40 protein-coding genes (1 of these 40 running past the window's edge) are annotated in these 46,419 nt (G+C 33.7%); 11 read left to right on the top strand and 29 right to left on the bottom strand.

Annotation, left to right across the window (positions count from 1 at the left end; genetic code table 11):
• On the top strand, positions 1-414 hold the end of the coding sequence (locus GA0061081_RS04385) for a glycosyltransferase family 8 protein (RefSeq protein ID WP_091347445.1). The gene continues 537 nt to the left of window position 1, outside the view; the window shows 414 of its 951 coding nt (coding positions 538-951); its start codon lies beyond the left edge, outside the window; the stop codon is at positions 412-414.
• An 11-nt stretch (positions 415-425) separates the two neighbouring features.
• On the opposite strand, the gene GA0061081_RS04390 is transcribed toward GA0061081_RS04385, so the two are convergent.
• From GA0061081_RS04390 to msbA (GA0061081_RS04405), 4 genes are all read right to left on the bottom strand, one after another.
• Complete coding sequence (locus GA0061081_RS04390) at positions 426-1,448, bottom strand: glycosyltransferase family 9 protein (protein ID WP_091347446.1); 1,023 nt, start codon at positions 1,446-1,448, stop codon at positions 426-428.
• Positions 1,449-1,664: 216 nt separating this feature from the next.
• On the bottom strand, positions 1,665-2,783 hold the full coding sequence (locus tag GA0061081_RS04395) for a glycosyltransferase family 9 protein (RefSeq protein ID WP_091347448.1): 1,119 nt from the start codon (positions 2,781-2,783) through the stop codon (positions 1,665-1,667).
• Positions 2,784-2,848: 65 nt separating this feature from the next.
• Positions 2,849-4,621: a lipid A ABC transporter ATP-binding protein/permease MsbA gene (gene msbA, locus GA0061081_RS04400; RefSeq protein WP_091347744.1), complete on the bottom strand. Its 1,773-nt coding sequence runs from the start codon at positions 4,619-4,621 to the stop codon at positions 2,849-2,851.
• Between the two features lie 13 nt (positions 4,622-4,634).
• A complete protein-coding gene (msbA, locus tag GA0061081_RS04405) occupies positions 4,635-6,371 on the bottom strand; it encodes a lipid A export permease/ATP-binding protein MsbA (RefSeq protein ID WP_091347449.1) in 1,737 nt (578 codons plus the stop codon).
• A gap of 213 nt (positions 6,372-6,584) precedes the next feature.
• On the opposite strand from msbA (GA0061081_RS04405), the gene GA0061081_RS04410 reads away from it, so the two are divergent.
• A complete protein-coding gene (locus GA0061081_RS04410; protein WP_091347451.1) occupies positions 6,585-7,607 on the top strand; it encodes a glycosyltransferase in 1,023 nt (340 codons plus the stop codon).
• Positions 7,608-7,973: 366 nt separating this feature from the next.
• Here the strand turns inward: GA0061081_RS04410 and GA0061081_RS04415 are convergent, their stop codons facing one another.
• On the bottom strand, positions 7,974-9,716 hold the full coding sequence (locus GA0061081_RS04415) for a DUF4422 domain-containing protein (RefSeq protein ID WP_091347452.1): 1,743 nt from the start codon (positions 9,714-9,716) through the stop codon (positions 7,974-7,976).
• A gap of 29 nt (positions 9,717-9,745) precedes the next feature.
• On the bottom strand, positions 9,746-10,843 hold the full coding sequence (gene glf, locus GA0061081_RS04420) for a UDP-galactopyranose mutase (RefSeq protein ID WP_091347455.1): 1,098 nt from the start codon (positions 10,841-10,843) through the stop codon (positions 9,746-9,748).
• A 113-nt stretch (positions 10,844-10,956) separates the two neighbouring features.
• On the opposite strand from glf, the gene GA0061081_RS04425 reads away from it, so the two are divergent.
• The gene (locus GA0061081_RS04425; RefSeq protein ID WP_091347457.1) at positions 10,957-11,949 is read left to right on the top strand and encodes a glycosyltransferase family 2 protein; all 993 of its coding nucleotides are present in this window, start codon (positions 10,957-10,959) and stop codon (positions 11,947-11,949) included.
• Between the two features lie 137 nt (positions 11,950-12,086).
• Here the strand turns inward: GA0061081_RS04425 and GA0061081_RS04430 are convergent, their stop codons facing one another.
• The 8 genes from GA0061081_RS04430 to GA0061081_RS04465 all read right to left on the bottom strand — a co-directional run bounded on the left by GA0061081_RS04430 (position 12,087) and on the right by GA0061081_RS04465 (position 19,984).
• Complete coding sequence (locus GA0061081_RS04430) at positions 12,087-13,538, bottom strand: hypothetical protein (RefSeq protein ID WP_091347459.1); 1,452 nt, start codon at positions 13,536-13,538, stop codon at positions 12,087-12,089.
• 27 nt (positions 13,539-13,565) lie between these two features.
• Positions 13,566-14,648: an acyltransferase family protein gene (locus GA0061081_RS04435; protein WP_091347461.1), complete on the bottom strand. Its 1,083-nt coding sequence runs from the start codon at positions 14,646-14,648 to the stop codon at positions 13,566-13,568.
• Between the two features lie 83 nt (positions 14,649-14,731).
• Positions 14,732-15,691 (bottom strand): glycosyltransferase, encoded by a 960-nt coding sequence (locus GA0061081_RS04440; protein WP_091347462.1) that lies wholly within the window; start codon positions 15,689-15,691, stop codon positions 14,732-14,734.
• A 3-nt stretch (positions 15,692-15,694) separates the two neighbouring features.
• The gene (rfbB, locus tag GA0061081_RS04445; RefSeq protein WP_091347464.1) at positions 15,695-16,726 is read right to left on the bottom strand and encodes a dTDP-glucose 4,6-dehydratase; all 1,032 of its coding nucleotides are present in this window, start codon (positions 16,724-16,726) and stop codon (positions 15,695-15,697) included.
• Between the two features lie 2 nt (positions 16,727-16,728).
• Entirely contained in the window at positions 16,729-17,970 is a 1,242-nt protein-coding gene (locus tag GA0061081_RS04450; protein WP_209435359.1) for a sigma 54-interacting transcriptional regulator, read from the bottom strand.
• Positions 17,951-18,994 carry a beta-N-acetylhexosaminidase gene (nagZ, locus tag GA0061081_RS04455; RefSeq protein ID WP_091347467.1) on the bottom strand — a complete coding sequence of 348 codons (1,044 nt, stop codon included), beginning with the start codon at positions 18,992-18,994 and terminating at the stop codon, positions 17,951-17,953. The genes GA0061081_RS04450 and nagZ overlap by 20 nt, the downstream gene beginning before the upstream one ends.
• Complete coding sequence (locus GA0061081_RS04460; RefSeq protein ID WP_091347469.1) at positions 18,994-19,629, bottom strand: penicillin-binding protein activator LpoB; 636 nt, start codon at positions 19,627-19,629, stop codon at positions 18,994-18,996. Before GA0061081_RS04460 ends, nagZ begins: the two co-directional genes overlap by 1 nt.
• Before the next feature lie 7 nt (positions 19,630-19,636).
• Positions 19,637-19,984: an HIT domain-containing protein gene (locus GA0061081_RS04465; protein WP_091347471.1), complete on the bottom strand. Its 348-nt coding sequence runs from the start codon at positions 19,982-19,984 to the stop codon at positions 19,637-19,639.
• 411 nt (positions 19,985-20,395) lie between these two features.
• Here GA0061081_RS04465 and rpsF point away from each other — a divergent pair, with 411 nt between their 5' ends.
• Genes rpsF through rplI form a run of 4 tightly spaced genes read left to right on the top strand, consistent with a single transcriptional unit; the run spans position 20,396 to position 21,775 of the window.
• Entirely contained in the window at positions 20,396-20,779 is a 384-nt protein-coding gene (gene rpsF, locus GA0061081_RS04470; RefSeq protein WP_091347472.1) for a 30S ribosomal protein S6, read from the top strand.
• Positions 20,763-21,071, top strand: a complete 309-nt coding sequence (priB, locus tag GA0061081_RS04475) for a primosomal replication protein N (RefSeq protein WP_091347475.1) — start codon at positions 20,763-20,765, stop codon at positions 21,069-21,071. The genes rpsF and priB overlap by 17 nt, the downstream gene beginning before the upstream one ends.
• 4 nt (positions 21,072-21,075) lie before the next feature.
• Positions 21,076-21,303: a 30S ribosomal protein S18 gene (gene rpsR, locus GA0061081_RS04480; protein WP_025314965.1), complete on the top strand. Its 228-nt coding sequence runs from the start codon at positions 21,076-21,078 to the stop codon at positions 21,301-21,303.
• Positions 21,304-21,325: 22 nt separating this feature from the next.
• A complete protein-coding gene (rplI, locus tag GA0061081_RS04485; protein ID WP_065590871.1) occupies positions 21,326-21,775 on the top strand; it encodes a 50S ribosomal protein L9 in 450 nt (149 codons plus the stop codon).
• Positions 21,776-21,827: 52 nt separating this feature from the next.
• Here rplI and ggt read toward each other — a convergent pair whose 3' ends face one another.
• Complete coding sequence (gene ggt / locus GA0061081_RS04490) at positions 21,828-23,531, bottom strand: gamma-glutamyltransferase (protein ID WP_091347477.1); 1,704 nt, start codon at positions 23,529-23,531, stop codon at positions 21,828-21,830.
• Positions 23,532-24,068: 537 nt separating this feature from the next.
• Entirely contained in the window at positions 24,069-24,596 is a 528-nt protein-coding gene (locus GA0061081_RS04495; RefSeq protein WP_091347479.1) for a PTS transporter subunit EIIC, read from the bottom strand.
• Here GA0061081_RS04495 and GA0061081_RS04500 point away from each other — a divergent pair.
• Both GA0061081_RS04500 and GA0061081_RS04505 read left to right on the top strand, forming a co-directional pair.
• Positions 24,549-25,070 (top strand): helix-turn-helix domain-containing protein, encoded by a 522-nt coding sequence (locus tag GA0061081_RS04500; RefSeq protein WP_167349300.1) that lies wholly within the window; start codon positions 24,549-24,551, stop codon positions 25,068-25,070. The genes GA0061081_RS04495 and GA0061081_RS04500 overlap by 48 nt on opposite strands.
• Positions 25,067-25,906: an IS3 family transposase gene (locus GA0061081_RS04505; protein WP_245176380.1), complete on the top strand. Its 840-nt coding sequence runs from the start codon at positions 25,067-25,069 to the stop codon at positions 25,904-25,906. The genes GA0061081_RS04500 and GA0061081_RS04505 overlap by 4 nt, the downstream gene beginning before the upstream one ends.
• Before the next feature lie 55 nt (positions 25,907-25,961).
• On the opposite strand, the gene GA0061081_RS04510 is transcribed toward GA0061081_RS04505, so the two are convergent.
• From GA0061081_RS04510 to acuI, 7 genes are all read right to left on the bottom strand, one after another.
• Entirely contained in the window at positions 25,962-27,398 is a 1,437-nt protein-coding gene (locus GA0061081_RS04510) for a 6-phospho-beta-glucosidase (RefSeq protein WP_091347485.1), read from the bottom strand.
• Between the two features lie 214 nt (positions 27,399-27,612).
• Positions 27,613-27,897, bottom strand: coding sequence for a YciI family protein (locus GA0061081_RS04515; protein WP_091347487.1), 285 nt, complete (start codon positions 27,895-27,897; stop codon positions 27,613-27,615).
• Positions 27,898-27,980: 83 nt separating this feature from the next.
• Positions 27,981-28,208 (bottom strand): ChaB family protein, encoded by a 228-nt coding sequence (locus GA0061081_RS04520; RefSeq protein ID WP_065590864.1) that lies wholly within the window; start codon positions 28,206-28,208, stop codon positions 27,981-27,983.
• Between the two features lie 469 nt (positions 28,209-28,677).
• Positions 28,678-30,228 (bottom strand): leucine-rich repeat domain-containing protein, encoded by a 1,551-nt coding sequence (locus GA0061081_RS04525; protein ID WP_091347488.1) that lies wholly within the window; start codon positions 30,226-30,228, stop codon positions 28,678-28,680.
• A gap of 13 nt (positions 30,229-30,241) precedes the next feature.
• Complete coding sequence (locus GA0061081_RS04530) at positions 30,242-32,539, bottom strand: leucine-rich repeat domain-containing protein (protein WP_091347491.1); 2,298 nt, start codon at positions 32,537-32,539, stop codon at positions 30,242-30,244.
• A 172-nt stretch (positions 32,540-32,711) separates the two neighbouring features.
• Positions 32,712-33,503 carry a hypothetical protein gene (locus tag GA0061081_RS04535; RefSeq protein WP_141683336.1) on the bottom strand — a complete coding sequence of 264 codons (792 nt, stop codon included), beginning with the start codon at positions 33,501-33,503 and terminating at the stop codon, positions 32,712-32,714.
• Positions 33,504-33,996: 493 nt separating this feature from the next.
• Positions 33,997-35,001, bottom strand: coding sequence for an acrylyl-CoA reductase (NADPH) (gene acuI / locus GA0061081_RS04540; RefSeq protein ID WP_091347494.1), 1,005 nt, complete (start codon positions 34,999-35,001; stop codon positions 33,997-33,999).
• Positions 35,002-35,508: 507 nt separating this feature from the next.
• On the opposite strand from acuI, the gene GA0061081_RS04545 reads away from it, so the two are divergent.
• Positions 35,509-36,579, top strand: a complete 1,071-nt coding sequence (locus tag GA0061081_RS04545; RefSeq protein ID WP_091347495.1) for a DUF3829 domain-containing protein — start codon at positions 35,509-35,511, stop codon at positions 36,577-36,579.
• Between the two features lie 180 nt (positions 36,580-36,759).
• Here GA0061081_RS04545 and sstT read toward each other — a convergent pair whose 3' ends face one another.
• From sstT to GA0061081_RS04575, 6 genes are all read right to left on the bottom strand, one after another.
• A complete protein-coding gene (sstT, locus tag GA0061081_RS04550) occupies positions 36,760-38,016 on the bottom strand; it encodes a serine/threonine transporter SstT (RefSeq protein ID WP_091347497.1) in 1,257 nt (418 codons plus the stop codon).
• Positions 38,017-38,348: 332 nt separating this feature from the next.
• On the bottom strand, positions 38,349-40,106 hold the full coding sequence (locus GA0061081_RS04555; protein WP_091347499.1) for an acetyl/propionyl/methylcrotonyl-CoA carboxylase subunit alpha: 1,758 nt from the start codon (positions 40,104-40,106) through the stop codon (positions 38,349-38,351).
• Positions 40,090-41,688 carry a 5-oxoprolinase subunit B/C family protein gene (locus GA0061081_RS04560; protein ID WP_091347501.1) on the bottom strand — a complete coding sequence of 533 codons (1,599 nt, stop codon included), beginning with the start codon at positions 41,686-41,688 and terminating at the stop codon, positions 40,090-40,092. Before GA0061081_RS04560 ends, GA0061081_RS04555 begins: the two co-directional genes overlap by 17 nt.
• 163 nt (positions 41,689-41,851) lie before the next feature.
• Positions 41,852-42,628 (bottom strand): LamB/YcsF family protein, encoded by a 777-nt coding sequence (locus GA0061081_RS04565; protein WP_091347746.1) that lies wholly within the window; start codon positions 42,626-42,628, stop codon positions 41,852-41,854.
• A gap of 14 nt (positions 42,629-42,642) precedes the next feature.
• The gene (locus tag GA0061081_RS04570; protein ID WP_425337782.1) at positions 42,643-43,884 is read right to left on the bottom strand and encodes an NRAMP family divalent metal transporter; all 1,242 of its coding nucleotides are present in this window, start codon (positions 43,882-43,884) and stop codon (positions 42,643-42,645) included.
• 296 nt (positions 43,885-44,180) lie between these two features.
• Complete coding sequence (locus GA0061081_RS04575; RefSeq protein ID WP_091347505.1) at positions 44,181-45,062, bottom strand: LysR substrate-binding domain-containing protein; 882 nt, start codon at positions 45,060-45,062, stop codon at positions 44,181-44,183.
• 132 nt (positions 45,063-45,194) lie between these two features.
• Between GA0061081_RS04575 and GA0061081_RS04580 the strand changes: the two genes are divergently transcribed.
• Complete coding sequence (locus GA0061081_RS04580) at positions 45,195-46,013, top strand: SDR family oxidoreductase (protein WP_091347507.1); 819 nt, start codon at positions 45,195-45,197, stop codon at positions 46,011-46,013.
• Positions 46,014-46,419 lie beyond the last annotated feature (406 nt).

The raw sequence follows: 46,419 nt of genomic DNA on the forward strand, positions 1-46,419 counted from the left end.
AACATCTTATTATCGTTAGAACAAAAAGATTTAATCTACCCAGACCAAGATGCACTAAATATAGTTTTACAGCATCAAGTCTTATTTATCGATCCTAATTGGAATTATTTATTTACTTGGATGGATGATAAACAAAAAGAAACATTTTTTTATGATAAAAAATCTTTACCCTATATCATCCATTTTACGGGTGCCAGAAAAATGTGGTATCAAGAACATATAGGACTTGCGCAAAATATCTATTGTTTTTATAAACATTTTACTCCTTGGACCAATAGTCCACTTAAAAGTTATAAACCCAAAATGCGCGTTAATGATTATCGTATTTATGCCAAAAACAGCATCAAAGAGAAAAAATTCATCACTGGCCTAAAATATTATTTACTTTATTTAGGCTATAAATTAAAAAATTAGATCTAACTCGCTTAGATATATTTATTAATTGACTCTATTAAAGTATCTGGGTCAATCTTTTCCACACTATTAACATAAAAAACAATTTGTTTTCCATTTATATCGTTGGGTGACCAAATATGACTATTTACTTGCAAATTAAGATTCGGACTGTATTTTTTTATATACTTTTTATCTAAAAATAAATCTTGTTGTAAGTATTTATAATTACTCAATTCTCGACTATAAACAGATTTCAAACTATTTGATTCAGGGGGTGGTGGTTCCATATAAATTGAAATACATTTAGTTGAGAAAGCTGAAGCAATATGTACTATTGATGTATCAACACTAATAACCAAATCTGCTTTTTTTATTAAGGGAATGACATCAGAAATTGCAGGAGATTGAAATTTAATACAGTCTGGTATAAATAATTTATCAAATTTTTCACCTTGACCAATTAATATTATTTTATATTTCTGATGACAATTTTTTAACAGATCACACAACATTTTAATCTGGTGCTCAGATAAGCAACGATATTTTGAACTACCATAGGGATTTATTACCACAAATTTATTCTGAGGTTTAATATTATTAGTAATAAATATGTCTACATTTTTTTCTTTAACAGAATCAATAAAAATTTCGTAATTAAAAGAACCGTATTTGATACTAAGGTATGTTAAATAATATTTAAGTTGATTTGTAACATGATCTGCCGGCTGATAATAAGGTAAAGAAATATTGAATGATTTTATATTGCTTTTATTGTAACTAAGCAAATGTGTACTTTTAACAAAACAACAAAAAAACAAATGTTTTAAATCTAACCGTCTATGAAATCTTGCATCAATTGCCAAGTCAAATTTATGTTTTCTGACAGTTTTTAGCGAGTTAACTAACTCACCAAAATTTTTATCATTATACAAAAAACGCCCAGTTATATATGGATTGTTATCTAAAATTTCTAAGCTACTTTTTCGAGAAGAAATATAAACTTCATATCCATTATCAGCCAAATACCGGATAAATGGCGTTGTAACGATCATATCACCAATACAATCATTTCTAATAACAAGTACTTTCTTTATCGTATTGGCATTAAATAAAGTTTTTTTTCTTTTTTAAAAAAAGAGTAAAAATAAACAAAAATTTCATATATAAAATATATTTAATTTTTTAGTAATAAAATTACGTTGCCAATTTAACTGTCGCAATTTTTGCTTTAAATCCATCAAAATTATTCCTATTCTTTTGATAAACTTTTATAATTTTTCTATTTCTAATTTTAATTGTTCGAGCACAATACCAATATCAAGATTGGCTATCGGATCACCAAGTCCAGTACCTAAATGATCATTTGTAAACATTTGTATTGCATTGGCATAATTTGGTCCCCACACATAATTATTAATAAACTTATTATCAATAATCCGATTATTATAAACACAAAGCATTTTTTTATTATAAATAGAAGCAATATGCACAATTGAAGTGTCAACAGAAATCACCAAATTTGAAAACTTCACTAAAGCAACACTTTCAAAAAAAGTAGGTAATGGATTGATAATAATATTTTTTTTAGCTTTAATATGAGATATTTTATTAGGTTCGCCCACGACAATTGTTATACAATTATCATATTGTGATAAAAAGGATAAAGTTGTATCAATTTGAGAATTAGAAAAGCTTCTAGCCTCATTTGAACCATAAGGATTAAAAATAATGATATTTTTATTCGAAGCAAGCAACGAACTTATAAAATCTTTAGCCGAAAGCTCGGCTTCGGTTGGAATATTAACAAAGTACCTTATAGGCGTGGGCTGAATACGCATAAATTCAAGTATTTTCTGACTTCTCTTTGAAATATGAGATTTGTATTCGTGATAATAAATTGATGTATCATACAATTTATATTTATCTTGATTAAAACCAATTGTATGTAACGGATTGATAGCTTGAATTATTTGAGCTCGCCTTACACTATTTTGGCCTTTATCAACCAGATCAATTGCGACATCAATCCTTATACTCTGTAATTGTTCTTTTATCTGTTTTATGTTTTTATTCCTATCGTAGAATAAAACCCCATCTACAGAAATAAATTTATCAAAAAGAAAGGCTATCCTTTTTTCTACTACGACATAAACCTGAAAGCCATTTTCTCGAAGAGTATTAATTAAGTAGGAAGTTACTATTGCATCGCCAATTCCTTGATCATTCATAAGAATTGCTACAGAACGATACTTTTCTAGAAAAAATTCAGACCTTACCTTTTTTTTTCGATTTAATAAAGCTAATTTAATAGCCAATTTAAACGGTTTTATCTTTAAATTTCTCTGCCTATTCAAGTATTTAATACATTCTAGTACTTTATTAATCATATGTCTTTTAATATCCTATCATGCAAAATATATTTATATCTAAATTTTAAAAACTCTTCATCATATTAATTTGTAAAATTTCCTTGATATAACTTTGCATATAATCCATTCATTGATAACAATTCTTGATGATTACCTTGCTCAATAATCTTGCCACTATCAATGACAAGTATTTTATCCGCATTTTCAATTGTTGATAACCGATGAGCAATAACTATTGATGTCCGTCCTGTTTGTAGAACATCTAAAGCTTTTTGGATTGCTTGTTCTGATTCAGTATCTAAGGCTGAAGTGGCTTCATCAAGTACTAGTATCGGCGTATCTCGTAATAAAGCTCTTGCTATTGCAATACGTTGTCGTTGACCGCCAGATAATAACACACCACTTTCACCCACTATTGTATCAAATCCATTTTCAAGCTCTATAATAAAATCATATGCATACGCTTTTTTAGCGGCTTCTTCTATTTCATCTCGAGAATATTCACCTACTTTCCCGTAAGCGATATTATTTGCAACAGTATCATTAAACAAATGTACATTTTGTGAAACTAACCCAATTTGATTACGCAAACTATATAAAGTTAAATCTTGAATATTATTATTATCAATTAAAATTTCACCTTCACTTATATCATAAAAACGCGTAAGCAAACTCGCGATAGTTGTTTTTCCTGATCCCGAACGCCCAACTAACGCTACTGTTTTACATGGCTCTACCAAAAAGCTAATATCTTTCAATGCCGGCTCTTGTCTATTTTCATAAGTAAAACTGACATGTCTAAATTCAATATTGCCTTTAACTCGCTCAATATTGATTTTTCCATTATCTTTTTCTATTGGCTGCTCAAAAATAGCAAACAAAGTTTGACAAGCCGCCATCCCTTTTTGAAATTCGGCATTAACACTAGTTAAACTTTTTATTGGTTGCATTAATGCAACTAAAGAAGAAAAAACGACCGTAAACTGCCCGGGACTAATACTCAAATCAGGGTTACTCGCCATTAACAAAACAAAAGCAATAGCGAACGAAATGATAAGTTGAACAATAGGCGTTGATAATGCAGAAATAGACACTAATCTCATACCATCGCGACGAAATTTGTTATTCACTTTATCAAAGTTTTTTGACTCTTCATCTTGGGCGCCAAAAAGAATAATTTCTCGATGGCCTTTTAGCATTTGTTCAACAGACATGGTGACATTACCCATTGAATTTTGCATATTTTTGGCTAATCTTCTAAATTTTATAGAAATAAAAGAGATTAATCCAATAACAATTGGCGTAATAATAATCAACGATAAAGACAACTGCCAGCTATTGCTGAACATTGTATAAAATAACCCACAAATAAAAGCTGATTCACGCACTATCGTTATCAAAGCATCAGATGATGATGAAGCGACTTGATCGGTATCATAGGTAATGCGAGACAATAATCTTCCTGTAGAGTTTTGGTCATAGTAACTTACCGGAGCATCGACAAAATGACTAAAAAGGCGCTGACGAATATTAAGTACGATTTTTGTAGAAACCAAAGATAAAAAGAAAGAATATCCATAATTTGCGATACCCCGGAGTAATACTAGTCCGAAAATATAAAAAGGCGCCATCATCAAAAAATGCTGATCATTTTCAACAAAACCTTTATCAAGTAAAGGCTGTAACAACGCAATAAGCGAAGTATCAGCAAATGCACTAAAAACAAGCAATATGACTGAAAAAAACAGAATCAATTTGTGTTTAGCAATATAAGGCCATAACTTAGAAAAAGTCTTCCATGTAGATGAGTCTCGATCAATATCGTGATTAATTGATTGATTATTATTTTTTTTCATAATATTTATTTGGTTAAGAATTAAATTGCATTTGATACATCTTGGCATAAATACCATTTTGAAGTAATAATGAGCTATGAGAGCCATCTTCAATTATCAAGCCATCATCAATAACTAATATTCGATCAGCTTTTTCAATTGTTGACAACCTATGAGCGATAACAATAGAAGTTCGATTTTTTTGTAAATGCTCTATAGCTTGTTGGACAAACCGTTCAGATTCATTATCCAACGCAGAGGTAGCTTCATCAAGAATTAAAATGGGGTTATCACGTAAAAGAACTCTTGCAATAGCAATTCTTTGTCGTTGTCCACCTGATAATAAAACACCATTATCACCAATTTCTGTATCCAAGCCATTTTCTAATTTTTCGATAAACTCCATTGCATTAGCTTGTTTAGCTGCATTAATAATATCTTCTCGAGTGTACTGATTTTTAGCACCATAAATTATGTTATCCGCTATAGTTCCATTAAATAAATGGACTTTTTGTGAAACATAACCAATTTGCTTCCGCAATGAGGCAAGCGTATAATCTTTGATATCAATACCATCTAACAGTATTTTTCCTTTTTGTACATCATAAAACCTAGGTATCAGGCTTGCTATTGTTGATTTTCCTGCACCAGAACGCCCCACTAAAGCTACTGTTTCGCCTTTTTTAATTTTAAAGCTAATATTATTTAAAGATGGTGTTGTTCTTGTTGGATAAGTATAAGTGACCTGACAAAACTCAATTTCACCTTTTGCTCTATTCAACTCAATTATTCCGTTGTCTTCTTCAAGTGGTAAATTTAAAAGCCCAAATAATGATTCACAAGCTACAGAACCTTTTTGTAATTCAAGATGAACACTAGTTAACTCTCTTAAAGGACGCATTACTGCAACCATAGCAGAAAAAACCACAGTAAAAGAACCCGGTGTGATCTCCAATGCTTGGCTTGCAACAAGAAATAAAATTAATCCTAAAGCCAATGTAGCAACCAATTGAATTATAGGTGTTGATAACCCCGAAACAAGTACGATTTTTAAGATACTTTTCCTAAAAAGTTTATTGATTGAATAAAAATTATTTTTTTCATATTTTTGAGCATTAAAAATTAAAATTTCTTTATGCCCCTTCAACATTTCATCTGCTGCAGTTGTAATATTACCTATTCCTTTTTGCATAGAAACAAGTGTATTCCGAAACTTCTTTGCAATAAATTGAGCTATAAAAATAACTAACGGTACAACAATAATTAACACTAAAGCCAACTTCCAATTACCATAAAACATAACAACACATAAACCGATAGCATAAGCGATTTCTCTTACCAAAATAATCAGTGCATCTGATGATGCTTTTGATAATAGTTGTGTATTGTATGTTATTACCGTAACAAGTTCTCCAATGGGATTTTTATCGAGAAAACTAATAGGACTTTTGACTAAGTGATTGAAAATCATCTGTCTAAATTTAGTGACCACTTTACCTGATAACCAAGAAAGACAATAAGTAGAACAATAGTTTGATAGCCCGCGTAACGCAATTAACCCAATGATGCCAATTGAAAAAAGAATTAATAACTCATAATTTTTATCCATTAACCCATTATCTAGTAGGGGTTTTGTTAGTGAGATGAGAGTTGCATCAGTTGCAGCATTTAACAAAAGCGCGATAATTGCAACAATTAACGCTTTTTTATGTGGATAAATAAAAGGCCACAATTGTTTAATGGTATTCAATGAGCTATATTTATTAGACATAATAAAGTAACAAAATTAATCTGAAAGGGGATTATACTATACATAATCTATTAACTTAAAATTTTATTACAATTCTTTTTCAACTAGAAAAAATTTGTTTTATCTATATAATACAAACAAGGTCAAAACAAAGTTTTATTCTTTACTGTATAAAACACAAATAAATAATGAATAATTAATTTTATTAAAGGATGCTGCAATAGGAAGTAAGCAATGTATTTCAATGCAAATAATATTATAAAAAAAAGAATAAGATTTGGACTCAGTCATGACGCGAATCAATTAAATATTGCATATGGCATTGATAAAAATTTTTTTTTAGGTTGCGCTGTTTCTATTACTTCTATTTTATTAGCTAATCCTAATTTGGATTTTAGTTTCCATATATTTACAAATTACATTAACGATGATCTTGAACTAAAATTAGAGCAACTCGCCGATAAATATAATACAAATATAACAATTTATTTAGTGGATGATAATAGTTTATCACACTTGCCAACTACTAAAAATTGGACAATTGCAACCTACTTTAGATTTATAGTAGCTGATTATTTCTATGAAAAAATGGATAAAATTCTTTATCTGGATGCCGATATTACCTGTAAAGGCTCATTGCAAGAATTAGTTACATTAAAGTTTGATGATAATATTGCCTATGTAGTGACAGAAAAAGATCCAATATGGTGGAATAAATGTGCAACCCGACTCAACGAACATAAATTATCATCAGGCTACTTCAATGCAGGTTTTTTACTAATTGATCTAAAAAAATGGAAAGAATTTAGTGTAAATAGCAAAGCATTGGAGTTACTTTCCGATTCAAATCTATCAGAAAACTTTACACATTTAGATCAAGATGTATTAAATATTATATTACTCGAAAAGGTTAAGTACCTTGATAGAAAATATAACCAACAAGTCAGTATTAATTACGAATTAAAATATAAATCAAGCGTTAATGGCTACTCGCCTATTTTAGATGAAACAATACTAATTCATTACATTGGACCAACCAAACCGTGGCACAAATGGGCTAGAGATTATAAATGCTCGCAATATTTTCTTGATGCAAAATCAGCATCTCCATGGAAATCAACATCTTTGCTATCAGCCATTACAGCAACACAATGGAGGTATTGTGCAAAACATAGATTACACCAGAAAAAATTATTATCTGGTTTAATTTGCTATCTTAAATATTGTTTAAGAAAAATAAAAAATCCTCGTTATTAGTTCCATAATTTTATATAAAATTACACTGCTTATTTTACTACTTTATGTTAAATGAAAGTGTTCTTGCTTAATACCTTGTGAAACTTTTCCGTATTGTTTGATAGAAATTCGCTATTGCTAAACCGTTAAACCTCTAGGGCTAGTTTTATTTGATGCAATTCGCCTATCTACTTATCTAAGGTTGACTCCCCCCTAGGGGGAGGTGACTAGGATCATTTTTGGGGGATAGTTCCAATAAAATAAAAAAGAGCTAAATATGAAAATAAGTTAGTTATTATAAATAAACCTTATATATACATGCATATATAATGAGGTTTTTATTATAATAATGTCACATTAAACAATAGTAACTTTAACTTCGAGTTTTTACTTTTTAAATTTCTCAATTAATTTTCTTATCTTGCTCTTTATACCTTTTTTAAATTTAGCATTATGGATAACTTCTATTTTTTCTTCTTTACGTGACAATGGAAAACGGTTACTTTCTTTCCTTATAGACCAATATAAGCCTTTTAACGGATGATTACAGCTCTTCTTCCAAGGTTTCTTAGAGTCTGAATAATGAATAATTCCACAATGATGTATTGCATTTAACTCATCCTGTTTGTTATATTTTCTATCAAGCTCGTTAAAAGTAAATATACGCGAATTTACATTCCATCTTAGTGGTATAATTTTACTATTATCTTTAAACGTTAAATTTAGTATATCTTGATCTTGTAACACAATACGTTCATTATATATATAGTAGTTTTCCATATAATTTTTAAAAACATCAGAATAAGTTTCATTAATTTTTTTTATATTAAACACCGCAATGCCAGCATTAAAATAATTATGAGTATCACCTAATAAAAGTCGGCGAGATTGCAACAACCCACCTTCATCCAAACATGCTCCTATAGTATAATCCTCAATATCTTCCTGCCATAACTCTGCAATATTACCGTAAACAACAGTATCAGAATCAATATAAATTACTTTATCAATATGCTTCAAAAGATTATGAATAACTAAACGATAATATGTATTAACTGAAATATAATTTCTATTTAAAGGTAGGGATGAAAAAAGACTTGTATCAATATCATAAAATGAAAATTTTACATTATCCCCCCTGTCACTACTAATTAATAATCTATTCTCATTGGATAGTTTGTCATCACACAATATATGAAAGTGGATCGATTGATTTGGATTAGTATTATTTAATAATGATGTTATTGTTACATCTGCATGAGGGGAATAATTGTCATCAAAGGAAAGACATATATGTATTGTCTCTTTTAGTATTAAATCAGTTGAACAGGCTGGTAACTTTATTTCTGATACAGGTAATACCTCAGCTAAAGCAAGAATTCCTTTAGTAGATATTCTAATATTTTTATATTTTCTTTTAGCATACGTAACATAAGCGTTGGTCAATCGTTCCGCTAAAAATCCTAATACACGTTTTTGATAAGTGTTATAACTGGATATATCAATCTTCTGCTCAGCTTTTTTTAAAATATCAAATATAAAACTACAATATTCTTTAAAATATTCTTTCTTCATGATTGAAATATTAAAGAAGAAAGTTTGTTTAGAATAGATAGTCTCCAAGAAAGGTAAATAAAAATCTGGATGATCTTTTTTTATTATTTCTATGACTATGTCTAGATCTTTTTGATAATGATCCATGCAATAAAAATCATAACCAGACATTATATGATCGGGCAACCCAGCAGGATGAACATTCCATACTGGACTAGTAATTATTTCATAATTTTTACATTCATTTTCAATATTAGCTTCAGATAAATCATTATTGATTATTTTATCATTAAAATCATGAAAAATTTCATAACCATCAGATCTAGTAAAAGATAAATATCGTCTATAATGCATCAGTCCATAATAATCTGCATCTAAATTTTTCCACATCCAATAAAGTGCTGTTAACTCGCACCAACTTTTATTTTTATCTGAAATATTGTCTCCAGTATCATCACCTATACAAAAAGGTAAATTTACTGAACTAACCGCCCTGCCTACATGAATTGGCATAATATAAGCATTTTTAAAATAAAGTCCATCTTTGTGATGACATACAGCAATTTTTATATTCATTTAAAAGTTCTCTTAATATAAGTGAAATCTTATTTGATCGAATTGATGAAATTTAAAGCATTTTCTATAACATTATGCATATCATAATATTTATATTCAGCTAATCTGCCACCAAAATGAATTAATTTTTCTTGATCGGCAAGCTCTTTATATTTCTTAAATAATGTCGCATTTTTATCGTCGTTGATTGGATAGTATGCTTCATCGCCAATCTTCCAATCGCGAGGATATTCTTTAGTTATAATTGTGTGATCAGTTTCAACATAATCAAAATGTTTATGTTCGATAATGCGAGTATAAGGAATTTCGTATTCAGTATAATTAATTACAGCATTTCCTTGATAATTTGATTCGTTAATTGTTTCGTTTTCAAAATGTAACGATCGATATTCTAGAGCGCCGTATTGATAATCATAGAATTTATCGATCGAACCCGTGTAAATAATCTTATTCGCTAACTCAAGATTCTTTTCCTTATTCTCAAAAAAGTCAGTATTTAATTCTACATCAATACCTTCAAGCATTTTTTCAATGATTTGAGTATATCCTCCAATTGGAATTCCTTGATATTTATCATTGAAGTAATTATTATCAAAAGTAAATCGAACTGGTAATCTATTAATTATAAATGGAGGAAGTTCAGTGGCTTTTCTTCCCCATTGTTTTTCGGTATATCCTTTGATTAATATCTCATAAATATCTTTTCCAATTAGCGATATGGCTTGTTCTTCAAGATTTTTTGGGTTTTCAATATGATATAACTTTTTTTGCTCTTCAATTTTTGCCTTAGCCTCTTTAGGTGTTTTCACGCCCCATAATTGATAAAAAGTATTCATATTGAATGGCAAATTAAATAGTTTATTCTTATAATTTGCTATGGGTGAATTAGTAAAACGATTAAATTCTGCAAAACGATTAATGTAATCCCATACAGCTTTATTATTAGTATGGAAAATATGAGCTCCATATTTATGGACTTGAATGCCTTCATTATCTTCGGTATATATATTTCCAGCTAAGTGGTCTCTTTTTTCTATTAGAAGTATTTTATACCCTCTTTTTTTTAATTCATAAGCACATATAGAGCCAAATAGACCACTGCCAACAATTAGATAATCATATTTCATTTAGATTCCTTAAATATTTAATTGTATAATATAGTATATTTTTATTAAAAATATGCAAATATTTAGCAATGAAATTATTAGATCTTAACACATCTCAAACCGTGAGCACATAAATGAATAAAAATAACCCATTAATATCAATCATTATTCCTGTTTATAATTCCAGTGAGTTTATATTAAATACCCTACATTCATTAAAAGCTCAATCTTATAACCATTATGAAATTATTTTGATAAATGATGGTTCAACTGATAATTCATTGGAGATTTTAGAAGAATATAAAAGAAAAAATAACCATGTCATTTTATACAATCAAAAAAATAAGGGCGTATCTGCTGCTAGAAATAAAGGTATTGAGCTATCAAGTGGAGAGTTTGTATCATTTCTTGATAGTGATGATATGTATTCTTCTTATTTTTTAGAGAAAATGTTATCCAAACAAATTCAAAAAAATGCCGATGTAGTTTATTGTGGATATAACAGAGTTAGTACTTCAGGTAAGCTTACGGTTATGCCTTGTTTATTTAAGGAAGGAAATATTTTGGATTTATATTTTCAACAAAATGGATATTTCCATTTTTCAGGTATGTTAATTCGTAAAAGTATTTTATTAGAAAAACATATATATTTTGAAGTTGCCCGTACTATCTCTGAAGACCTATTATTTACGGTTCAACTCCTTAATAACTGTAGTTTCTACTGCGTAAAAGAACATTTGTTTAATTACATTCAAAGATCTGATTCCGTAATGTCTTCTGAATGGTCTAAAAATAAATGGCTTTCTGATATTAAAGGACGTGAACAAATTTTGCTTTATCTAAGCAATAATTATGATAAAAATGACAAAAAAGAAATAATTCAGTTAGCTTCAGAATTCATTTTTCAACGTGAAATTTCTTATATGATTGACTGTATAAAAAAATGGAAATATAAAGCAATTAACGATTACTTAGTTGAATCCAATTTCATAAAAAAAGAACAACTTTTCCAAAAAGGAAAGCTCAATAAAAAAGATAAAAAAAAATTTTTGATTATAAAACGCAAAAACTATGTAATTTGGTTTTGTTACACACTTTACTATCGTTTTTTTAGATTCAATTGGTAAGAAATTTTCTTAGCTTTCCAACTGTACTAAAAATAGAAATCCATTGTTATTAATTCCATTTTATTTTCTTTGCAGGAATAAACAACAAAAACTTCTATTTTAAATAAAATCAATTAAGCTAGTTAAACATTTTCAATTTAAAATGTCATATCTTCCAATATTGAATCCACAATATTTTCTGCAGCATTATCAATTGACAATAACTGCTCAACAACAATATCTTGATTCTTTCGATTTGGATCTGGCTCGCCATTTTTAAATCGATATGCTAACGCTTTTGCCTGTTCAAATGTAGACACTCTATTTGTTCCATTTGCAATTAGCTCACCATTCACCGTAAATGCAGAATGATCTTCACGTTCAATAAAAATTAATGGCTTTTTCATCAATTGATATTCTAATAGCCAACTTATACCATCCATGATTAAAATATCTGAAGCTTGAAATAGTGGACCATAAGGACCTTCCCTGTAAAAATAGGTATTATCTAGCTTATTCCATTCTACAAAAAACTCTTGCACGCTACGTTTAAGAGTTTCGTCTGTTATTGCCTCCAAAACAGTCACTAATGCTGGATGAGGACTAAATACGAACTCGATTGAATCATCTTCTTTTGCCCAATTTAACATATCATTATATATATCTAAAAAAACACCAAAATTGCTCCAATTTTTATCTATACTATGATGAGAAGCCCACAAGATTCTAAATTTTTTATCATTAGAATTTGAAACAATCGGCCATTTGGGTTTGGCGTTTTTTAACGCTTTTACTTTAGGATGACCTGTTACAAAGACATTAATTCCATTAAGTTTATCATGTTGTTCTTGCTCTATTTTGGTTTGCTGATTTGCGACAAAAAGCTTCCAACAAGAACTATGGTAATGACTAGATAAATGATTGAATCCTAACTGAACAAAATTCATAATTTCATACGGAACCAAGCATAGTTTTGCAAATCTTAAATTATCTGTGCTAAAAGCTGGAGGAACATCATAATCCCATTGTGATTGCCTAAAAATCACATTAGGAGCCAATGTTTTAATAATATTTAAATCCTCATATGAATTATTATTATTGAATCTCAAATGAGGCACATTTAATTGTGATAAAATATTATGTACATATTCTTCATCTTTAAATATTTTGCTACCTGGATATCTCCTATTTATTGATGCAACAATAACATTGAATTGATTATGACAAAGCATCTCTTGATAAATAGAAAAAACACTATCCCATGACTCAATATTATGCACTAAAAACAAACAAGTAATCTTTTGTTTTTTATTAATTGTTCTATTGGTTGAAATAAGATTAATTGTTTGGCTTAAATTACGAATATCGATATTTAGATTAGTATTTTTTTCAGTTAGTCTATATATTAGCTCTAATTTTTCTTCTAAAAAAACCATTCGCTGCAAGAGTTCCTCGTACTCTTTATCTTGTCCAAAATTATGAAAATATTTCGTGTGAGAAGATATTTGGTGATTTAACCCATCTAACTTACAATTTATATCTAAAACTTCATGTTTAACTTTTTTATTATCGGCATAAATTTTAGAAAAAAACCAACTTCTAAATCCCATAACTATTCCTTAATAAATAATAAGATATTATTCTTTTGTATATTTTATTCTCATTTTCATAAATGGTTTTTCAATCAAATTAAAAGTAAAAAGTGAAACTAAAATTGTTAAAATACATATAATTATAGATTGAGATAAAGATGTAAAAACATCTTGAGGTACTTGCCACCCAATTAATTTATTTAACATAATTCCAATAGGCAGGTGCAATAAATACATCGAAAAGCTACACATACCTAAATAAGATAAAATAGTATTTAACTTATTTATCTTAGGTAATCGAATATAAATATAGCATAAAGTAATTATTCCCCAAAGAACCGCTTCAATAGTAAAAGATAGAGATGTATATATCACATTAAGCTTTTTAAATTTAAAAAGATAAGTGAATATAAGTATAGTAGTAGATAAAAAACATAACTGATATTTCCATTTTTCTAGAAAACGAAAAATACCTTTTTGATAATAATATCCTAATATCATGCCAATAATAAATTGGTCTAATCGACCAATAATACTATGATAGACGTTGTAATATATGTCTCCGCCTTTTAATATAGCAATATTAAATCTTGTAGCTATCATCAAAATCACTAATGCCACTAAATATTTAATTCCATAACGATTTAAAAATAATGAGAGAAAAGGGAAAAAAAGATAAAATTGAAATTCCACAGCTATAGTCCAAATTGGACCACTTGGGTAAAAATCATGTCCCCAACCTGTCAATGAATTTCCCGTGTTGAGCTGTAAAGTAATTATTCTTAATATATCCATAGGAGTTGATGTTTGCCTACTACAACAAATTATAATAAACACCAAAAAGATCATTAAAGGAAAAATTCTTAAAACACGATTATAAATAAACCCCCAATATTTTAAATTTTCCTGTCCACCATTACTTATTTGACAAAATAAAAAACCGGTTAAGACAAGAAAAAAAGATACACCCGTTGAGCCATTTTGTAACCATAACGGTATAATCGACTCCAATTGTAAATGACCATTCCAATTAACATTTCCACGGAAATGATGAAAAATCAGCAAAATTGCAGCAAAAAAACGTAAATGATCTAACCGATCTATATATTTAGTATTAAGTGAATACATAACATCCCTTTTATTGAAACCTATCTTAGACATCCATTTATAATTAAAGACATTTTATTTTGAATAAAACTGTTATTCTTGTTTCACAACTCATTCCTATATCTATATAATAATGGTAACAATTTAATAACCACAATTTTTTTAAGATCTTTAAAAATAAAAAAAGGATTATTTCTTGAATAAATTTCGCTATTTTTTCGTATCTCTTTTGACCAATGTAGTAGGAACAAATATCGATGAGGCATTTCTAATCTATTATAATTCCATTTATAGCTTTTATATTGAAGATAGCAAATTAGATATTTAAGTTTTTCATATAACATTTTATTTTTGCAAAATGCCATTATTTCATTAAATTCATCACAAATACAAAACACCTTATCTTTACTCTTTATTGACGACTGATCATGTATTCGATAATAAATTAATGGAGCGTCAATAAGCATCATTCGTGTTGCGCAGGCATAGACTTTAAAACTAAATGCTGTATCTTGATATGATGCGCCGGGTGTTTCTAAAAATTTCAGATTATTTTTCTGAATAAATGTTCGCTTATAAATATTAGCCCATACCGACGGCCACTGTAAAAATGGCGATAAATCATTTTGTGGATTAATTAAGACATTAGTTTCCATTTGATATGAATCTATTTTTTTAATTGAACTATCTTTTTGTGTAAATGTAAAAAAGTGGCATCTTGCAATATCTAAATCATTTTCAATTGCTATTTTATATAATATTTCAAACATTTCGGATTTAGCAAAATCATCAGACTCAACTATACCTATATATTCACCAGTACATAGTTGAAAACCTATATTCATTGAATGACCATAGCCACTATTAGGTTTGTCTATGACTCGAATTCTTGAATCTTTATCAGCATACTCTTGTAAAATAGTAAGAGAATTATCAGTAGAACCATCATTTACACAAATGATTTCTATATTTGTTAATGTCTGATTTATAATACTGTCCAAACACTGCCGTAAATACTTTTCTACGTTATAGACTGGCACGACAATTGATACTTTAGGCAACATAAATTATCCTTGAATTCCTATATTATTTAAATACCATAAAATTGTTTTTCTCAAACCACTTTCAAATCTTTCCTGTGGCTTCCAGCCTAATTGAGTTTGTATTTTAGATGAATCGATAGCATATCGAAAGTCGTGACCAGGTCGATCGGTCATAAATTGAATTAAATTTTGATATTGTTTAATTCCATGCGGGTGTTTTGGAATAAGTTTATCTAATATTGAACAAATAATTTGCACTACATCTAAATTAGTATATTCATTATTAGCTCCAATATTATAAATTTCTCCAATTTTACCATTTACTAAAATAGTATATAAAGCTTTAGCATTATCCTCGACATATATCCAATCACGAATCTGCAAGCCACTGCCATAAATAGAAATTGGTTTACCAGCTAATCCCTTTGAGATTACTGACGGAATTAATTTTTCAGCATGCTGAAAAGGTCCATAATTGTTAGTACTATGGGTTATAATTGTTGGTAGATTATAAGTGCGATGCCACGCCGCAACTAAATGGTCACTTGATGCCTTAGACGCCGAATATGGGCTACTTGGTGAATAAGGAGTCGCTTCTGTGAAGCGCTGTTTTGTACATCCTAAATCACCATAAACTTCATCAGTTGAAACATGAATAAACCGAAAATTATGTTTACGTTCCTCTGATAAATTGCACCAATAATATCGAGAGACTTCTAAAAGTGTAAAAGTACCAATAATATTATTTTCGATAAAAACAGCTGGATTCATTATTGAAGTATCCACATGACTTTCAGCGGCCAAATGAATCACAGCATCGGGTTGATATTGTTGAAAAACGCGTTCCAATTCTTGTTGATTACAAATATCAATTTGTTCAAAAACATACCGTTCACTGTTAGAAACCATCGCAAGCGATTGCAAATTTGCTGCATAAGTTAATTTATCTACATTAATAACATGATGTTGAGTGTATTCAATAATATACCGAATAACAGCAGAACCAACAAATCCAGCACCACCTGTGATTAAAATTTTTTTAGCGTGACTAAACAAACCTACCGCCCTATCCCATATTCCCGCAACTTATTCGCAATCGCCGTATGCGATACACCAAGTCTTTTAGCAAGCTTTCTTGAGCTTGGATATTGGTCATATAATTTTGATAAAATCTCTTTCTCAAATTGTTTGGTCATTTGATCTAAAGTTTTATTTTCAATATTATCGACCCAAGACAATTGCGATGAGGTTGAGGTTGGTAACATGATATCTTTAACGGTTAACTTAGGCTCTTTCAATTGTGCCAATGCAGAATAAAGGATATTTTTAAGTTGCCGTACATTACCCGGCCATGAATAGCCAGTTAAATAACCAATGGCATTATCATCAACTGTTGGTGGGGTGATGTTTTGTTTATTGGCAAATTCATTGACAAAAATATGAGTAAGTAGTGCAATATCATCTTTGCGCTCTTGTAAAGAAGGCAAATTAAGCGGCAACACATTCAGTCTATAATAAAGATCTTTTCTAAATTTGCCTTGCTCAACTAAATCGGCCAAATCAACCTTTGTTGCGCAAATAATTCTAACATCGACATAAACCTCATTATCATCACCAACACGACGAAAATAGCCATCATTGATAAAACGCAATAACTTAGTTTGCATTTGAAAAGACATCTCATCAATGCCATCGAGCAACACTGAACCACCATTGGCTTGCTCAAAAAAGCCTTTTTTGCTCTCAATTGCTCCAGGGTACGCTCCTGCTGCATGACCATATAACTCACTTTCAACTACTTCGTCGGGCATGGCTGCACAGTTTAAGGCTAAAAACGTCTGATCACCACGCGGGCTATATTGATGACAAGCATTAGCTAATAAATCTTTACCGGTACCTGTTTCACCTGAAATCAATAACGGCTCGCGTTGCATAGAAAACACTTTAGCTTGCGCAATTAGTTTCTGCATAACCCCACTTTGGGTAGCAAAAATATCAAAAGCATGACAACTCACCACATTGATTTTAGACAAGCGTTTTTTCAGATAATCAATGGATTGTAAAATAAATATTGTTTTGGATGATGCCATCACCTTCTGCAACAAAAAATGCTGCGAATCTAAAACAATAATCGTATCATCTTGTTTATCGATACTGACTGTATTATCAAAATTGAAAACAGCTCGATAATCAAAATATTGATTTAACACCAACGACTGATGACCCAAAAGCTTCTTAGCTGAATCGTTATATGCAATCAGGTGTTGATTATGGTCAATTTCAATGATGGCTATTTGCATAGTCTGCCCACTTCTCATTCAGTCTTTGTAAATTAACACAACGGCTTTGCCACTCAGGGCTTTTCGTTAATTCGGCATAGGTGATTTTAGTATTGGTTAATAGACATTTTACTTTCTCTGATGTTAGCGGATTAACCTTATTTAGCGCGGTTAATTGCTCTAAAATAGCCATAGTCCCCGTCCTATTATTACAAGCTAAAAGTAGATCACAGCCAGCTGCTAAAGCTGCTTGAGCACGTTCAGCGTGATTGCCCATGACCGAAGCGCCTTCCATCGATAAATCATCAGAAAAAACCACACCATTAAAATGCAACTGATTACGGAGTACGGTCTTCAGCCAAAACGGCGAACCGCTTGCGGGTTTATCATTAAAAGCGGGGTAAATTACATGAGCTGGCATAATCGCATCGAGTTTATGATTAGCAATAAGCCTAGTAAAAATCTGCATATCGTGCTCAATCAACGATTTTTCACGATGATCAACAGGGGTTTCTTTATGCGAATCGGCAATCACATGGCCATGCCCAGGAAAATGCTTTCCTGTTGTCTTCATCCCTGCTGCATGCATACCATCAATCATGGCAGAAGCGACCTGATAAGCAATATTGATATCCTGATGAAACGAACGTGTACCAATAGCAAGGCAATCATGACCTAAATCTAAAACTGGAGCATAACTCAGATCGATATCAAACGCGATCAGCTCCATAGCAAGAACCCAACCAGCATCAAACGCCAACGATTTTGCTTGCTCAAGATCATTAAGCGCCGCAAACGATTGTGCAGGAGGAATCGCCGTAAACCCATCTCTAAAGCGCTGAACACGCCCACCTTCATGATCAACCGAGATTAATAAACGCTGTGAAGAAGCAGCACGAATCTCGTTTATCAATGCCAACAATTGGGCTTGATCTTGATAATTACGGCTAAACAAAATCACCCCAGCCACCAACGGATTTTGCAATAGCTTCTTATCGTCTTGGGTTAGTGTTAGACCTTCAACATCAATCAGCAATGGTCCCATTATCGATTATCCCCATCAACTTGATTTGGTTGCGCATTGCTATCAGACGGCTTCGGCAAATCTTTAGCGGCCACTCTAGTTAAAATCTCGCCACTTTGTGTTGAAAGCAACTCCATAGCAAGATCTGCGTCACTACTTTCGCTTGGCACTCTATAAACTGTTGTAAAAAGGACATAATTTGCATTGATTGATTTAGCCAAACCAATCATCTTACTGCGTGACACCAGTTTATCATCTGCCAAAATTCCCAGCGTTTGTTTGGCTTGGCTTACAGCTTGTTGATCTACCACTGTGAAGGTATTTTGTTGACGCATTAATTGATACAGCGCCTCGTTGATCTTATTACTTGCAAGATAATCGCCACTACGATTTTGAATATCGCTAATTAAAATGAGTCTATTATCAGAATTTAAAGACGAAGAACTCACTAATTTACGAATAAATGGCGACAATATCGACTGCCAATCCGTTTGTCGAACAATTTGTGGTGGAGTTTCAATCACACCAGTATTATCAGGCTGATTAACCTCAACCGGAGGTTTCGCCTCTTTTTTTTGAGAAAAGCCAATAAGATGACAACCGGCCAACAAAAAAGCCAATAAACCAACAACAAAAATACGTTTGATCTGTTTCATACAATGATTAACCTATTAATCGACCTAAATGTTTACCGCCTAACAAATGCATATGCAGGTGGAAAACCTCTTGCCCAGCATCTTTATTACAATTCATAATTAAACGATAACCGCTTTCATCAATACCCTCTTGCTTGGCAATTTTAGCCGCAACCACCATCATATGCCCAAGAACGACTTCGTCTTCATCTTGAATATCATTAACGGTTGGAATCAGTTTATTTGGAATAATCAACACATGAGTCGGTGCTTGGGGAGAGATATCACGAAATGCCGTTACTTTATCATCCTGAAAAACGATATCCGCTGGAATTTCTTGTCGAATGATTTTACTAAAAATAGTTTCCTGAGCCATCAAACCTCTCCTTTTAATATAGTTATACAGACATCAACCAATGCCAATTTATATATGCCCAAGCATATCATATTTTATCAACAAAAATGTATAGAAATCGTTACATTTTACAACGCATTTTTATAACCATCAAAAACAGTCAGTAAAGGTATTGATTTTATTAAAGTTTTTATTTTGATTTTTGACACCTCCCCTGTAAAGAAACTTTATAAAAAATGCACATAAAAACAGACGCTTCCCTAACAAAATACAACACCAATCTACAAAAAATATCTTGATATATTCATTTGTCAAACAGAATAACTTGATATATAATGCCCCGTCGATTTCAACCGCCTATTTTCATGTTCCTTGCTTTCAATGGGTTGCGGTTGCCCCGACAGAAAGCTGATTAATCCGTAGGGAGCGATAATGCGTCATTACGAAATAGTATTTATGGTTCACCCAGATCAAAGTGAACAAGTACCTGGTATGATTGAACGTTATACTGGTACGTTAACCACTGATGGTGGCAAAATCCATCGATTAGAAGATTGGGGTCGTCGCCAATTAGCCTATCCTATCGAAAAACTGCACAAAGCACATTATGTACTAATGAATGTTGAAGCAACTCAAGAAGCGGTTAACGAACTTGAAGACAACTTCCGTTTTAACGATGCAGTAATTCGCAGTTTAATTATGCGTACTAAACATGCTGTAACTGAAACTTCACCTATGTTAAAAGCTAAAGATGAGCGTCGTAGCTCGGAAGAAGATTTTAACGAAACAAACATGGACGATGATTCCGAAGAATAATCGTTTAGTGTTATCGGGTATTGTTATTAAAACACCGATAAGGAAAGTCAGTCCAAGTGGGATATCACACTGCCAATTTTATTTAGAACATGTTTCTGAGCAAGTTGAAGCAGAACTCACAAGGCAAGCATGGTGCATCATGCCCGTCATAGCCAGTGGACATCATGAGTTAAGTTACATAAGAAAAGGCAGCAAAGTTTCAGTTAGTGGATTTATAAGCACCCACACTAAACGCAATAAAACAAGCCAACTTGTTTTACATGCTGACCAAGTTAAACTATTAGGAGAATAGCCAAATGGCACGTTATTTCCGTCGTCGCAAATTCTGCCGTTTTACTGCAGAAGGCGTTAAAGAAATTGATTATAAAGATGTTTCTTTATTAAAAAGCTATATCACAGAAAGTGGTAAAATCGTACCAAGCCGTATCACTGGTACTAGCGCAAAATATCAACGTCAATTAGCTCGCGCAATCAAACGCGCTCGTTACTTGGCATTATTACCATATACTGATAATCATCAGTAATTAGCAACAGAGGGAACATATAATGCAAATTATTCTACTCGATAAAGTTGCTAATTTAGGCAGCTTAGGTGATCAAGTTAATGTTAAAGCAGGTTACGCACGTAACTTTTTAATTCCACAAGGTAAAGCTGTATCAGCAACTAAAAAGAATATCGAATTCTTTGAAGCTCGTCGTGCTGAATTAGAAGCTAAGCTTGCAGAAACATTGAAAGCAGCTGAAGAGCGTGTTGCTCAAATCAATGCACTTGGTAAAGTAACTATTACTTCTAAAGCCGGTGATGAAGGCAAATTATTTGGTTCAATCGGTACTCGTGATATCGCTGATGCTGTTAAAGCTCGTGGTATTCAAGTATCAAAAAGCGAAGTTCGCTTACCAAATGGTGTACTGCGTACTACTGGTGAACATGAAGTGTTCTTCCAAGTACACAGCGAAGCATTTGCTAAACTTATTGTTGATATTATTCCTGAATAATTATCCAACAATAAATACCAAAAAACCCGTTCAAGTAACGGGTTTTTATTATTTATTTTACAATGATTGATTTACCTCTGCCTCGAATATCTGATACCGCTTCAGGTTTATTATCCGTAATTTTTATGGCTTGAATATCACCGCTAAAATCTTGCTGCTTAAACTGATAACCCATTTGTTTGAGTTGATCTTTTAAATCTTCTGGTACTTTATTTTGAAAACGCTCAATAAAGATAAGATTAGTTGGTAATAATTGATGGTGATAACGCGGAGCATCTATTGCTGCTTTTAATGACATATGGTTATCAAAGACATTCGTCACCACTTGAAAAATTGAAGTAAAAATCCTTGAACCGCCCGGTGTACCAATAACCATTGCGACATCATTATTTTTAATAAATATACTTGGCGTCATAGAAGATAAAGGGCGTTTATTTGGCTCAATTGCATTAGCATCTTTGCTCACAACACCAAACTGATTAGCGACACCTGGTTTACTACTAAAATCATCCATTTCATTATTGAGTATAATACCTGTGCCTTCTATTACAACCGCTGATCCAAACCAGCCATTAAGCGTATAAGTATTCGATGCCGCATTACCCCATTTATCCACAATAGAAAAATGCGTTGTCTGTAATTTTTCGCGATTAGTATCTAAACCAGGTTTAACTTGTTCAGTAATAGAAATAGCTTTTGGATTAACTTGTTTCGCTCTCTGCGCTAAATAATTAGTATCAATCAATTCAGTGACAGGTACAGAGATAAAATCAGGATCTCCCATATATTCGGCTCGATCGGCAAAAACACGTTTTTCTATTTCTGCTAATAAGTGAATATATTGTGGTGAATTCACTTTTACATCTTTGAAATCATTCGCGAGATCTTGTTTCATTAATAAAAGTTGAATTAAACCAACGCCACCTGAACTTGGCGGAGGAGCGGTAACAATTTGCATATCTTGCCAGTTAGCAACTAACGGAGCTCGCCATTTAGCCTGATAATTTGCCAAATCGTTTTCAGTAATTAAACCGTCATTTTTTTCCATCTGTTGTGCGATTAATTTAGCCGTTTCGCCTTTATAAAATCCGTCACTACCTTGGTTTGCAATACGCTCTAATACTTTACCAAGTTCGGGCTGTTTAAACACCTTTTCAGCTTGCATAGCACCAAAGTATTGCTTAAAGTGACCATTAGCAGGTGCAAGCTCGGCTGCTTCTTGATAACGTTTAACTAACTGTTTATCTACGGTAAACCCTTCATTAGCAAATCGAATAGCTGGTGCCATTACCTCTTTCCAAGATAATTTACCAAAACGTTGATGCACCGCCCACATACCGGCAACGGTTCCCGGTACTCCCGATGCTTTGTAAGAATATAAACTTAAATTAGGGATCACATTTTTATGATCATCAAGATACATATCTTTATCAGCTTTGCTTGGTGCAACTTCACGATAATCAATAAAATAAGGCTTACCGTCCATCCAAAGGGTCATAAAACCACCCCCACCAATGTTACCCGCTTCAGGATAAGTAACAGCAAGAGCAAATGCGGTAGCCACCGCAGCATCAGCTGCATTCCCACCTTTTTTTAAAATTTCTTGTGCAGCAATGGCACCATAATGATCGGGCGAAGCAACTGCGCCAGCTTCTAATTTTTGTGTTACGTTTTCAACAGCAAGTACTTGTTGGCTTATCAGTAAAAATACAATAAAGTAGCAATACTTTATCAACTTACGTTTAAGATAAAACATTTTGCACCTCCTAATTAAAGTATTATTTATCGTACCCACTTAACGGCAAAATACATGAATCACATTAATAAATCATGTAACAATAGGTTAAAGGGAATCATCAATATAGCATAGAAAATAAAAATGTTGAGCAAATATTGATCAGTTAGCTTTACTTAATAGAGGCTGATAATTTAATATGCAATGCAATTGATGATAATAAAACTCATCTACCATAGAGCAGCCAATCTATCTTATTTGTTGAACATAGGTAAGAAATAATTAAACTTTGCTGGAAAATGTTATTAAAAGGTGTCAAGGATGATGTATTTTCTTAACATAATTAGCCTTAAAAAACATAATCCGTTTAAATAAAGCTGATTTTTGTAAAAAAGTTTCAGGAAACACTACGTTTAAGTATAAAAAGGTAGTAAATTTAGTCGAAATGATTGCTTGATCCTTATAGAAAATAGGCGCAATTGATCTTTATGATTATAAATGAAAAAGAGCGTACCCCATTTAATTAAAGGTATACGCTCTTATCTAAAACATAAAAAACTAAGCTGTTTGAATTTGACTTTCTGATTTACCTTGCTCATCTTTATACAATTTATTGTCATATAATTTGACAAAAGGAATATAAATTAGCAAAGCTAAAATAGCTGAAAATATGGCAACAATAGCCGCTTTAAAATCACCGCCAGTGCTAATAAATGCCCCTAATCCCATTGGCGATGGCCATGGAATTAATGCGATGATAGGGTGAATAAAACCGGTATTAATAGCCAAATAACCTAATGTTCCACAAGCCATAGGCGCTAAGAAAAAAGGCAGTGCTAAATAAGGATTATATACAATCGGCATACCAAAAATAACCGGTTCGTTAATATTAAATATTGCTGGCACTACAGATGCTCGCCCTAAGATTTTTAGTTGGCTAGACTTAGCAAAAAATGCAATAAAGAATGTCATTAATAAGGTAGAATGAACTGCACCCCAAAAGTTGGATTGTTTAAATCTACTTTTGGGAACAAAATTATGGCAAAAAAATATACATTCGATTTTAAAAAACAAGTCATTGAACATTATTTTAAGAGTAATGATGGTTATGGTTTAACCGCTTGGCACTTTCAAGTGCCTGTCGGTACAGTGGAGTCGTGGGTAAAGTTATATAAAAGAAAAGGCATTGATGGACTAAAACCCATCACAAAACCAAGGTGTTTTTCTCCGGAGTTTAAATACAAAGTGGTCAGGTATTTTATAGACAATCATCTTTCTCAAAATCAAGCTGCTTTGGCGTTTGATATACACTTTGGATGTGTAGGCCACTGGTTTAAAATATACCAAAAATATGGCAAAGCAGGTTTTTCAATGACACTGAATCCACCACAGGGAAAAGCGGATAAAAAAATGGCTCAAAAAGTTAAAAAAAATAGTGAAAAAACAAAAGAAGAATTGCTCGAAATGGTCAGTGACCTTGAAGTGGAGGTGGCTTATCTAAAAAAGTTGGATGCCTTACTTCGACAAAAGAGATTGGAAAAAAAGAAAAGTATCAAATAGTTGATGAATTAAGGAAAAAATATCCCTTAAATAAATTGCTTAGCGCATCAGGTTTGTCGCGAAGTACTTTTTACTATCACGATTCGACTAAATCTAAAATTGATAAAAATAGTGAATTAAAAGCGCTTATTATCAAGATTTATGAAGATAACTTTAGTCGCTATGGTTATCGACGAATTACGGCTGAATTACAAAATAAGAATGTCATTGTGAATCATAAAAAGGTGCTACGTTTAATGAAAGAAATGGGATTAAAATCCTTGATAAGAGGAAAAAAATATCGTTCTTATAAAGGTCGTCTTGGTGCTGTGCCCAATCTATTAAACCGTGATTTTAAGGCGACTAAACCTGGTCAGAAATGGGTAACAGATGCAACTGAGTTTAAAGTGGGAAGTAAAAAACTGTATTTATCACCTATATTAGATTTATACAATCGGGAAATTGTGGCTTATAACTTCAGTGAACGCCCTTGTTATGAATTGGTTGGTGATATGTTGGATAAAGCCATTAATAAACTCAAAAAAGACGATTTTCCTATTTTACATTCCGACCAAGGTTGGCATTATCATATGTGTTATTATCAGCAAAAGCTAAAGGAGAGAAATATCGTACAAAGTATGTCTCGAAAAGGAAATTGCTTAGATAATGCTGTTATTGAGAACTTCTTTGGATTGTTAAAATCCGAGGTCTATTATTTAAATAAGTATGATACTATTGAGCAGTTAAAAGCGGATATTGAGGAATATATCCATTATTATAATCATAGAAGAATTAAATTAAGCTTGGACAAAAAGAGTCCTGTTCAATATCGGGAGTATTATTTTCCAGCAGCTTAGTTTTTTTGTACAACTTTTGGGGTGCAGTTCAAATTCCCCTAAAAATAGTTATGCTTTATAAGACTTCGCCATTAGACTCAATCACTCTTTTAAACCATGCGAATGAGGCTTTGCGGCTACGTTTTAGTGAACCGTTACCTTTGTTATCTTTATCAACATAGATAAATCCATAACGTTTTTCCATTTCACCTGTCCCTGCTGAAACAAGATCAATACATCCCCAAGGAGTATATCCCATCAAATCAACACCATCTTCTTCAACAGCAAGTTTCATTTGTTTAATATGTTCACGCAGATAATCAATACGGTAAGCATCGTGCACGCTACCATCAGCTTCGACTTTATCGTAGGCGCCAAAACCATTTTCAACTATGAAAAGCGGTAAACGATACATATCAGTTAACCAATTAAGTGTATAACGAAGTCCCTCAGGATCGATTTGCCAACCCCAATCTGATTTTTTAACATATTGATTGCCGATCAGATCGGTTTTTTCGTTATATTCATAGCTTTCATTATCTTCTTTTTTCCTAATTGCATTAGACATGTAATAGCTAAAGCCAATGTAATCAACTGTTCCATTTTTCAAGAACTCAAGATCTTGATTGGTGATATAAAGTTTAAAATCTTTACGTTGCCAATAATTTTTAATATGGTTTGGATACTCTCCATGGACATGAACATCACCAAAAAAATATTTACGCTCCATCGCCTTTTGTGCCATTAGAATATCACCTGGTTTACAAGTCTCTGGATAGATAGGGATCATCGCCAACATACAGCCTATTTTAAAATCAGGATTAATAGCATGACCAATTTGTACCGCTTTAGCACTAGCAACTAATTCATAATGTGCAGCTTGATACATAATCTGCTCGCGATCGTCGCTTTGTTTATAGAAAATACCTGAGTTAGTAAACGGTGCAAAATCTTCATTAAAGTTAGCTTGATTATTGATTTCGTTAAAAGTCATCCAATATTTGACTTTATTCTTATAACGTTCAAAACATACCTCGGCAAAACGGACAAAAAAATTAATTAATTTACGGTTACGGAATCCTCCATACTCAGTAACAAGGTAATAAGGTAATTCAAAATGAGAAAGTGTAACAACTGGCTCAATATTGTATTTTAAGCATTCATCAAAAAGATCATCATAAAATTTTAACCCATCTTCATTTGGTGCAAGTTCATCACCTTTTGGAAAGATACGAGTCCAAGCAATAGAAGTACGAAAACATTTAAAACCCATTTCAGCAAATAACTTAATATCACCTTTATAATGATGATAAAAATCAATAGCTTCATGATTAGGATAATATTCACCTTCAATAACACCTTCAGTAATTTTACGATAACTTTTTGGTGAACCAACAGTCATCACATCAGCGACACTTATTCCTTTTCCACCAACTTGCCAAGCACCTTCTAATTGATGAGCAGCAACAGCACCACCCCACAAAAAATCTTTTGGTAAACCTCTATTTTTCATAATTAAGCACCTGTATTTATTGATAATTCAAATTTAGTATAAAAGGGAAAAAATAGAATTACTAACCAACTTTTTCCTTATTGATCAGGAAAAATATAAGTATATCTGTAGAGGACAGGTGATTAGTGAAATGTGCAGCTTTTTGTGATATTTACCGAAATGTGATAAATATCACAAAAATGAATAATAAACTTTAAATATTTGAAGTTAACTTTTAAATAAATTCTTCAAACCCATCAGTATATTTTGATGGCACAAACTCGATAATCTCATATTGAGCAATATGATGAATATAAAACGGATCTTTTTGTAATATTGCTAGCGCTTGCTCTTTATTCTCAGCACGACAAATAATCACACCACCTGTACGAGGGACTTTTGGACCTGATGCAATAAAATGTCCCGATCGGTAATAGTCCTCAAGATAATCAATATGCTGTGACAAATATTTTTCTACTTCAGTAATGGGCTTCACATAAGTAAGTGTACAAATATACATATATATATCTCCTAAATAAATATACAAAAAATAAATTTTTCAAAATATTAAGCTGTGTTGCTCAACTTAAACCATTTAAATATCTATTTAGCTACCCATTTACCATCCTCACCTTTGTGATAAACCTTTTCGACAGCAGCCCAAGCTACTTTAAAAGCAATCGTTTCTGGTGCACTGTTATCACGCCGTTTATGCGGATCTTGATATTCCTTAATTGCACTATTAAATGCTTCTTTAAAAATATCTTGCGCATGTTCAGGCAAGACATGGCGTACTGAATCAGGTAAATCTTCACGTGTTTTATATGGCATATCACATTCCCTCATAAATTAATCTTAGATGACTGAAAATTTAAAATGGTAATGGTAAAAATAGCACTCCAACGAATGTAGTCCGATTTATAAAATAATACAAGCTAATTTCATTTAAGAACCCGCTGATGTGATCTAACGAGTCGGAATTGCTCGCATTGTTGATAGTAATTTCAGCAATGACAGTAATGCATATACCTAACGCCATATTCCAGATAAGAGATATGGCGTCTATATCATAAAAAAATCACCGTTATCGATTGGCTAAATATGTATGGTCAGTCTTCCGATCATTTATAATCAGCTAGCAAAGAACAAAGCCAGATTGAAGATAAATTAAGACAGCAAGCTAAATTTTTGTAAAAAATATTCAGGATTCTATACCGTTTCGTGATTAATTAACACTTCGCAGTATCTATTCAGGCAAATATATTTAAATACCACATTCTTATATTTATGAAATAAATATTTAGAGTTCTTTGTTATCTCGTATTTTTATCAACTCATCAACACATTGTTTTGCTGCTTTTTTGTATTCTTGTGTCTCTGCCTCAGAAAGTTTTTTATCTATTCTTGCTTCAAATAATTCAAAATTACCTAAAAAATCCCATTCAGGTATGGATATTTGTATTTCACCATTAACAAATACCGAAAATAAGGTAATCTTATGCGCTCCAACAGATTCTCGATAGACAATATTGTTGATGCTTTTTACATCTAAATCTAATTTTCCACCTACTGACAAATCGTTAGGAATCTCCGTAATTTTGGTTTCATGCAAAGATAAATCACCTGCTACAGATAGGTTATCGGGTAATTTAGTTACAGGTGATTTATATAAATAAAGCCCGCTATTTAATGATAGATTATTGGGTAGCTCGGTTATTTGGGTTTCATATAAATACAAATCACCTGCTACAGATAAATTAGCAGGCAACGCGGCAATTTGAGTACTTCTTAAATAAATATAACCACCCACCGTTAAATTATCAGATAACTTAGTTAATTTTCCTTTGTATAAGGTTAAATTCCCTTTCAATGATAAATTATCAGGTAATTGAGTAATGTTGCTATCATCCAAATATAAATTGCCATCTAAAGCAAAATTATTGGGTAATTCAATGGTACTTGAACTAGTCAATTTCAAAGTTCCACCAATAAATAAATTATCAGGTAATTTATTTACTTTACCAAAACTCAAATTTAAATCACCACCAACTGATAAATGTTCTGGCAATTCAGTTATACGACGAGATAAAACCAAATTTTTTTTAACTGAAAGGCCTTCTGGTAATTTATTTACGCTTGAACCCAATAAATATAGTTCGCCATTCAAAAATAAATCATTTGGGATTTCTTCTATGCCAGACGATACATCCAAATGACCACCAACCATTAAATTATTAGGTAATTTTTCTAGATTGTTGGCAAATAAATGAAGATTTCCACCTACATAAAAATTGTCAGGTAAATAATTAAGCGGATTCTCAGATAAATCCAAATCTCCTTTCACAGACAAGTTATCGGGTATTTCATACAGATTATTACGTCTTAAATCTAAATCTCCGCCAACAAATAGATTGTCAGGCAATTCATTTACTTTACCAAAACTCAAATCTAAATTACCACCAACAGATAAATTAGTTGCCGACACTATATCACTTTTAAGGTTATTGCATAAATTCAAATCGCCGCTTACAGATAAGTTATTTGGTAGAAATTTGATAAAACATGGGTTGATATCTAATTTACCACTAATAAATAAATTATCGGGTAATGAAAAAATATATTCATTGTCCAAATTTAAAGAATCGTAAACAAATATAGAATTACCCTTAATTGAGTAATCAATTTTTTTATAATCTAAATAATCAAAAAACGCTCCATGTTTTTCATACAGAAGTTCAATAGGATTGGTTCTCGTTTCATTTTCAACATTTGCAATAACCAAACAGGAAAACAAACTTAACATCAATCCAGTAACAAAAGTTTTTATATTAATTTTATTTAATATTTTCATATTGCAAATCCTTTTATATGGATCGATTAGTATTTCTGCGCTTAGCTAATTCATCAATACAGTCTTGTGCGACTTGTTTGTATTGTTTTGCTACTACCTCAGAAAATTTTTTATCTATTTTTGATTCAAATGATTTAAGGTTGCCTAAAAATTTCCAGCTAGGTACCGATATCTGTATTTCTCCATTATTAAATACAGAAAACAGCTTAATGTCATCTTCACCAACATGTTCACGATAAACAATATTAGTTATCTTTTGAACATCCAAATCCAAACCTTTACCCACTGATAAATTCTCGGGTAATGTGGTTATATTGGTGTTATTTAATTTCAAATTTCTACCTACTGATAAATTGTCAGGCAGTTTGGTGATAGGCGTATCAGATAAATCCATATCCCCCTTAAGTAATAAATTACTTGGTAGTTCAGTTATTGGTGTATTGTTGAAGTACAAATCATCATAGACATAGAAGTTATCTGGCAATTTAGTAATGCGGGTATTGCTAGCATTTAACCTGTTTACATATATTCCATCAGGTAATTCACTTATCACCGTGTCACTAATATCTAAAAGACCTTTTACATATAATTTATTAGGAAGTCTAGTTAACATGGTCTCACTTATATCCATACTTCCTTTTATAAATAGCCTATTAGGAATTTTGGTTATTGGAGTGCCCCGAAAATCTATCCATACATCGCTGTCGCTATAATGAATATAAATAAATCGATCTGTGTCTAACAATGGATATTTATGTAATTTATTAAAAAATTCTTGATCTTCTTGTCTACTTTCAGCTGGTGTAGAAGATAGCGTAATCGCCTCTTTTATCGTGTTTTTTGCTTTTGGATTTTCAACGTCACTAGTAGTTATTTGGTTGTTATTTACTACGTTGTTTTTCCTCATCTCGATTAATTCGTCAGTACACTCTTTTGCGGCTTGTTTGTATTGCTGAGCGGTTACACCTTGGTAGTTTACATCTATTTTTCTTTCAAATGATTTAAGGTTCCCTAAAAATTCCCAGCTAGGTACCGATATTTGTATTTCTCCATTAACAAATACAGAAAATAATGTAATTTGATCTTCGCCAATATATTCACGATAAGCAATATTACGAATTCTTCTTACATCTAAAATGAGCGATTTCCCTACCTTTAAATTATCTGGTAATTGAGTTATTGGTGTGCCTCTTAAGTCTAAATGCTGACCAACAGAAAGGTTATTAGGTAATTGAGATATAAAGCTGTCTCTCAAAAATAGATAATTCACATATAAATCATCAGGTAATTGAGTTATAAAGCTATCCCCTAAATTTAAATAGTTAACAAATAAACGATTAGGTAACTCCGTTAAAATGCCGCAAGAAAGAATTTCAAACTCACCATCAACCGATAAATTATAGGGAAGTTGAGGTAGTTGGGTTACTTTAATCCCATCACAGTTTAAGTTACCTTTTATGGATAAATTATCAGGTAATTGAATAGAGCTATCCTTAATTTTAAACCAGCCATCAATAATAATATTATTATTCTTAAATGAATATTCGATCTTTTCATAATCTAAGAATTTAAAAAAATCTTTGTATTGCTCTTGAACAATTAATAAATTGGCTTGATTTTTTCTCATCTCAATCAAGTCATTGACACATTCTTTGGCTGCCTGTTTATATTTTTCTATTTCTGACTGATATTCATCTTCAGTGGTTTGTGAGTATTCTTCATCAATTTTTGCGTCAAATGAGTTAAGATCACCTAAAAATCGCCATGCTGGTACTGATATTTTTATTTCATTGTCAATAAATACAGCAAATAATGTAATATCATCAATACCCACTTCTTGACGATAAGCTATATTATTAATCTGCTCTACAGGTAAACTAATTGAACCTGCATGTAAATCTTCAGGTAATTGGTTTATTTTGGTTTTATATAAAATTAAATCACCCTCAACAGATAAATTATTGGGTAATTGCCTTATATAGTTATTATTTAAATATAAATCACCTTCTATCGATAAATTATCTGGTAAGATAAATTTGGCTTCATCATCATCTATGTATAAATTATCACTAATATAAATGTGATTATCTTTAATTGAATAGTCAGTTTCTTGTTGCTTTAGATAATTGAAAAATAATTTATATCTTAAATTAACTTGTTGACTGTTTTTTTTGTCTATCAAACTATCAATATCTGTTATTAAGCTATTGACCTTTTCATTTTCAGAATTTTTTACAAATAAGCAAAGAAAAATTGTTAATAGTATGCCTATACTGATAATTAACAAATTCTTTACATTTAAAATATTCATATACTAAATCCTATATCCCAATAATTTACTTCCTAAAAAGTATTAAGAAGTTATTTTTATAATTATTTTTGCCAAAATTATATAACATTACATAAAAACGAAGAAGTTTGCGGTAAAGATGGCAGGCTAAGTGAACTTAGGGTTCAATGTCTTTATTTGCGTACTACTTGCTCTAGGCCCCCGCTAACGTTACCCGTGTCATACCTTCATTATCAGGTGACGGCGTCATGATAGCAGTTATTCCACCATGAGATACAGGAGCCCAAACCAATTGACTTCCATTCACGCCTCCTATATCTAAATCAAAATACAATCCATCAGCACCCGTCGTTGGAAAGTTAAAACCATAAGAGGATGGATCTGTAGATTGAACTAACAACCCTTTATTAGGATTCCAAATGTTAGTAACTCCGGCGTAAGAGCCTGTATCAAGAGCCGTGTTCCCTACCTTTAAATAACAAACTTTAGGTTGTGCCTTTGGATTGATGTAATAGGTTACCGAATCGCTTGTAAAAACACGACTATTTAGCATACCGTACTGTATCGCTAAACGACTAATGCCACTATTTAACAATATTTTATAAGGAGCTTTACAGATATCTAAAACATCACTACGACTTACTGCATTACCATCTTTGTCGGTAAACATAACCAATAAATTCCCTTTTGCTGTGATGCTAGTTGCAAATTTATCATTCCCCCAATAATGATAAATGTTCACTAAGTCACTTAAACTAACTGAACTCACTAACGGTGGCAGCATCATATCTATATCACTAAGACTTTGCTCCACCACTGGTAATACGATGGGATTGATAACCGTTGATGTGTTAGTTGATGGCGTGATTTTGATACCGTTCGATAACTGAATACTTAATAAGTCATCAATTGCCGTCACCTTGGTTATTCTACTATCAGACGTCAAATAGGGAAAAGAACCGTGAATAACAGGTGGTGTCTGCACCGAAAATGCCTGCGAACTGTGCAAATACAGCAATAGTAGTTGAGCAAAAACCAATAGCGAATTGCTTCTTGGCGAAAATCTTACCGATAATCTCGGTGATTTCGATGATAAAAATGAGAATTGAATCTGTTTTGACTACGCTGTAAATGGAGTAGATTTAAGGCATAGGCTTGGCAAGTCAGATACCAACTACGATAACACATAATGATTAACCAATCAGGTAATTTTTGTTTTATTTCGATTGTTTATGATTCTTTGCTCATCAAATGATGATACTTTTTACTAAAAAGCATCGAAATTATAGCAGTTGAACGCTAAAGCACCCGTTTTTTTATTAATTTATTAAGTGATTTGTTTTGGGGAGTATTGTCTGGTTAAAAACACCTAAAAAATTAACTAAAACCAATTGCCTTTCCGACAGTTTTTGTGCATGTTTATATGAAATATAACAATTACCGTTCATGCTAGTCAAAATGACGCTGTTTAGTCAAGTTTAGCTTTGTTGTTTGTTTACATCAACAACAAAGCGTCCTTTTACTTTTCCTGCAATCATTTGATCTGCCACTTTAGCACACTCGTTTAATGTGATTGTTCTGCCGACATAAGATAAGATGTCTTCATCTAGATGCTGCGCTAATAAATTCCATGCTGTTACGCGTTTATCATAACTTGCCATAACACTATCCACCCCAGCCAAAGTTATGCCACGTAAAATAAATGGCGCAACAGTTGCGGGAAAGTCCATGCCTTGGGCAAGCCCAAGGCATACAACAATGCCGCCATATTGGGTCTGTGCACAAGCATTTGCTAAAGTGTGCGAACCAACTGCATCAACAACAGCTGACCACATTTCTTTTTGTAATGGTTTACCCGTTTCTTTTAAGGTTTGGCTATCAATAACATTAACCGCCCCCAGTTTTTGTAAATAATGTGCTTCATCCATTTTACTGGTCGATGCCGTAACTTGATAACCTAATTTAGTTAGTAAAGTGATGGCAATCGAGCCCACTCCACCACTTGCTCCCGTTACCAATACCATGCCATCTTGTGGTTTTACACCAAAATCAACAATACGCAGGATGCATAAAGCTGCAGTATAACCGGCTGTGCCAATGATCATTGATTGATAAGCGGTGAGATTGTCAGGTAGCGGAATCAGCCAGTCAGATTGTAAATAAGCATATTGAGCCAAACAGCCCCAATGAGTTTCGCCACACCCCCACCCATTTAAAATCACCCTATCGCCTTTTTGATAACGGCCACTAGCACATTCAATGACCGTACCAACACCATCAATCCCTGGCACCATTGGCCATTGCCTTACAACTGGACTTTTGTTGGTGATAGCTAATGCATCTTTATAGTTAATACTTGAATACGCAACTTGGATCAATGTATCACCTTGCTGTGTCAATAATTGTTGTTTATTAACATTTTTTAGTGAACAGGTAACCCCCATCGCTTCTTCTTTTTCTAGAATAATGGCATTGAATGACATAATGTTTCCTTATAGCTTAAGGTACTCAAGTAAAGTGAGCAATTGCCTTAAATACAAGTTTCCAATAATAAGTAGTCATTCAAGAAAAAGCAACGTGATATGTTACATATGACAACGATCAAACTGGTAGTGCTTTCGAAAAGTAGGATTAACCCTAATGCTAGCAAGCTTTAGAGGTGAAAACACTACGATAAAGACTTCGATAGCCTATGGTCTATAGCAAAGAAAGCCAGATTGAAGATAAATTAAGACAGCAAGCTAAATTTTTGTAAAAAATATTCAGGATTCTATACCGTTTCGTGGTTAATTAATACTTCACCGTATCTCGTATCTATTTGTTAAAACATGTAATAACCATCGTATCAATCAATGCCAGAATTATTATAAAAATTGAGCATAAACATAGCAATTCATCGTTTGAACTTTATATTTTATTAGAAATAATCATTAAAAGATAATAAAGTATTAACGCAATGAATTTATAATGCAAAATTAAGGAAATAAACAATGAAAAAAAATTTTTTAACCGTATTGATTGCTGGATTTTTGATGATTGGCTGTGATGACAAACCAACCGAAAACAAAACGCAACAACCCACAGCAACTTCAGAGGCTAAACCTTCTGATTCTAAAAAGACTGAAGATGTTTCACGGCAATTTGCACTGAAAGCACGTAAAGGTAATATATGGCTAGAGGTTTTTAATGCTAATGTCTCCCAAGCTGCAGATGAATTAAGAGGGAATGGGCGTGGCAAGATGACTTCTTCTCTTTATCATCTTGATAGCAGAGTTAAGGATTTTTTAAGAGGTATCAGTGATAAAAACGGTATAATTGATGTCAATCGTGTGAAAAAAAATCCAACGAAACTTTTTATCGGCTCTCACCCAGAACCAAAAGAGCTTGATGAATATAAACAATTGATTACTGAGTTATTAGCATTTAAACCAGAGTTACCCGAACTTGATGCCGCAGGCAAAGCATTAAGTGATAAATACGTTGAAATAGGATTAGCTTATGACCAGATAGCTAAATATTATTTAAATAATGAGTACAAATTGGATGACTTTGCCAAATTACCTGAACTGTTAAATAATTTGAACACGCTTTATAACCAATATATTGAAGCAAAAAGTGTGGCTTTAGCGGCTTATGGTAAATTATACCAAGAAATCCATGCATTTCAAAAATCAGAAATAAAAAACAAAGGGTTAACACTTAACTACAATTGCATGGAAATCATGGATTTATCTGAAGATGTTATCGATTTAATCAATGAAAGTTTTAACGAAGACAACCAGTTTAAAAATCTCGATAAATCAGCCCTTGAACAAAAAATTCAACAAATAGAATCCATAGCCAATGAATTAATGACGAATAAAGGCAAAAATAAATTGATTAAACAACAAGGTTTAAACGATATGTATTATGACCGTTTTGTTGATCGTTTACCTGGATTGATTAATCAAATGAAAGTAGTTTTAAAAAATTTACAGACCAATACTGTAGAAAGAGAAGTTGATTCTTTGAATGGGGAACTTAAAAGTGTAATTGACGGCTATAATCAAGTAATCAATTAAAAATAGATAAACATCGTTTCATTGCTAACATTTTAGTCATTATCAATGACAATAAATAGTGGTATAAATAACAACGGTGTAAATATTACACCGTTTGCAATGCATGAATTTTAGTTAAATAACCATCTGCATATCATTATGTAGTTGGTTATGTAGATGAATGCAAATAGAACTCAATACTTAATATGCGTTGATATTCATTTTTCTATTTTGTGCTGCCGATGAAACTGCGCCAATAAAAACCACATCACTTGACGAATTTAATGCAGTTTCAACCGAATCTTGAATCACGCCGATAGCAATTCCAATGCAAATCACTTTAGCTGAAATTTCGTTAGGAATACCAAACATACTACACGCGACAGGAATAAGCAGTAAAGATCCCCCCGCAATTCCCGATGCCCCACAAGCACATACTGAAGTTACAACACAAAGTAATACTGCAGAATAGATATCAACATGTATACCAGCACTAGCCGGCATTGAATTCACCGTGGCTAAAGTTAAAACCGTTATAGTAACAGCAGCGCCCGACATATTAATTGCAGCGCCTAATGGCACAGCAACGGTATAGGTATCTTCATCCATGTTATATTTCTTACAGATTCCCATATTGACAGGAATATTTGCAGCTGAGCTACGTGTAAAAAAAGCAGGAATCGCACTTTCTTTTAAAGCAGTGAATACTAGTGGATATGGATTCTTTCGCATAACTAGATAAGCTAGTAATGGATTGATAACCAATGCAACAATCGCCATGCAAGAAACTAATACAATTAATAAATGAGCATATTTTTTCAGCTCATCAAAACCTGTTTCGGCTAATGTTGAAGCGACAAGTCCAAATACACCCAAAGGCGCAAATCGGATAATAATTCTGACAATAAATGAGATAGCATAAGACAGATCATTCATCATTGTTTTAGTGCTTTCACTAGCGTGCCTTAGTGCCAGACCAATACCAACACCCCAAACAATAAGACCAATATAATTCGCATTTATTAGTGCATTGACAGGATTGTCAATCATCTTTCCAAGTAAGGTTTTTAATACTGCGGTAATATCACTTGGTGGAGTAAGTTCAAGATTATTTAGCGTATCACCAAATGAAATTTGTGACGGAAACGAAAAACTGACAATGGTTGCCAATAATGCAGCTAACATCATACCAACAAAATAAAGAGAAATTAACGGCCGCATATTGGCTTGTTTACCATGTTGGTGATTAGATATCGAGGAAACTACTAAGATAAGCACAAGAACAGGGGCAACTGATTCTAAGGCATTAATAAATAATCCACCCAATAATGACATATTCAGCGCCGTATCTTTAGATACAGCAGCAAGAGTAATGCCCAAAATTAAACCCAACAAAATCTGGGGTATCAATCCTAATTTAAAATAAAAACGAATCAAAGGATTAGATGATTGTGTCATACTACTTTCCTGTTTATTAAAGACAAATTTAGAACCTTAACATATTTGAATAGTAAATTTATACAAAAAATCATAATAATAAGCTTTTTTTATATATTACTTAGTATGATGATTAAATTTAATTATTCGTTTTTACATTCAAAATATTGTCATCAGTCTTAATTGACTTTAAAAAACAATATCAGCTAAATCTTACCATTTAGCATGCAATTTAAGTAGATCTCCCAAATTTCTGTCACTTTTAAATAAAGTATATATTTTAATAACACAGATAAAATTTGAACAATGCAAACGAGGGAATTTCACCCTCGTTTTATTTTGCCCTACAAGCGCTAACTAATTTCAGCTATTGCATCCCCAGCATTAATATAATCGCCTTCTTGGATAGTTCTTTTTAACGTGCCACCTCGGTGTGCAATGACTTGAACTTCCATTTTCATGGCTTCCATAATCGCAATAACATCCCCTTCATTTACGCTTTGATGGTCATTAACTACCCATTTAAAAAGATTACCAGAAACAGGCGATAGGACAATCAAATCAGATAATGTTTCTTTCACGCAGGAAGATGCATCTAAACTATCATCTTTTTTCAAGGAAAATCCAGCCAAGAGCTGTGCAGGTAAACCCAGCTTACAACGCTTACCGTCAATTTCGATAAAAGTGTGTGTTAACGTCACTTCTTTTTGTGGTATTTGCCTTTTGGCTGGCTCTATTGTTGCAGTAAATTCTGTTTCAATCCAACGGGTATGCACGTTAAAATCATCACAAAAATCAGGATGTTCAATAACCGCGCGATCAAATGGTAAAACACTTGCAACTCCCTCAATGGCAAATTCAGCCAACGCACGGCGAGCCCTTGCTATGGCGTGCTCACGATTATTGCCAACAACAATCAATTTTGCCATCAGCGAATCAAACGTTGCAGGGATGGTTGAGCCCGTTACCACCCCACTGTCTAGACGTACGCCTGGGCCTGATGGCGCATCAAAACGTGTAATGGTACCAGCTGCAGGTAAAAAACCGTTAGCGGCATCTTCGGCATTGATACGAAACTCAATAGCATGTGATCGAGGGGTCGGTGTTTTATCAATACTAAGAGGTAAACCTTGAGCAATACGCAGTTGTTCAGCAACAAGATCGATGCCGGTTGTTTCTTCTGTTACTGGGTGTTCAACTTGTAATCGCGTATTGACTTCTAGAAAAGACAACTTACCATCTTGGCTAAGTAAAAACTCAACCGTCCCCACACCAACATAGTTCGCTTTTGCACAAATCGCAATTGATGCTTGCATAATTTGCTGGTTTAACTGTTCGCTGATAAAAGGAGCTGGAGATTCTTCAATTAATTTTTGATTACGACGTTGTAATGAACAGTCACGCGTACCGACCACAACAATATGACCTAATTTATCAGCAATCACTTGCGCTTCGACATGCCGAGGATTATGCAAAAATTGTTCTAAAAAACACTCGCCACGCCCAAAAGCCGCTGTAGCTTCGCGCACTGCTGAATGATAAAGTTCTTCAACTTCATCCATTTGCCAAGCAACTTTTAAACCACGTCCACCACCACCAAATGCGGCTTTAATGGCAATGGGCAAGCCATAGGTTTGAGCAAATTCTAACGCCTCTTTGGCGTCTTTTACAGGATCTTTGGTACCAACCACTAAAGGCGCACCCACTTGTAATGCAAGCTGTCTGGCTTTAACTTTGTCGCCTAATATTTCGATCGTTTCAGGGTTGGGTCCAACCCAAATTAAGCCTGCATCTTGTACAGCTTTTGCAAATTCAACGCGTTCAGATAAAAAACCATAGCCAGGATGCACCATAGTTGCTCCTGATTTTTTAGCTATTGCAATAATTTTATCAATATCTAAATAGGTTTCACATGGTATATTACCGGCTAGCCCATAAGCTTCATCAGCCATTTGTACATGAAGTGCATCAATATCAGCATCAGCATAAATTGCAATAGATAAAAAACCCATATCACGGCAAGCACGTATAATACGTACGGCAATTTCTCCACGGTTAGCAATCAAGACCTTATGCGTTATGTTTTGATTATTGTCAGACATGATCAACATCACTCCCTTCAAATTCTTTAAACATCCCTATAGGATTAAATTTTATTTTGGCATTGACTGGAATTTGACCGGCCAAATCTAAATGATACTTACACACAGCACCAATAACAGGATAGCCACCAGTTAAAGGATGATCATTTAAAAATAACACTGGTTGTCCATTAGCGGGAATTTGGATAGCCCCAATGCAAGTCCCTTCACTCGGTAATTCCTGTTGTTTCTCACGGCTTAATGACCGTTCACCAGACAAGCGCAAGCCAATACGATTGGAAGCCGGCGTCACCTGCCATAGCTGTGAAATAAGAAGTTCAACAGCTTGCTGAGTAAACCAATCGGTGCGCGGTCCAAGCACGATATCTAATACCACAACATCACCACCAGTAGGGTAATTAATAACGGGTATTTCAGTCAATGAAACAGGGTTTAACACTTTTGCTTGCTTAACTGCCAGTGTTTGACCCACTTTTAGTGGCAATGGACCAACTTGTGCAAGGGTATCAAAAGAACAACTAGTCAAAATAGGCGCCACTTGAAAACCACCGCGCACTGCAAAATAACTACGAACGCCACATTTTACATTACCTAAACGGATAATATCACCTGATTCTAATTGAATCGGCTGATACATCGGTGCGGTATAGGTTTCGTTTTTAGCGGTGGTTATTGTGATCTCACATAAAGCCCCCGTCACTGCAACCAACATGGAGCTGTTTATTTGAGCACTAAAACCACCTTGTGTAATCTCTAACGCAGGTTCATTAATGGGGTTTCCTACCACACGGTTAGCACTATGTAATGCGCTTTTATCCATAGCACCTGATTCAGAAATACCTAATGTAGCTTGCCCTACTCGACCATTGTCTTGGAACAGCGTTTGCAGCCCTGTTGCTAATACTGTTATATCTTGTTGTTGGCAAGCAAAATCATCCGGTTTTTTCGATTTGGGTAAATAATAAGTAGTCTGCGATTGGCTCGCATCCACAAAATGAACCCGAGTACCGGGTTTGAACAGCGCTGGCTCATCACGATAAATGTTCCAAACAGCCGTATCAGTGATACCAATCAGCTGCCAACCACCAGGGCTAGCCTGTGGGTAAACACTACTAAACTCACCAGCTAAAGCAACCGATCCAGCAGGAATACGAACGCGGGGCGATTGTCGGCGTGGCACATTAAGCTGAGCTGTTTTAGATACCATATAAGCAAAGCCCGGAGCAAAACCACAAAACGCCACTTGATACTCGTTATTGGTGTGCCTTGCAATCACCTCGGCAACGGTTATACCAAGGTAGTCTGCCACTTGGGATAAATCTTCGCCATTATAACGCACCGGTATTGTCACCAACTCACCAGACTGCATCACGCTTGCCGAAATATCTAGTTGAGCAATATGCTTAGCAAGCGTATTGGCATTAGTCGTAATGGGGTTGTAACGGATCAATACGGTTCGCGCTGCGGGGATTATCTCTTCGATATGCCAATCAGCAAAAACACCTTGAAGCACATCAGTGAGAGCCATGGTTTGCTCAAGGCTATTTAATTCTACAATAAGCGCATCGACATTAACGGGTAAAAATCGCATTAAACACCTCGATATATGGTCAATATCCAATTACTAAAAACACTTATTTTATATTGTTTTGTTATATTAGCGACCAAATTTATAGCCACTTAACAACGTATTGTCTAATCATATTTCAATTTTTGTTGTTAATTGAATTTATTTTTACAAATATTTAACTAACCTAGCGATTATTAGCCTTAGCAAACGGAGCTATATTGATGCCATTTTGCTGTAATTTTTCTCGGACTTTTTGCGCCATAGCCAAAGCGCCGGCACTATCACCATGAACACAAATCGAACCGGCATCAATACGCACAAACTGCCCCTCGATAGCAGTTACACCACCCTCATTAACCAATTGCAACATACGGTCAGCAACAAACTCGGGATCGTGCAACACAGCCCCCGCTTCTTTACGAGACACTAACGTACCATCGGCATGATATGCCCTATCAGCAAAAGCCTCGGCAACCACACGCAAGCCGTTTTCTTTGGCCCACTCAATGAGTTTTGAGCCCGCAAGCGCAACTAAAATCAGTGTTGAATCAACCGAACAAAGTGCATCAATCACTGCCATTGCCTGACGCTTATCATGCGCAATTGTGTTATATAATGCGCCATGAGGCTTAACATAACTCACCTTAGCACCAATTGAAGCGGCTAACCCTTTTAGTGCACCAATTTGATAAATCACATCTGCGGTTAATTCATCGGCGGCTATATCCATATTACGACGGCCAAAACCAACTAAATCAGGATAACCGACATGAGCACCGATTTCGACATGATTAGCTTTGGCCGCTTTTAATGTCTTTAAAATACCCGCTGGCGATCCGGCATGAAATCCGCAAGCAATATTGGCACTGCTAACAACTTTTAGCATTGCCTCATCATTTCCCATCTGCCATTGACCAAAGCTCTCGCCAAGGTCACTGTTTAAATCAATACATTTAGTGATTGTCATATTGTCCTCTATTTTAAATAGTTAAAAATAGTAGCGACCGACATTATGCCCATATACCAAGTAATTGCACACACAACTACACCTGACAGCAATAACCATCTTGGATAATGATATCCAGACATAAGATCAGCTCTTCGCCAACCAATATACACAAAAATAGTCAAACCAAGCGGTAACACTAAACCATTAAAGCCACCGGCAAAAACGAGTAATGATGCTGGTGCTGTTCCCATAGCTAAATAGACCACAAGCGAAACAACAATAAAAATAATAGTGGCAAATTGGCGTTGTTTGTCTGTAATTGTTCGTTTAAAAGGTGTAATAAAAGTCATCGAAGTATAAGCCGCTCCAATAACACTGGTAATGGCTGCCGCCCATAAAATTAAACCAAAAAGACGTAATCCAAACTCGCCTAAAGCAGCCTGAAAAGCTTGCGATGCGGGGTTAGCGGCATAACTTGAAATATCAATTGTCACACCACTTGCCACTACACCTAAAATGGCTAAAAACAAAATATAGCGCATCAAGCCCACAACAATAATCCCTTTGGTTGCCGCACCTGAAACATAATCAATATGCTCAACACCAACCATGCCTTTATCAAGTAAACGGTGAGCACCAGCATAAGAAATATACCCCCCAACCGTTCCCCCAACAATAGTAGTAATCGAGGCAAAATTAACATCACTAGGTAAAACTGTCTCTTTTAACGCTTGACCAACTGGCGGATGTGATGCAAACACCACAAATAATGTCAAAATAATCATTAATAAACCAAAACCAATCATCAATCGATCAATAAAATTACTCGCTTTACGTGACGAAAAGATATAAACCGCTAAAAGCGCACTAATTGCCCCACCCCATTTAGGATCAAGCCCAACCAATGCATTTAAACCTAACCCAGCACCAGCAATATTACCAATATTAAATACTAATCCACCAAAGATAATCAGCACCGCTAGCAAATAACCGCTAAATGGAATCGTTGCATTAGCAATATCTGACGAATTCATTTTGGTTAATGCCACTACTCGCCAAATATTTTGCTGAACAACAAAATCGATAATAATAGATGCTAAAATACCAAAACCAAAAGCAGTGCCAAGCGTAACGGTAAACGTGGCCGTTTGAGTAATAAACCCTGGGCCAATGGCTGATGTCGCCATTAAAAAAATGGCACTGATTAATGAAGCACGCCGATCTTTAACAAAAGCAACGGTACTACTGTTATGATTTTGCATATGCATGTCTCCTCTTAATTTGTTCCTACAATTATTAATACAACTGCCCTATTAGCGACTTTCAACTATGTTAGTTTTAATGACGCTTGCTTAAAAATAATGCAAGCATCATGCCATAGTACATGTTGTTCATTAACAAAAGGCGCTATCATCACTGTTTTTAAGCAAAAATACTAATTAAAAATAGTTATAATTGCCTAACATTGAGGCATAAAAATGAATAAACAACGCTTAACAGACTAGTTTGCACCAAAAGTGAGCATAAAAAAACGTAACTTACGTTTAAACGTTATGATAGAAGACTAACACTTTAACGCATCGACAATCAACTTAAAGACATTCGAATGCCCTTTGCGGCTTGGGTAGTAAAGATAAAAAGAATCATATGTAATGGCAAACTCGGCTAATAACTCAACCAATTGGCCCGAAGCCAATTCCTGCTCAATACCAGAACGAGCAAGCCAAGTAATACCCAAACCATCTAAGGCTGCTTGCTTACGCAAATGATTGTTAATTATAAATTGCGAATGTGGATGGTATTTAACTATTTTTCCTGCTTCCAAAAATTCCCATGGTAATTCTGTACCATGCTCCGAAGATATCCGCATACCAATTAAACGATGCTTGTCCAAATCTTTAATACATGTTGGTGCAGCCTTCGCTTGTAAATAATTGGGGGTAGCTACTAAAGCCATTTTTAAAGGAGGCGATATCTTAACGGCGATCATCTCTTTAGCAATATCACTCCCTAAACGGCATCCCATATCAAACCCCTGCTTAACAATATCCGCCCAACTATTATCAGCTTGAATTTCAACTTTAATTTGTGGATAACGAGGCAAAAAATCGCGTAATTTAGGGTATATAATCTGCTCAACAGCAATACTTGGAGCATTAATTCGGATCGTTCCTGAAGGTGTATTAATAAAATGGTTTAACGCATCAACCTCTTGATGGATCGAATCAAATAACGGTGAAATTTTCCGGAATAACTGTTCCCCCGCCTCGGTGAGTGACACATTACGCGTGGTACGATTAAATAGGCGCAGTTTTAATCGAGTTTCTAAATTTCGCATACTATGACTTAGCGCTGATGAAGTAATCCCCAATAATTGCCCTGCTTTAACAAAGCTAGAAGTCTGTGCCACAATAATAAAGTAATTTAACTCATTTAGGTTATACACAATCAGCCCCTATTAGTGAATTTAATTCACTACACTATAAAACACCTCCCCATTTATCTCAATAAAAGCCCTCGCTAAACTATCAACAAATCATAGCCAAAGATTAAGCAACAGGCAAAATAGGAGAGGAGCATGACAAAAGAAGTGATTGTATTAAGTGGATCCGGTGCTATAGGTATTGCGATTGTCAGACGCATAGCGATAGGCAAACAACTCCTATTAGCCGACCTAAACCCAGAACACGCCGAAAAGCAAGCCCAACAACTGCACAATGCCGGATTTAATGTACACACCACCGCTTGCGATGTATCAAACCCACAATCGGTCAACAAATTAGTCGAAACAGCCACAAAACTAGGCAAAATAATGGGCTTAGTCAACACTGCTGGGGTATCGCCATCGCAAGCATCTGCCGCACAAATCTTCAACGTTGACTTATACGGCAACGCCCTATTATTGGACGCTTTTAGTCCTGTCATGGCAAAAGGCAGTTCAGCGTTAGTCATTGGATCACAATCTTCACACCGCCTAGCACCTCTAACACAAGAACAAACTAAAGCCCTAGCCTTAACCCCGACCGAAGCCTTGCTTGATTTACCATTTATAAAAAACGTCAACGACACCTTAAAAGCCTATCAACTAGCCAAACGCGGCAACGCCATAAAAGTACAAGTGGAAGCGGTCAAATGGGGATATCGTGGCGCCAGAATAAACTGCATTAGCGCAGGCATAATCCACACCCCTTTAGCAAACGACGAACTTAATGGCGACCGAAAAGATTTTTATCGCAATATGCTAAAACAACTCCCAGTAGGTCGGGGCGGCACACCTGACGAAATTGCCAATCTTGCCGAGTTCATCATGTCAGACAAAGGCGCCTACATAACGGGCAGTGACATATTAATCGATGGTGGCGCCACGGCAAAATATTGGTGGGATAATAACAATTAATTTTAAATGAAATGATATTATCTGAAGGAATAAATCATGTATGAATAAGGTGTTTTTTGTTAAAAAACAGCCAGAAAAACTTTAATAAAATCAATACCTTTTCTGACCGATTTTTGGCGGAAAATCAGGCCTTTTTTGTTTTGGTGAATAGAATAAATTGAGTGCGCAGGTTTCGGACGTTTTGACCTATAGTGAACAAAATAGCTATTGTGACCACGTCCGAGCTAAGGGAATTAAAGCGAATTCCCTTAGCAATCCCGCGCTTGGCTGCAGAATGTGGCCTGCGGCTACCCGACGCCGTCGCTCGGTCTTGACGCACCGTTTGTGATGCGTTCCAGACGCAGCACAAACTCGCCAAACGTCCTGTTTGGCGTGCTAACCTCGCTCTGTTGTCGGCACATTCTGA

It is taken from the genome of Gilliamella bombicola (assembly GCF_900094945.1).
GTDB lineage: Bacteria > Pseudomonadota > Gammaproteobacteria > Enterobacterales > Orbaceae > Gilliamella > Gilliamella bombicola.

Bases quoted from the DNA above. Each gene is read 5' to 3' on its own strand.
- GA0061081_RS04390 (WP_091347446.1), bottom strand. From the start codon at position 1,448: ATGATCGTTACAACGCCATTTATCCGGTATTTGGCTGATAATGGATAT.
- GA0061081_RS04395 (WP_091347448.1), bottom strand. From the start codon at position 2,783: ATGATTAATAAAGTACTAGAATGTATTAAATACTTGAATAGGCAGAGA.
- msbA (WP_091347744.1), bottom strand. From the start codon at position 4,621: ATGAAAAAAAATAATAATCAATCAATTAATCACGATATTGATCGAGAC.
- msbA (WP_091347449.1), bottom strand. From the start codon at position 6,371: ATGTCTAATAAATATAGCTCATTGAATACCATTAAACAATTGTGGCCT.
- GA0061081_RS04410 (WP_091347451.1), top strand. From the start codon at position 6,585: ATGTATTTCAATGCAAATAATATTATAAAAAAAAGAATAAGATTTGGA.
- GA0061081_RS04415 (WP_091347452.1), bottom strand. From the start codon at position 9,716: ATGAATATAAAAATTGCTGTATGTCATCACAAAGATGGACTTTATTTT.
- glf (WP_091347455.1), bottom strand. From the start codon at position 10,843: ATGAAATATGATTATCTAATTGTTGGCAGTGGTCTATTTGGCTCTATA.
- GA0061081_RS04425 (WP_091347457.1), top strand. From the start codon at position 10,957: ATGAATAAAAATAACCCATTAATATCAATCATTATTCCTGTTTATAAT.
- GA0061081_RS04430 (WP_091347459.1), bottom strand. From the start codon at position 13,538: ATGGGATTTAGAAGTTGGTTTTTTTCTAAAATTTATGCCGATAATAAA.
- GA0061081_RS04435 (WP_091347461.1), bottom strand. From the start codon at position 14,648: ATGTATTCACTTAATACTAAATATATAGATCGGTTAGATCATTTACGT.
- GA0061081_RS04440 (WP_091347462.1), bottom strand. From the start codon at position 15,691: ATGTTGCCTAAAGTATCAATTGTCGTGCCAGTCTATAACGTAGAAAAG.
- GA0061081_RS04450 (WP_209435359.1), bottom strand. From the start codon at position 17,970: ATGCAAATAGCCATCATTGAAATTGACCATAATCAACACCTGATTGCA.
- nagZ (WP_091347467.1), bottom strand. From the start codon at position 18,994: ATGGGACCATTGCTGATTGATGTTGAAGGTCTAACACTAACCCAAGAC.
- GA0061081_RS04460 (WP_091347469.1), bottom strand. From the start codon at position 19,629: ATGAAACAGATCAAACGTATTTTTGTTGTTGGTTTATTGGCTTTTTTG.
- GA0061081_RS04465 (WP_091347471.1), bottom strand. From the start codon at position 19,984: ATGGCTCAGGAAACTATTTTTAGTAAAATCATTCGACAAGAAATTCCA.
- rpsF (WP_091347472.1), top strand. From the start codon at position 20,396: ATGCGTCATTACGAAATAGTATTTATGGTTCACCCAGATCAAAGTGAA.
- priB (WP_091347475.1), top strand. From the start codon at position 20,763: ATGATTCCGAAGAATAATCGTTTAGTGTTATCGGGTATTGTTATTAAA.
- rpsR (WP_025314965.1), top strand. From the start codon at position 21,076: ATGGCACGTTATTTCCGTCGTCGCAAATTCTGCCGTTTTACTGCAGAA.
- rplI (WP_065590871.1), top strand. From the start codon at position 21,326: ATGCAAATTATTCTACTCGATAAAGTTGCTAATTTAGGCAGCTTAGGT.
- ggt (WP_091347477.1), bottom strand. From the start codon at position 23,531: ATGTTTTATCTTAAACGTAAGTTGATAAAGTATTGCTACTTTATTGTA.
- GA0061081_RS04500 (WP_167349300.1), top strand. From the start codon at position 24,549: ATGGCAAAAAAATATACATTCGATTTTAAAAAACAAGTCATTGAACAT.
- GA0061081_RS04495 (WP_091347479.1), bottom strand. From the start codon at position 24,596: ATGTTCAATGACTTGTTTTTTAAAATCGAATGTATATTTTTTTGCCAT.
- GA0061081_RS04510 (WP_091347485.1), bottom strand. From the start codon at position 27,398: ATGAAAAATAGAGGTTTACCAAAAGATTTTTTGTGGGGTGGTGCTGTT.
- GA0061081_RS04515 (WP_091347487.1), bottom strand. From the start codon at position 27,897: ATGTATATTTGTACACTTACTTATGTGAAGCCCATTACTGAAGTAGAA.
- GA0061081_RS04520 (WP_065590864.1), bottom strand. From the start codon at position 28,208: ATGCCATATAAAACACGTGAAGATTTACCTGATTCAGTACGCCATGTC.
- GA0061081_RS04525 (WP_091347488.1), bottom strand. From the start codon at position 30,228: ATGAAAATATTAAATAAAATTAATATAAAAACTTTTGTTACTGGATTG.
- GA0061081_RS04530 (WP_091347491.1), bottom strand. From the start codon at position 32,539: ATGAATATTTTAAATGTAAAGAATTTGTTAATTATCAGTATAGGCATA.
- acuI (WP_091347494.1), bottom strand. From the start codon at position 35,001: ATGTCATTCAATGCCATTATTCTAGAAAAAGAAGAAGCGATGGGGGTT.
- GA0061081_RS04545 (WP_091347495.1), top strand. From the start codon at position 35,509: ATGAAAAAAAATTTTTTAACCGTATTGATTGCTGGATTTTTGATGATT.
- sstT (WP_091347497.1), bottom strand. From the start codon at position 38,016: ATGACACAATCATCTAATCCTTTGATTCGTTTTTATTTTAAATTAGGA.
- GA0061081_RS04555 (WP_091347499.1), bottom strand. From the start codon at position 40,106: ATGTTGATCATGTCTGACAATAATCAAAACATAACGCATAAGGTCTTG.
- GA0061081_RS04560 (WP_091347501.1), bottom strand. From the start codon at position 41,688: ATGCGATTTTTACCCGTTAATGTCGATGCGCTTATTGTAGAATTAAAT.
- GA0061081_RS04570 (WP_425337782.1), bottom strand. From the start codon at position 43,884: ATGCATATGCAAAATCATAACAGTAGTACCGTTGCTTTTGTTAAAGAT.
- GA0061081_RS04580 (WP_091347507.1), top strand. From the start codon at position 45,195: ATGACAAAAGAAGTGATTGTATTAAGTGGATCCGGTGCTATAGGTATT.